This window comes from Amycolatopsis sp. NPDC051061 (assembly GCF_040682935.1).
In the GTDB taxonomy this organism is placed as follows: domain Bacteria; phylum Actinomycetota; class Actinomycetes; order Mycobacteriales; family Pseudonocardiaceae; genus Amycolatopsis.
The window spans coordinates 1-55,739 of the sequence record NZ_JBFBBZ010000041.1; the positions used below are offsets into that span (position 1 = coordinate 1).

The window sequence follows — 55,739 nt, forward strand, 5'->3', positions numbered from 1 at the left end:
CCCGGCCAGCAGGGCTGACGCTCGTCCCGAGCGCCCCACTGTGGCCTTGGTTGCGTTCAACGCACCCAAGGGCCCCTTCGGTGCGTTGAACGCAACCAAGGCCACATTGGGGCGCTGGTCGGTGGGCCAGGTCACGCGACGGGGATATTGAGAGGCCGGCCTCGTCACGCACGGCTATCCTTGGCCCAAGCATGTCCACGTCATCCCCTTTCGAAGCGCTGCGTGCGCGCCTGCCCGAGCTGATGCCGCGTGACGAGCAGCGGCTGCGCCGGCGGCTCGACGGCGCCCGCAAAGCTCGCGATCGCGACGCCGCCCTCGCGCAGCTCTCCGCCGACATCGACAAGGCCGAGCTGCGCATCGCGTCGCGCCGCGAAAGCGTCCCCAAGATCGAATACCCCGAAGAGCTGCCGGTCAGCAAGCTCAAGGACGAGATCGGCGCCGCGATCGAGAAGCACCAGGTCGTGATCGTCGCGGGCGAGACCGGCTCGGGCAAGACCACCCAGCTGCCGAAGATCTGCCTCGAGCTCGGCCGCGGCATCCGCGGCCAGATCGGCCACACGCAGCCGCGGCGGCTGGCCGCCCGCACGGTCGCCGACCGGATCGCGAGCGAGCTGAAGACCGAGCTCGGCGACGCCGTCGGCTACAAGGTGCGGTTCACCGACCAGTCCGGGCAGGACACGCTGGTCAAGCTGATGACCGACGGCATCCTGCTGGCTGAGATCCAGACCGACCGCTCGCTGCGCCAGTACGACACGCTGATCATCGACGAGGCCCACGAGCGCAGCCTCAACATCGACTTCATCCTCGGCTACCTCAAGCAGCTGCTGCCGCGCCGCCCCGACCTCAAGGTGATCATCACCTCGGCGACGATCGACCCCGAGCGGTTCTCGAAGCACTTCGACGACGCGCCGATCGTCGAGGTCTCCGGCCGGACCTACCCGGTCGAGACGCGCTACCGGCCGCTGGTGGACCCCGAAGATCCCGAGGGCGACGACGAGCGCGACCAGACGCAGGGCATCCTCGAGGCCGTCGAAGAGCTGTGCGCCGAGGGTCCGGGTGACGTCCTGGTGTTCCTCTCCGGCGAGCGCGAAATCCGCGACACCGCCGACGTGCTCAACCGGGCGAACCTGCGGGGCACCGAGGTCCTGCCGCTGTACGCGCGGCTGTCGGCGGCCGATCAGCACCGCGTGTTCCAGCAGCACACCGGACGCCGGGTGGTGCTCGCGACGAACGTCGCCGAGACGTCGCTGACCGTGCCGGGCATCAAGTACGTCGTCGACCCGGGCACCGCGCGGATCTCGCGCTACAGCCACCGCACCAAGGTGCAGCGCCTGCCGATCGAACCGGTGTCGCAGGCGTCGGCGAACCAGCGCAAGGGCCGCTGCGGCCGCACGTCCGACGGCATCTGCATCCGGCTCTACTCCGAAGCGGACTTCGAGGCGCGGCCCGAGTTCACCGACCCGGAGATCCTGCGGACCAACCTCGCGTCGGTCATCCTGCAGATGACGTCGCTGGGGCTGGGCGACATCGCGGCGTTCCCGTTCGTCGAGCCGCCGGACCGCCGTCAGGTCGCCGACGGCGTCGGGCTGCTGCAGGAACTCGGCGCGTTCGACAGTGCCGCCGCCAGTTCGTCGGACCGGCGGCTCACCGACACCGGCCGCAAGCTCGCGCAGCTGCCCGTCGACCCGCGGATGGGCCGGATGGTGCTGGAGGCCGCGAAGAACGGTTGCGTGCGCGAGGTCATGATCATCGCGGCGGCGCTGTCCATCCAGGACCCGCGCGAGCGGCCGGCGGAGAAGCAGCAGGCGGCCGACCAGCAGCACGCGCGGTTCGCCGACCCGACGTCGGACTTCCTCGCCTACCTCAACCTCTGGGAGTACGTCGCCGAGCAGCAGAAGGCGTTGTCCGGCAACCAGTTCCGCCGGATGTGCCGCGCCGAGTACCTGAACTACCTGCGCCTGCGCGAGTGGCAGGACATCTTCAGCCAGCTGCGGCAGCTGGCCAAGCCGCTCGGCATCTCGCTGAACACGAACACGGCCCCGGCCGACCCGCAGCGCGTGCACACGTCGCTGATCGCCGGGCTGCTCTCGCACATCGGCCTCAAAGACCCGGCGAAGGGCGACTACCTGGGCGCGCGCGGCGCCCGCTTCGGCATCTTCCCCGGCTCGGCATTGTTCAAGAAGCAGCCGCGGTTCGTGATGTCGGCGGAGCTGGTCGAGACGTCGCGGCTGTGGGCGCGGGTGAACGCCCGGATCGAGCCCGAGTGGGTCGAGCCGCTGGCCGGGCACGTCGTCAAGCGCAACTACTCCGAGCCGCACTGGGAACGCAAGCAGGGCGCGGTGATGGCCACCGAGAAGGTGACGCTGTACGGCGTCCCGCTGATCGCCGACCGCCGCGTCAACTACGGCCGGATCGACCCCGAGATGTCGCGGGCGCTGTTCATCCGGCACGCGCTGGTCGAGGGCGACTGGCAGACGCGCCACCACTTCTTCGCCGAGAACCGGGCACTGCTGGAAGAGGTCGAGGACCTCGAGAACCGGGCGCGGCGCCGCGACATCCTGGTCGACGACCAGACGCTGTACGAGTTCTACGACGCCCGCGTGCCCGTGGACGTCGTCTCGGTGCGCCACTTCGACACGTGGTGGAAGAAGACGCGCCACGAGCAGCCGGACCTGCTCTCGTTCGAGAAGTCCATGCTCATCAACGAGACCGCGGGCGGCGTCCGCGAGGGCGACTACCCCGACTCGTGGACGCAGGGCACGCAGGTCTTCAAGCTGACCTACCAGTTCGAGCCGGGCGCGGACGCGGACGGCGTCACCGTGCACGTCCCGCTCCCGGTGCTGAACCAGGTGACCGAGGACGGCTTCGACTGGCAGGTGCCGGGGTTGCGGTCCGAGCTGGTCACGCAGCTGATCAAGTCGTTGCCGAAGGCGTTGCGCCGCAACTTCGTCCCGGCGCCGGATACCGCGGCGTACGTCCTTTCGCGAGTGTCCCCTTCGGACGGTCCGCTGCTGGAGGTGCTCGGCCGCGAGCTGCGTGCGCTGCGCGGCGTCACGGTGCCGTACGCGGACTGGGACCTTTCTTCGGTGCCGGAGCACCTGAAGATGACGTTCCGGGTGGTCGACGAGCGCGGCAAGAAGGTGGCCGAGGGCAAGGACATCTCGCTGCTGCAGCTGAAGCTGGCGCCGAAGGTCCGGGAGACGATCTCGAAGGCGGCCAACAGTCTCGAGAAGGCCGGGCTGACGAAGCCCGACTTCGGCTCGTTGCCGCGGGTGTTCGCCTCGACGCAGCGCGGCCACGACGTCAAGGCGTACCCGGCGCTGGTGGACGAGGGCGCGTCGGTGGCCGTCCGGCTGCTGGACACGCCCGGGCAGCAGGAACACGCGATGTGGGCGGGCACGCGGCGGATGCTGCGGCTGAACCTGAGCTCGCCGATGAAGTTCATCACGCGGTCGCTGTCGAACTCGTCGAAGCTGGTGCTGAACCGGAACCCGCACGGCAGCGTGGCGGCGCTGCTCGAGGACTGCGTCGACTGCGCGGTGGACTCGCTGATGGCCGCCGGCGGAGGTCCGGTGTTCGACGAGACCGGCTTCAAGGTGCTGCTGGAGAAGGTCCGCGCGAGCCTGCACCCGGTCGTGCTGGACGTGCTGACGGACGTCGAGAAGATCCTCCGCGCGGCGAACGACGTCGAGGTGGCGTTGCCTTCGACGCGGGGTCCGGCGGAGTCGCTGTCCGATATCCGGGCCCAGTTGTCGGGCCTGGTGTACCCGGGTTTCGTGACGGCGACGGGTGCTTCGCGGCTGCGCAACGTGGTGCGGTACCTGCAGGGGATCTCGCGCCGGCTGGAGAAGCTGGTTTCGGAGCCGACCCGTGACCTGCAGCGGACGGCGGACATCGCGTGGATCACCGGCGAGTACCGCGAGGCGCTGGCTTCGCTGCCGCCGGGAACGTCGTCACCCGCGCTGGACGAAGTGCGGTGGATGATCGAGGAGCTGCGGGTTTCGTTCTTCGCGCAGACGTTGGGGACGGCGCACCCGGTATCGCTGAAACGGATCACGAAAGCCATCGACGACGCTCTGGCGTGAGGTCCGCCTGGTATGTCCGGCTCCGAACTTCCGTCGGTTGACCGGGCGCAGGTCGGCGTCAAGCCTAGGACGGCTGAAGACCTCCTGGGAAAGGACCTTCCGATGTCCTCGGGTGTTTCGTCCGCCAAGCGCAGAATCTTCGCCACGCTCACCGCGCTCGTCCTGCCGCTCGCCGTCGTCCTCGCGCCGGCCGCGCACGCTGCCGGCGGCGGGTCGCCGCTGCCGGTGGATCCGCTTCACAGCAAGCACAAGATCGCGGCGGAGGCCCGGCACGACGTGCCGAATCCGCTGCTCAAGGAGCGCTTCGCCGAGGAGGAAGAAGAGGACGGCGACGATCCGGCGCTGTCCGCGCTCTGCCAGACCTACCTCGGCAAGCCGAACCCCTACCGGCCGCTCGCCCCCAACAACGACGTCATCGCCGGCGACACGATCGTGCCCACCGGCAGCCAGACCGGCTGCAGCACCGCCCAGAACGAGACGACCATCGCCGTCAACCCCGAGAACCCGCGCAACATCGTCGCCGGTTCGAACGACTACCGGCTCTACAACACCCGCGAAGCCCGCAACGACTCCGGCGGCTTCGCCTACACGTCGTTCGACGGCGGCCGGACCTGGGCGAACGTCCAGCTGCCGCACCTCGACTTCCCGACCGGGGCGCCGGCTCCGCTGTCCTACATGGACGCCGCGGGTGACCCGGCGGTCGCCTTCGGGCCGCACAACACCGTCTACTACGCCACGCTCCTGTTCAGCCGGGCGGAGGTTCCCGAGGACCAGCAGCTCGCCAGCGGCATCGCCGTGTCGGTGTCCCACGACGGCGGGCGCAGCTTCGGCGACCCGGCGATCCTGCACCTCGACGGCGTCACGCCGGCCGGCACGCCGACGCCCGCGAACATCTTCAACGACAAGGAGTGGATCGCCGCCGACCCCGTGTCCGGCGACGTCTACGTGACCTGGACGCAGTTCACCTACGACGCCGACGGCGCGTTCATCGAGTCGCCGATCGTGCTGTCGAAGTCGGCCGACTTCGGCCGGACGTGGTCGCCGATGCGCCGGGTTTCGCCGTCACTATCCGGTTTCCACGGCGGGATCACACCGTACGGCAGCGGCTCGAACCCGGTCGTCACCCGCGACAAGACGCTCCAGATCGCCTACGAGACGTCGGTGTGCGCGACCGCGGCGTGCGACCAGCCGGCCGATCACGACGCCGTCGTCGTCGCGACCTCACGGGACGGCGGACGGACTTTCCGGCACACGGAGGTGGCGCTCGACTTCGACTTCCCGGTCGACGAAGACGTCGCCAACAACGCGCTGACCGGGGAGAACTTCCGCGTCAACAGCTTCCCGCAGCTGACCTACGACCGCGTGACCGATCACCTGTGGGTGACTTGGGCCGACGACCGCAACGGCGTCTACCGCGACGGCGAGTCGGTCAAGACGAACGGCGACGCGTTCTTGAGCGGGTCCGACGGACGGCACGGCTGGTCGAAGCCCGCGAAGATCGGCACGGGCGCCGACGAGGTGTTCCCGGCCGTCGCGGCGCTGGCCGGACGCGTCGCGGTCACGTTCTACACCCGCGCCTATGACCCGCACGGCATCGGCCTCGACTACGCCTACGCCACCGGCTGGGGTGACCGCCTGTCCCCGATCCGCCGGATCACGACGCAGACGGCGAATCCGCAGGTGCAGTTCGTCGGAACCGGTGCGGTGACCGGCAAGGAGCTGCAGGGGGTGTTCATCGGCGACTACACGGCGACGGCCGTCGGCGCCGACTTCCGGCTGCACCCGTGCTGGACCGACTTCCGCGGCAACCCGGGCAAGACACTGCCGAACCAGGACGTCGGCACGCAGACGCTCTCGATGTTCGGCTGACGGCCGACACGCGTACCCGGCCGGCCGACACCCGGGCCCGTCGTGTCGTCCATCCGGGTACGCGTGTCGTCCGTTGCGGTCGGCTACTTCGCGTCGGCGTAGGTGTCGACCGGGGCGATGTGCAGCGGGAAGCGGACCGGGCAGGCCGGCCCGAACAGCATGCGCGCCGCCTCCGCGATCGAGCCCGTGATGGCGGACGACACCTCCTCCGCCAGTGGAGCGGGGGTGTGGACGATGACCTCGTCGTGCTGGAAGAACACCAGGTGCGCCGGGTCCGGGAGGCGCCGGCGCAGCGTGGCCAGCATCACCGCCGTCATGTCGGCCGCGCTGGCCTGGACGACGAAGTTGCGCGTGAACCGGCCCCAGCCGCGTGACGCCCGGCGGGCTTTCAGCTCCCCGGCCTCGTCCGATGCCAGCCCGCCGGTCAACGCGCGCCAGGCGGCCGAAGGCGCGGGGGACGTCCGGCCCAGCCGGGAGCGGACGCGCTCGCCGCGCTCGCCCGCCTGCGCGGCGTGCTCCACATAGGACACCGCGTCCGGGAACCGTTGGCGCAGCAAGGCGAGCAGTGGTCCCGCTTCGCCGGACGTGCCGCCGTACATCGCCGAGAGCATCGCGATCTTCGCGCGCGCCCGGTCGTCCCGGTCGTCGTCGGCGGCCGGGACCCAGCGGGCGCCCGAGAACAACGCTTCGCCGAGCCGCGCGTACAGGTCCGTCGCCGCCGCGACGTCGGCCAGCCGGCGATCGCCCGACAGCGCCGTCAGCACCCGCGGCTCCAGCTGGGCCGCGTCGGCCACCACCAGCTTCCAGCCCGGGTCCGCGCGCACGCACGTGCGCAGCACCTTCGGGATCTGCAGCGCGCCGCCGCCGCGGCTGGCCCAGCGCCCGGACACCACGCCGCCGACGACGTAGTGCGGGCGGAACCGGCCGTCGGTGACCCATTCCTCGAGCCAGGACCAGCCGTTCGCCGCGTGCAGCCGGGACAGCTCCTTGTACTCCAGCAACGGCCCCACCGCGGGGTGATCGATGCCCTTCAAGAGGTACTTCCGCGCCGCCGGGACCTCGATCCCGGCGCGCGCGAGAGCCTTGACCACGCTCGGCGGCGAATCCGGGTTGACCGGCCGGCCGCCGAACGCCTCGCTGATCCTCGCCGCCAGCTCCACCAGCACCTTCGGCCGCTCGCCGGCGCGCACCCGCGGCCCGAGCCGGGAAACCAGCAGCTCCTCGTGCAGGTCGGCGCGCCACGGCAGGCCGTCGGCCGACATCTCCACCGCGGCCAGCGCGCTCGCCGACTCCGCGGCGAGCAGCAGCCGCAGCCGGTCCGGGTGCTCGGCCGCGGCCACCCGCCGGTCCTGTTCCGCGAGCACGCGCCGGACCGCCGTGACGACCGTCACGCCCGCGGGCAGCGTCGGCACCCGCGTGTCGAACAGCGTCGGCTGCGCCAGCTCGACGTCCGCGGAGTCGGGCGGCGGCTCTTCGCCGTCGGCCCTGGCCCAGGCCGCGCGCAGGCTCCGCGACTGCCCCTCCTGACCCTCGTACGCCAGCAGCAACCCCTCCGCCAGCGCGAGGTCGTAGCAGCGTTCGACCCGCAGCCCGGCCGCCACGAGCACCGGGTACACCAGCTCCACCGACGGGAACACCCAGCGCGGCCGCAGCGACGTCTCCAGTTCCCGGGCGAGCGCCACCAAACCCGCTTCGTCCAGGCCGCTCGCCGTCGACGATGGCGAGTGCACGGTGAAGCTCCCGTCCTCCTCCCGCCCGGCGATCACCTGCACGAAGACATCATGACGGCCACCACCGACAGTTTCGGGCCGGACGCGGCTGGTGCGTTCGGCCGAAGGTTGGGCTACTCTCCAGTAGCTCCCATACCGCCGGTACGCCCGCCGTCGGCATGAGCTCCCATCCCGCAGCAACGGAGGTGCCTGGATGAGCCTGGTCGAGCTCGCCACGCAGGTGGCGGACAAGGTGGCGGAGACGGCGCGCAGCGTGGATGTGATGCGGCGGGCCGGTCTCGTTCCCTTTCCCCGGCTCGACGAGGGGGTCCGATCGCTCGTCGCGCTCCGCAAGTTCGGCCCGTTCGCCGGCGCGAACCACATCTCCGCCCGCCGCGACCCGACCGCCGTCGGCATCGTCGACGAGCTCGGCCCGCTGACCTACAAGCAGCTCGACGACCAGTCGAACGCGCTGGCCCGGGCCTGGTCCGAGCGCGGGATCAAGCCGGGGCAGGTCGTCGCCGCGCTCTGCCGCGACCACCGCGGCCTGGTGATCACGATGGCCGCGTCGGGCAAGCTCGGCGTCCGGCTGCTGCTCATGAACACCGGCTTCGCGAAGCCGCAGCTGGCCGACGTCGCCAAGCGCGAGGGCGTCACCGCGCTGGTGTACGACCAGGAGTTCACGAACCTGCTCGACGCCGTCCCCGACGGCGTCGAGCGTTACCTGGCCTGGGTCGACCCGGACAGCGACCTGACCGACCGGGACGTGCCGGTGCTGTCCGAGATCATCGCCAGCACCGACGACCGGCCGTGGCCCGCGCCGGCCAAGCCGGGCGGTTTCGTGCTGCTGACCAGCGGCACCACCGGCACGCCGAAGGGCGCCCCGCGGCCGCACACCTCGGCGCTGGCGTCGGCCCAGTTCCTCGACCGGATCCCGCTGCGGTCCAACGAAGCCACCTACATGGGCGCACCGCTGTTCCACGGCACCGGCCTCTCGCAGTTCATCCTCTCCTTCGCGCTCGGCTCGAAGGTCGTGATGCGCCGCAAGTTCGGCCCTGAAGAGACGCTGCGTGGCGTGGCCGAGCACCAGTGCACGGCGCTCGTGCTGGTGCCGACCATGCTGCAGCGCATCGTCGACCTGCCGAAGGACGTCCTGGCGAAGCACGACACGTCGGCGTTGCGCATCATCTTCGTCGCCGGCTCGTCGCTCTCGCCGGACCTCGGCAACCGGGCCAACGAGGCGTTCGGCCCGGTCGTGCACAACCTCTACGGCTCGACCGAGGTCGCCGTGGCGACGGTCGCGACGCCGGACGACTGGGCGAAGGCGCCGGGCACGGTCGGCCGCGCGCCGGTCGGCTGCAAGGTCGCGCTGTACGACCCGGACGGCCGTCGCGTCACCGAGCCGCACGTGACCGGCCGGGTGTTCGTCGGCAGCGGCCTCAGCTTCGGCGGCTACACCGACGGCCGCCACAAGGAGATCATCGACGGCCTCCTCTCCAGCGGCGACGTCGGCCACTTCGACGAAGACGGCTTGCTGTTCATCGACGGCCGCGACGACGAGATGATCGTCTCCGGCGGCGAGAACGTGTTCCCGATCGAGGTGGAGAACCTCCTGGTGGAGCGCGAAGACGTCCTGGAAGCGGCGGTGATCGGCGTCGAGGACCCGGAGTTCGGGCAGCGGCTCAAGGCGTTCGTGGTGCGGGCCGACGGCTCGGACCTCGACGTCGACACGGTCCGCGAGTACGTCAAGGCGAACCTGGCGCGCTACAAGGTGCCCCGGGACGTCGAGTTCCTGGACGAGCTGCCCCGCAACGCGACCGGGAAGGTGCTGCGGACCAAGCTGTCATGACCCGCGCTGGACGTTGACGATCTGCCAGCCGCCGTCCCGGCGCGCCGCCACCACCGTGCAGCCGGCGCCGTCGCGGTGACCGGTCGCCACGCCGACCGACGGCGTCACCCGCAGGTCCGTCCACCGGAACGCGCCCGCGGGAGTGCGGCCGGGCCACGCCTCGCGGTCGAGCACGCGCCCGTCCGGGCCGTCGCCGCGGAAGTCCGCGGCCAGGAAGGCCGCGGTGCCGGCGCCGCGGGCCTCGGCGTCCCGCCAGCGGGTCAGCAGCTCTTCGAACGTCTCCACGAAGACGAAGGTCGCAGGCGCCGCGCGCCGGGACATCTGCCACCTGGCCGAGATCCGCTGGCAGACTGGCCGGGCCATGACCCAGACGAACCTCCGCCCCGCCGGCACGGTCACGATCCGGTGCGCCGGTGACGCGCCCCCGGCGGTCTTCGCGACGCCGGAAGAAGCGCTCGCGACCCTCACCGGCGGACCCGCCGCCGTCCACACCGGCGAAGCGCTGGTCCGCGACGACGGCACGCCCACCGGACCCGCCGTCCGGCGCTGCGCGCAGCTGCGGGAGCTGGCCACCGACGGCCGGACGCTCGTCTCGGCGCAAGCCGCCGCGGTCCTGACCGGCGTCACCCTGCACGACCTCGGCGTCCACCGGCTGGCCGACCTCACCGCGCCGGAGCGGGTCTTCCAGCTCGGCGGCACGCCCGCGCCGCTGCGCTCGCTCGACGCCGTCCCGAACAACCTCCCGGTGCAGCTGACCGGGTTCGTCGGCCGCGAGACCGAGGCCGGCGAGGTCCGGGGACGGCTGGCCGGCGGCCGGCTCGTCACGCTCGCCGGGCCGGGCGGCAGCGGCAAGACGCGGCTCGCCGCCCAGGTCGCGGCCGCGGCGGCCGGGCGGTGGCCCGACGGCGTGTGGTGGGTCGAGCTCGACGCCGTCACCGGGCGCGGCGAGGTCGCCGAACTGGTCGCCGCGACGCTCGGCGTGCCGGTGGAACCGCACGCGGGTGCCGCCCGCTCGGTCGCGACGGAGCTGCGTGACCGGCGCGTCCTGCTCTGCCTCGACAACTGCGAACAGGCCCTCGACGGCGTCGCGGACCTCGCTGTCGAACTGCTCCGGACGTGTCCCGAGGTCGCCGTGCTGACGACCAGCCGGGAACCCCTCGGCGTGCCGGGGGAGACGGTGTGGCGCGTGCCGCCGCTGGCCGTCGAAGAGGCCGTCGCGCTCTTCGTCGAACGGGCCGGCGCGGTGCGGCCGCTGTTCACTTTGGACACTTCGAGCGCGGCCGCCGTCCGGTCGGTCTGCACCCGGCTCGACGGCATCCCGCTGGCCGTCGAGCTCGCCGCCGCGTGGCTCGGAACCCTTACCCCGCACCAGATCGACGCCGGCCTCGACGACCGGTTCGCGCTGCTCACCCGCGGCCCGCGCGGGGTGCCCGCGCGGCAGCGGACGCTGGCCGCGTCGATCGCCTGGAGCCACGACCAGCTCGAAGACGAGGATCGCGCGGTGTTCCGCCGGCTCGCGGTCTTCGCCGGCGGGTTCACCCTCGACGCGGCGGGCGGCCTGGCCGCGCTGCCCGCGCTGGGCCGGCTGGTCGACAAGTCCTTGGTGCTGGCCGAAAACGGCCGCTACCGGCTCCTGGAGACCCTGCGCGAGTACGCGGCGGCCCGGCTGGCCGAGGCGGGCGAGGCCGACGCCGTCCGCGATCGCCACCTCGACCACTTCCTCGCGCTCGCCGAAGCGGCCGAACCCGACCTCGACCGGGACAAGGACGCCTGGCGCGCGCGGATGGAACCGGAGCGCGACAACCTGCGCTCGGCCCTGGAGTGGGGGCTGGCGCGGGAAGATCCCACGCGGGGGCGCCGGCTCGCCGCCGCCGTCGCGTGGCTGTGGAACCTGCGCGGCCGCGGCCACGAGGGCCTGGCGTACCTGAGGCGCGCGGTCGCGCGGTGCCCGGACGAGCGTTCGCCGCTGCAGGCCCGGCTGCTCACCGGAATCGGGCTGGTCGCGGACACGACGGCGCCGTTCGACGTCGAGGCCGCGCGGCTGGGCCTGGAGATCGCCACCGAGGTCGGCGAAGCGGGGCTTCGCGCGCGCTGCCTCTCCCTGACCGCTCTCGGGCACCTGTACACGGACTTCGACGCCGCCTGGGACCTCGCTCTCGAAGCGGAGAAGGTCGCCGAAGCCGCCGAAGACGGCTTCGCGCGCGACAGTGCGTTGATGCTGCGCGGGATCGTCCTGCACGCCCGCGACCGGCACGACGAAGCCGAGCCCTTACTCGCCGAAGCGACCGAAGGGCTCCTTCGCCGGGGCGACCGCGGGCTCGCTTCGACGGTCCTCAGTGCCCGGTCGGCGAGCGCGCTCGCGTCGGCGGACCTGCCGCTGGCCCGCGAACTCGCCGAGCGCGCCGTCGAGGTCGCGGCGCCGCTCGGGGACTTCCACCGGGTCAACACCACGCTGTGCCGGCTGGCGATGGTGCACTGCCTGGCCGGCGAGGTCGACGCCGGGTTCCGCGTGATGGAACCGTTCCTGCGGCTCCTCGAAACCGCGGGGGACGTCTTCGTGCCCGGCATGGCCGGGGTGATGGGCGAGCTGCACCGGCGTCGCGGCGAGTTCGAGGAGGCCACGAGCTGGTTCGAGCGCGAAGCCATCCCGGGGACGTACATGGCGTCCCAGGGGCTCGCCGAACGCGGTGCCGTACTGCGGTCGCTGGGCCGGACCGGCGAGGCCGCGGAGGTGCTCGCCGCCGCCGTCGACCTGAACCGGCGCTGGGGCCTGCGGTCGGCCCTGGCCGACGCCCTGGACCAGCAGGGGTACCTGGCCGGGCCGGAGCAGGCCGCCGAGCGGCACCACGAGGCGTTGACGGTGCGCGTCGGCCACGGACTCCGCCTGGGCGTGCTGGCGAGCTTGGACGCGTTGACCACGCTGCTGGCCCGCACCGGCCGCGAGGCCGACGCGGCCCGGGTGCACGTCTCGGCCTCTCACGCCCGTGCCGACCTGGGCTTTCCACGTCGGTTCGAGGAGCAGGAGGAGCTGGACGCGCTCGGGCTCGCTACGGACGAGGAGCCGATGGGCCTCGACGACGTCGTCGCGTTCGTCCGCCGGACGCGGGGTGCGCGCGGCCGCCCGTCGAGCGGCTGGGGAGCCCTGACGCCGACCGAGCTGGAGGTCGTGAAGCTCGCGGCCGAGGGCTGCACGAACCCGGAGATCGGCACCCGGCTGTTCATGAGCCGCGGCACGGTGAAGACGCACCTCGCGCACGTCTACGCCAAGCTGGGCATCGCGAACCGCACCGAGCTGGCCACCGTGGCGGCCGCGCACCAGCGATAGGGACGACCCCTCGGGGGACGTCAATCCCAGTCGATGCCGAAGACGCCGGGGCCGAAGTCCAGCGCCACCGCGTGGACGCCGTCGCCGCCGTCGAGCTTGAGCGGACGGCGGGTGGAGCCGGTGCCGCCGTTGCGGGCGTACTGCCAGCAACGCTCGGGGGCCGTACCCGGGGCGAACCGGACCTCCAGCAGGTACTCCCGGACCGGGCGCCGGAACTCGCGGTAGTACGTGTTGCGGCACTCCGGGTACGGCGGCCCGCCGTTGGTCAGCGTGTACTCGATCAGGTGCGTCTCGCCGCGGTCGATCGGCTGGTCGAAGATCAGCTCGGCGACGATCAGGCCGTGGGCCTCGTCGGTCTCGGCGCGCCCGACCCGGCAGTTGCGCACCGCGTGCAAATCCGGTGCGCCGGCGGCCGGGTCGTCCTGGGTGTAGACGAGCAGCCAGCGGTCCTGGCCGTCCGCGCCCGCCTGGAACACCGCCCGCGCGGTGACCGCGCACTGGCCGCCGTCCGCGGCGATCTCGCACAGGTCGTGCAGCCCGACCAGCTTCAGCGGGTGCTGGCGCTCGAGCGCGTCCGGCGCGCCGACCTTGTCCAAAAGCGGCTGCAGCGTCTCGCGCGGGAACGTCATGGGCTCGCCGCCCGCCTGGCGCTTCCCGGCCCCGCCGCGGCGCCTCGGCGGCGGGAGCAGCCCGAGCAGGGACCCGGCCGGGACGTCGAGGATTTCTTCCAGCGTGCGGACGGCCGAGAGCGAGCTCTGCCGCTCCGGCTGGCGCTTGCCGGACTGCCAATAGCTGAGGGCGGTGACGCTGACGACGACGCCGCGGGCCCGCAGCCGCGCCTGGATCCGGTCGAGGGAGAGCCCGCTGGTGGCGATGGCGGCGCGCAGGTGGGTGGCGAACGCGGTGCGCTCACCCTGTTGACCGCCCGCCGTGCTGCCCGCCATCTGCCGACCCGCCCCGTAACGTCCCCCGACGATCCCCGACACGGTGCACGTTAGCAGGATCTGTCGCCCTTTCCCCGGGTGCCGGTGGCCGGGGACCCGGGGTCCACTCGGGCGAACGGGCTAGTACTGGCAACTGTGAACCATTGCCCCGGCCTGGGCGGACGCGCTTGTATGACATGCCCGCGCCGGTGGCTCCGCCTCCCCCTCACGGCCCATCCGGGTGCGGGCGAGAAGCCGTGGACAACGGCTCCGGCTCACCCGGCCGCGTTGTGCGACCGGCCGGGGTGGCCGCGCGATGACCGGTGGCCCGGCGACGCCCCCAGCGCCGGGCCACCGGTCTTATTACTTCCGGGTAGCCTCCGCCTTCCTCCCCTCCACCGCCCTCAACCGAGGCGCTTCGCGCCGCTGTAAGTTCTGGGCATGACGGTCCGGAAGAACATCCTGATCACCGGCGCGAGCAGCGGGTTGGGCGAGGGCATGGCCCGCCAGTTCGCCGCGAAGGGACGCAACCTGGCGCTGTGCGCGCGGCGCACCGACCGGCTCGAGAAGCTGGCGGCCGAGCTGACCGCGGCGCACCCCGGGATCAAGGTCGTCACGCGCAAGCTCGACGTCACCGACCACGACAGCGTCTTCACCGTCTTCGAGGAGTTCCGCGCCGAGCTGGGGTCCCTCGACCGGGTGATCGTGAACGCCGGGCTCGGGAAGGGGCAGCCGGTCGGCAAGGGCCGGTTCGACGCCAACCGGCAGACCCTCGAGGTCAACTTCGTCGCGGCCGCCGCCCAGATCGAGGCCGCCGCCGGGATCTTCCGCGAACAGGGGGCCGGGCACCTCGCCGTCGTCTCGTCGTTCAGCGCCATCCGCGGCCTGCCGGGCAACCTCACCGCGTACGCCGCTTCGAAGGCCGGGATCTCGGCGTTCGTCGACGGCACGCGGCTGGAACTCAAGCGCAAGGGCATCACCGTCACCGACATCCGGCCGGGCTACATCGAGTCGGAGATGAACGACCGGATCGGCCGGAACCCGATGCTGACCAGGGCCGAGAGCGGTGCGCGGGCGCTGGTCAAGGCGGTCGAGGCCGAGCGGGCCCGGGCCTACGTCCCGGCGTGGCCCTGGGTGCCGCTGAGCCTCGCGATGCGCGTGGTGCCGGCCTCGATCCTGCGGAAGTTCGCATGACCACCGTCGAGGTGCGCGAGGAAGACGCTTTCGACGCGGCCGCGGTGCACGCATGGCTGGCCACGCGGGTCGAGGGCCTCGGCGACGAGCCGCCGCGCGTCCGGCAGTTCCCCGGCGGCGCGTCGAACCTGACGTACCTGCTGACCTACCCGGACCGCGAGCTGATCCTGCGCCGCCCGCCCGCCGGGCACAAGGCGGCGTCGGCGCACGACATGCGGCGCGAGTACCGCGTGCAGCACGCGCTGAAGCCGGTGTTCCCGTACGTGCCGCGGATGCTGGCGTTCGGCGACGACCCCGCCGTGCTCGGCGACGACTTCTACGTCATGGAGAAACTCGACGGCCTGATCCTGCGCGGTGACCTCCCCGAGGGCATGACGCTGACGCCGGAGCAGGCGCGAGAGCTGTCCGGCAAGGTCGTCGACCGGCTGGTGGACCTGCACGCCGTCGACGTCGAGAGGGCCGGGCTGGCCGACCTCGGCAAGGGCGCGGGCTACGTCGAACGGCAGATCCGCGGCTGGTCGGACCGGTACGTCGCGGCGCGCACGGACAACGTCGGCGACTTCGCCGAGGTCCGCTCGTGGCTGGCTTCGAACCAGCCCGGCGAGGTGAAGATCTGCCTGATCCACAACGACTACCGGCTCGACAACCTGGTCCTCGACGGCCCGGAGACGCTGAACATCGCCGGCGTCCTCGACTGGGAGATGGCCACGCTCGGCGACCCGCTGATGGAGCTGGGCAGCATGCTCGCCTACTGGGTCGAGGCCGATGACGACGACGTCATGAAGGCGAGCCGGCGCCAGCCGACACACCTGCCCGGGATGTTCACGCGCGAAGAGTTCGTCGCGCGGTACGCGGAGAAGACCGGGCTCGCCGTGGGCGACTGGCGCTTCTACGAGGTCTACGGCCTGTTCCGGCTCGCCGCCGTGCTGCAGCAGCTGTACCGGCGCTACCACGACGGCGCCACCCGCAACCCGGCGTTCAAGGACTTCTGGCAATTCGTCGGGTACCTGGACTGGCGCTGCCGGGAAATCATCGCGAAGGGGAGTGCCTGAGTGGGCGCGATCTACCTGGTCCGGCACGGACAGGCGTCCTTCGGGGCCGAGGACTACGACGCGCTGTCGCCGCGCGGCTTCGAACAGTCCACTGTGGTCGGTGCGGAACTGTTGCGGCGCAACGTCTCCTTCACTCAAGTTCGCTCGGGAACGCTCGCGCGGCAGCGGGACACGGCGGCGACGGCGTTGAAGGTGCTCGACGCGGTCGTCCCGGTCGTCGAGGATCCGCGCTGGAACGAGTACGACCACGTCGACATCGCGCTGCACCACGCCGGGGGCGCGCCGCAGGAGGATTCCCGCGCGTACCAAGGGCTCCTGGACGCGGCCCTGACGGCGTGGACTTCGGCCGGCTCCGACGGGCCGTGCGCCGAGACGTGGCCCGCGTTCCTCGCCCGCTGCCGGGACGCGCTCACGGACCTCGTGGCGTCGCTCGGCAAGGGCGAGCACGCGGCCGTGTTCACCTCCGGCGGCGTGATCGCGACGCTCTGCGGCCTGCTCATGGGCACCCCCGAAGCCGGGCTGCTCAAGCTCAACCGCGTCACGGTCAACGGCGGGATCACGAAGCTGGTGTCCGGCCGCGGCGGCGTCACGATGCTGTCCTTCAACGAGCACCCACACTTCGAGGCCGACGCGGCTTCGCTGCTCACCTACCGGTAGGAGACGTTCGATGCGGTTCGGCGAGGTCACGCTCATCCCGGTGAACGGGCACGGCCCGGAAGACGTCGTGGTCGACGGCGAAGGCCGGATCTACGCCGGCGTCGACGACGGGCGCATCCTGCGCGTGTCGCCCGACGGACGGCGCATCGACGTCATCGCCGACACGGGCGGGCGGCCGCTCGGGCTGGAGCTGTACGGCGAAGACGAACTGCTGATCTGCGACGCGCGGGCCGGCCTGCTGGTGGTGCCGCTGTCGGGTGGCTCGCCTTCGATGCTGGCGACATCGGCGCTGGGCCTGGACTTCGTGTTCTGCAACAACGCGGCGGTGGCCGCGGACGGCACGGTGTACTTCACGGACTCGTCCCGAAGGTTCGGCATCGACAACTGGCGCGATGACCTGATCGAGCAGACCGGCGGCGGCAGGCTGCTCCGGCGCTCCCCGGACGGCTCGATCGACCTGCTCCTCGACGGCCTCCAGTTCGCGAACGGCGTGGCGTTGGCCCCGGACGAGTCGTTCGTGGCGGTGGCGGAGACGGGCGCGTTCAGCGTGTCCCGCGTCCGGCTTTCGGACGGTCACCGGGACGTGCTGATCAAGGACCTGTGGGGCTTCCCGGACAACATTTCGACGGGCTCGGACGGGCTGATCTGGATCACCCAGGCGTCCCCGCGCGTGCCGGCGCTGGACGTGGTGCGTCGCCTGCCGGCGTTCCTGCGGGCCGGCGTCCGGGCGCTCCCGACGTCGCTGCAGCCGAGCCCGGGCCGCGAGGTGGGCGTGGTGGGCGTGACCCCGGACGGCCAGGTGGAGCGCGAGCTGCGCGGCGAGATCGACGGCTTCCACATGCTGGTGGGGGTGCGGGAGTGGCAGGGGAAGCTGTACTTCGGCTCGCTGGAGGAGTCGAAGATCGCGGTCACGTCCCGCTAGCCGGTCACGACCGGTCAGCGGCCGGTCCACCGGGGCTCGCGCCCGGCGGACCAGGCCGCGTAGAACTCCTTGTGGTCCTTCGCCGTCATGAGCAGCGCCTGGGTCATCGCCTCCAGCTCGATCGCGCTGCCCAGGTCCATGTCCAGCTCGCGGGTCAGCAGCACCTTCGTCGTCGCGTAGGCCAGCGCCGGGCCGTCCGCCAGGCGCCGGGCCAACGCCGATGCGGTGGCCGGTAGGTCCGAGTCCGGCACCACCTGGGTGGCCAACCCGATCTCCGAAGCACGCGCCGCGGACACCTTGTCGCCCAGGATCAGCAGTTCCGTGGCCCGGCCCAAGCCCACCAACCGCGGCAACAGGTAAGCCGAACCCATGTCCGCCCCCGCCAAGCCCACCTTCGTGAACAGGAACGCGAACTTCGCCGACTCCGCCAGCAGCCGGAAGTCACTGGCCAGCGCGATCACCGAACCCGCGCCCGCCGCCACGCCGTTGACCGCCGCGATCACCGGCAGCGGGCACTCGCGCAACGCCTTCACCACCGCGCCCGTCATGCGCGTGAACTCCAGCAGCTCCGCCGTCTCGAACTTCTGCAGCTCGCCGATGATCTCCTCGACGTCGCCGCCGGAACAGAACCCGCGGCCCTGCCCGGTGATCACCAGCACCCGCACGTCCTCGTGCTGCGGCAGTTCCAGCACGAGGTCCCGCAGGTCGGCGTAGACGTCGAACGTCAGCGCGTTCAGCTTCTCCGGCCGGGTGAACGTCACGGTCGCCACGCCTTCGGAGACGGTGAACCCGAAGTGTTCCCACTCCTTCGTCAGCGGGGCGGTCGCGCGGAACGGGCTCATGACTGGATTCCTCCGCCGTCGAGTACGAGGGTCTGGCCGTTGATCGCGGCGGCTTCGGGCGCCGCCAGGAAGGAGACGGCGAACGCCACCTCTTCCGGTTCCAGCAGCCGGCCGAGCGGGGACGCCGCCGCCAAAGCCGCCTCGGCGTCGGCCGAAGCCCGTCCCGTCCGCTCCTGGATCCGTGCCACCGAGGAAGCCGTCATGTCGGTGCGGACGAACGCCGGGCAGACCGCGTTCGCCGTGACGCCGGTGCCGGCCAGCTCCGCCGCGACCGCCCGCATCAGGCCGGCCGCCGCGTGCTTCGACGCCGTGTACCCGGCCGTGTAGCGGTAGCCGACGTGCGACGCGGTCGAGGCCACCGTCACGATCCGGCCGCGGTCGCGCTCGCGCATCCCCGGCAAGACCGCGCGGGTGCACAGGAACGCCCCCGTCGCGTTGACCTCGATCTGCGATCGCCAGTCGTCGAGCGAAGTCTTCGAAAGCGGCGCGCTGGCGGAGATCCCGGCGTTGTTCACGAGCACGTCCACCGGCCCCGCCGCGGCGAAGTACGCCGTTACGGCGGCCTCGTCGGTGACGTCGCATTCGGCGCGACCCGGCGCGAGCACCTCATCGCCCGACGCACGAAATCGCGAGGCGATCGCCGCGCCGATCCCGCGCGTACCGCCGGTGACCACGACCAGGCGGCTCACGACCGGCCCGCCAGTGCGCGCCGGTCGAGCTTGCCGTTGGCGGTCCGGGGAAGTTCGGTCATGAACACCACTTCGCGGGGGTACTTGTGCTTGGCCAGCTGGGCTTTGGCGTGGTCCTTCAGCTCGTCGGCGGTCACCGAGGCTCGCACCACGACGTACGCCCGCGGCACGACCAGGCCGCCGACCTCCTGGCCGACCACCGCGCAGTCCACCACCGCGGGGTGCCCGAGCAGGCAGTCCTCGATTTCGCCGGGCGCGACGAACACGCCACCGACCTTCAGCAGCGCGTCGGCCCGCCCGTGGTGGCGGAAGAACCCGTCGGAACGGCTGAACAGGTCACCGGACGTCAGCGTGTCGCCGTCGAACGTCCTCGCGGACTTCTCGGCATCGCCGAAGTACTCCAGCGCGATCGTCGGCCCGGTGACCCGCAGCGGCCCGATTTGCCCGTCCGGCAACGGGTTTCCGAGCTCGTCGACGACCTGGGCGTGGTAGCCGGGCACCTCGGTGCCCAGTGTCCCGAGCCGCGCCGAGCCCGGCCGGTTCGACAGGTAGATGTGGTACGCCTCGGACGACCCGATGCCGTCGACCACCGGCACCCCGAAGGTCGCGTCCCACTTCCGGTGCAGCTCCGAGGGCAGCGCCTCGCCCGCGGACGTCGTCATGCGCAGGCAGCTCAGGTCCTGCCCGGCCGCGGCGGGGTGCGCGACCATCGCGCTCATCATCGTCGGCACGTTCACCAGGACGGTCGGGCGGTGGCGGGCGATCAGCTCGAACATCAGCTCCGCCGTGCTGCGTTCCGGGAACGCGATCCCGGCCGCGCCGACGCCGAACGGGAACAGCGCCACCAGGTCGCGCGCGTACCCGAAGAACAGCTTGGGCACGGCGAGCACGCGGTCGTCCTCCCGCAGCCCGAGCACTCCGGCGGCGTACCGCTCGAAGCTCTCTTTCGCGCTGCGCAGGGGGTGCACGCACGCCTTGGGCGCGCCGGTGCTGCCGGTGGTGAACTTCCAGATCCCGACGTCGTCCACAGTGGTCGGTGCGGCTTCCAGGGTGTCCGGCGCCGCGTCCACCAGGGACCGGAACGGACGTTCGCCGGGCACCAGCTCGTCCTCCGGCACGCCGGTGACCAAGAGCCCCCTGGCCCCCGCTTCGCGCAGCGCGGGCAGCGTGACGGCGTCGGCGACCACTGCGACGGCCTCGGTGTAGCCGAGGTAGTACGTGTAGTCCTTGGGCTGGAGGAACGGATAGACCTCGGCGGTGACCGCGCCGATCTTCTGCGCGCCGTACCAGGTCGCGACGAACTCGTCGCCGTCGCTCAGCGCCAGCAGCACGCGCTGTCCTCTTCGGACACCGGCGTCGAGCAGCACGTTGCCGACGCGGTTGGCCAGCCGCGCCAGCTCGTCGTAGCTGACCGTGCGGTCCACGACGTGAAGGGCGGTCCGCCCGCCCCGCCCCGAAGTCACGTGCCGGTCGAGGAAGTGCGTGGCGAGGTTGAACGGCTCACTCACGGGCCAGCTCCCGGATCGCTTCGACCAGCAAGTCGGTCAGGGTCGAGAACGTCTCGGTGCCTTCTTCCGCGGTCGCCTCGGCCGGCGAACCGCAGTACGCCTCGGTCATCCCCATTTCGAGGAAGCCGCCATCCTCGGGCGCGGAGGCCAGGCTGACCGGCACATGCGGCAGGGTCCGCATCAGCGGCTGGTCGACCAGTTCGGGCCGGTCGGCGAGCACGAGCGAGGTCTCGTAGCGCCCGGCGTGGCATTCGCCGGAGCGGAACTCGTCGGTCAGCCGCCGCGCGTGCCGCCGCCGGACCAGGTCGAGCAGCGCGACGCGGCCGTCGTACGCGAAGTTCAACGTCTCCGCCGCGCGCCTCAGCGTGACGAGGTGCGCGGGCTCGAAGTGGTTGTTGACCAGCAGGATCCGCCGGAGCCGCTGAGCGATCAGCGCCGACCCGATGTCGACGAGCAGCGCATGCAGCGTCTCCTCGCCGATGTGGACGCCGCCGGCGAACCCGGCCGCGAACCGCGTCACGCCGTAGGGCACTTCGGGCAGCACCAGCACGTGGACGTCCTCGTCGGCGGCCAGCCGCTCGGCCGCGCGCTCGCACATCCCGCGCGAGATCAGCGGGTCCGTGCCCAGCGGTGCGTGCGGCCCGTGCGGCTCGATCGCGCCCAGCGGGAGCAGCAGCACCGGGACGCGCGGGCTGCGACTTCCGGGGCTTCGCCCCGAGCCGGGGGCTTCGCCACCCGGACCCCCTGAAGCATCGTTCGCGAGCGCGTCGACCTGTCGCGAGCTGAGGTCCGCGAAGTACGTCACGCAAATCAAGCTACACCGCAGCGGCCTGAGGTGTATAGAGTTGCCGCATGCCCGGAGATGCCTTCGACGCCAGCCCCCAGGAGCTGGTCGTGACGTTGCTGGGCAGCTACGTGCACCCGCGCGAAACCCGCCGGGTGTGGTCGGGCGGCCTGGTCGCGGCCCTCGCCGAGCTCGGCTTCTCCGACGGTGCGGCCCGGATCGCGCTCACCCGCCTGGTGCGCCGCGACCTGCTGCAGCGTCATCGTGAAGGCCGCACCGTGCACTACTCGCTGACGCGCCGCACCACCGCGCTGCTCGCCGACGGCGACCACCGGATCTTCTCCCTCGGCCGCGGCGAGCGCGCCGCCGGCGAGTGGACCGTGCTCTGGCAGAGCATCCCGGAGAGCCGCCGCCAGGCGCGGGAACGCCTGGTGCGGCGGCTGCGGTTCCTCGGGTTCGGTCCTTACTCCGACGGCACCTGGATCGCCCCGCACGACCGCGAGGCCGAGGTCGTCGCCCTGCTCGCCGAGCTGGACGTCACCGAGCACGCCGGGCTGCTGCTCGGCCGCCCGTCGGCCGCTCTCGACGTCCGCCGCTTCGCCGGCCGGGCCTGGGACCTCGACGAGCTGGCCGCGCGCTACACCGCGTTCGTCGAGCAGTTCGGCGGGTACGCGGGGAAGGACACTTCGGACGCCGAAGCGTTCGAGGTCCACGCCCGCCTCGTGCACACGTTCCGGGCGTTCCCGTCGCTGGACCCGGAGCTGCCCGCCGAGCTGGTGTCCGCACCGGAACGCCGGGCGGCGGCGGTCGAGTTGTTCCACGATCTGTACACCGCGCTGGCTCCCGCCGCTCAGCGCCATTTCGACGAGGTGACCCGAGGATGACCGAAACCAGCCAAGCCACCCAGGAAGCCCTGGGCTACACGTCGTACCTCGCGCTGGACGAGGTGCTGAACGCCCAGCGCACGCGGTCCGACGAGCACGACGAGCTGCTGTTCATCGTGATCCACCAGGTGTACGAGCTGTGGTTCAAGCAGATCCTGCACGAAGCGGAGTTCCTCCAGGAAAACCTGGCGGCGGGCAAGACCGCGCACTCCATCCGGGTCCTGCGCCGGATCCTGACGATCCTGAAGGTCGCCGTCGCGCAGATCGACGTGCTGGAAACCATGACGCCCAGCCAGTTCACGAGTTTCCGCACCCGTTTGGACGCTTCGAGCGGCTTCCAGTCGGCCCAGTTCCGGGAGCTGGAAGCCGTGCTGGGGCGGCGTGACGAGCGTGTGTTCGCGCACTACCCCGAAGGCGGCGAGCAGCGGAAACGCATCGCCGAAGCGATGGCGCGGCCGTCGTTGTTCGACTCTTTTCTCGCGTACCTCAAGGTTTCTGGCTATGCGGTCGAGTGTGACCGAGACGTCACTCGACCGGTGGAGCCCTCTTCCGCCCTGCAGGCGATATTGCTGGACGTGTACAGCGACGACGGCGGACCGTCGGTCGTCGCGGAATGTCTGGTGGATCTCGACGAAGGGATGCAGGAGTGGCGCTACCGGCACGTGAAGATGGTCGAACGCACCATCGGCGACAAGACCGGGACGGGAGGATCATCCGGCGCGACCTATCTGCGTACCACGCTCTTCCAGCCGATGTTCCCGGATCTCTGGGCCGTACGGAGCCGACTGTGACCACTTTGGACGACCTGCGCGCCGACCACAACGCGCTCGCCCCGCACTACTCCCGGTTCGGGGTGGCCGAACGCCTGCTCCTGTCCGGGCACTCGCACCAGGCGTGGCCGGACGTCGCGGAGGAGGGTCTGCGGGAGTCCTTCGCGGACGCCGCCCGCGACGTCGACGACAAGTGGGGGCGCGCCTTCGCGAAGGCCGACGAGCTGCGCGCGGGGTTCCGCCTGCTGCTCGGCGACCCGCACGGCGAGTACGCGCTCGGCGCGAGCACGCACGACCTGGTGCTGCGGTTCCTCTCGGCGATGGAGCTGCCGCGAAGACCGCGCGTGGTCACCACCGACGGCGAGTTCCACACCCTGCGCCGCCAGCTCGCCCGCCTCGAGGAGGAAGGCGTCCAGGTCGTGCGGGTGCGCCTGGACCCGGTGACGACGCTCGCCGAGCGCGTCGCCGCCGAAGTCGACGACAACACCGCGGCGGTGCTCGTCTCGGCCGTGCTGTTCGAGACGTCGCGGCTGGTCCCGGGCCTCGCGCACCTGGCCGACTCGTGCCGCGACCGGTCGATCGAGCTCGTCGTCGACGCCTACCACGCGCTCGGCGTCGTGCCGTTCCCGCTGCACGACCTCGGGCTCACCAACGCCTGGGTGCTCGGCGGGGGTTACAAGTACCTGCAGCTCGGCGAGGGCAACTGCTTCCTGCGGCTGCCCGCGCACGCCCAGGAGCTGCGGCCGGTGATCACCGGCTGGTACGCCGAGTTCGGCGCGCTCGCCGACGAGCGCGATCCGGGCAAGATCGCCTACGCCACCGGCGGTGACCGGTTCGCCGGCGCCACCTACGACCCGGCCAGTCACTACCGCGGCGCCCGGGTCCGGCGGTTCTTCGCCGAGCAGGGCCTCACGCCGGAGTTCCTGCGCGAGGTTTCGCAGCACCAGGTGGGCCTGCTCGCGTCGGTGTTCGACTCGCTCGGCTTGCCCGAGGACGTCGTGACGCGTGATCGCGAGACGCCGCTGGACCGGCTCGGCGGATTCCTCTCGCTGCGCTGCGCCGACGCGGCCGGCCTGCAGGCGGCACTGGCCGCTCAGGGCGTCCGCACCGACAGCCGGGGGCAGTACCTGCGCTTCGGCCCGGCGCCGTACCTCTCCGATACCCAGCTGGAGACGGCGATGAACGCGCTCGGCAAGGTGGCGCGCGGCTGATTACCGGTCCGTATCGCGGGACCACCACTGGTCCGGCGATCAAGAGGGATCTAGGTTGGTGCCGGGCACCCATCGGGCGGACGACCTCCGCGCGCCGGGCTCCCGCTCACCCCGTGAAGCGCGTCCCGGCCACGAACCGGGCGCGGGAGACAAAGGAGTCACCACCGTGACCGAAGGAGTGTTCGCCCGGTCGTCCGGGCACGAACAGGTCGTGTACTGCCACGACCAGGCCAGTGGCCTGAAGGCCATCATCGGCATCCACTCCACCGCGCTCGGCCCCGCCCTGGGCGGGACGCGCTTCCACCCCTACGCCACCGAAGCGGACGCGCTCGACGACGTGCTCGCGCTGTCCAAGGGCATGGCGTACAAGAACGCGCTGGCCGGGCTCGACCTCGGCGGCGGCAAGGCCGTGATCATCGGTGACCCGAAGACGCTCAAGTCCGAAGCGCTGTTGCGCGCGTACGGGCGCTTCGTGCAGTCCCTGGGCGGCCGCTACATCACGGCGTGCGACGTGGGCACGTACGTGCAGGACATGGACGTCGTGGCGCGCGAGTGCCAGTACGTCACCGGCCGCTCGCCCGAAAACGGCGGGGCTGGCGACTCGTCGGTGCTGACGGCGTTCGGCGTCTTCCAGGGCATGCGGGCCTCGGCCGAGCACGTCTGGGGCGGCCCGGACCTGGCCGGCAAGCGCGTCGGCGTCGCCGGCGTCGGCAAGGTCGGGCACATCCTCGTCGGGCACCTCGTGGACGCCGGCGCGCAGGTGACGATCACCGACGTCTCCGCGCCCGCGATCTCACGCACCCTCGAGATCTATCCGGATGTGCAGGTCGCGTCCGATGTGGACACCCTGCTGCGGACCGAGCTGGACGTCTTCGCGCCCTGCGCGCTGGGTGGAGTCCTGAACGACTCGTCGGTGCCGGTGCTGGGCGCGAAGATCGTCTGCGGCGCGGCGAACAACCAGCTCGCGCACGCCGGGATCGACAAGCAGCTCGCCGACCGCGGCGTCCTGTACGCGCCGGACTACCTGGTCAACGCCGGTGGCGTCATCCAGGTGGACGACGAGCGGCACGGCTTCAACTTCGAGCGGGCCAAGCGCAAGACGACGGCGATCTACGACACGGCGAAGGCCGTGTTCGCGCTGGCGGACACCGACGGCGTGCCGCCGGCGACGGCGGCCGACCGGCTCGCGGAACGCCGGATGGCGGAGGTCGGACGCCTGCGGTCCATCATGACCGTGTGAGTCTTTCCGACATCTTCGCGGCGGCGGGCGTGCGAGGGTTCCTGCACGCCCGCTGTCTCGGTTCCTCGCTCGAGCTGGGTGTCGACGCGGACTCGCCGGTGGTGCTGGCGTCCGTGGTGAAGGTGGCGCTGGCGTACGAGTTCGCCCGGCAGGTGGCGGCGGGCCAGCTCGACCCGACGGACCGGGTGCGGGCCTCGGCGGCCGACCGCCTGGGCGGCAGCGGTTCGGCGGGTTTCGCCGACGACGTTTCCTACAGCCTGCGGGATGCCGCGCTGCTCGCCCTGTCGGTGTCGGACAACACCGCCGCGGACCTGCTGTTCGACCGGGTCGGGGTGGAGAACGTCCGGTCGCTGCTGGCGGAGCTGGGGTTGACGCGGACTTCCGTCATCGGCGCGCCGCGGGACCTCCTGCGCACGATCATGGAGGACACGTCCGCGGGAGTTCCGTTGCGGGCGCTGGATCCTTTGCGGACTTCCGCGACGACGCCGCGTGAGATGACTTCTTTGCTGTCGGCGATCTGGAGTGACCCCGGGCCGGGCGCGCGGGTTCGCGAATGGATGTCGGCGCAGGTCAGCTGGCACCGGCTGACGGCCGGGTTTCCGCCGGAGGTCGCGGTGGCGGCCAAGACCGGGACGATGCCGGGGATCCGCAACGAGATCGGGATCGTGACGTACCCGGACGGGGAGGCGTACGCGGTGGCGGTGTTCACGGCAGGCGGAGCGGAGACGTTGCGGCGGCCCGACATCGACCGCGCGATCGGTGACGCGGCCCGCGCGGCGGTGGATCAGCTGCGGTCGTAGAACACATCCCACGGCCGGGCGGTGTGCGGCTCTGTCACGATTCGCGAAATCCCGTCATCGCGCAGCACCTCCGCCGCGACCTCCGCCAGCGTCGCCGCCTGCGGGTGCGGGCTCGAGGACGGCCACGCGAACGCCATCCTCGCATGCAGATGGTCCTCGAGCGGCCGCCACACCACGCGGGGTTCCTTGCGGGCGCTCGGCTCGAACGCGACGCCGTGCCCCGCCAGAACCAGGCCGAGCGCGAACTCGGGGTTGCGGGCGTGCCGGATCGCGGCCGGTCGGAAGCCGTGGTCCCAGCACGTGCGCAGCAGCGCGTCGTAACTCCCGGGCGCCGCCGCGCGTGGCGCGTGCACCAGACCTTCGCCGGCCAGGTCGGCCAGATACAGCGATGCTTGCCGGGCCAGCGGCGAGTCCCGGGGGAGGACCACCCCCAGCGGCGTGTCGATCGTGGGCCCGAGGTCGAGCCCGACCACGTCGACCGGCAGCTGCAGCAACCCCGCGTCCAGTGAGCGGTCGGCCAGCAGCCGGGTCTGCTCGGCCGTGGTCAGCTCCTGCAGGTCGAGCCGGACGGAGGGGCAGGCGTCGGCGAACCTCGTCAAGATCGCCGCGAGCACCCGTCCCGGCAGTTCGGGTGGCACGCCCGCGCGCAGGGCGTCCAGCTCGCCGCGTTCGGCCTTCGCGACCAGCGCCGTCATCCGGTCCCAGCGGCTCAGGAGGTCGCGGGCTTCGGCACGCAGCACCTCGCCGGCTTCGGTGAGCGTGACGCGGCGGCCGCGGTCGAACAGCTTCGCGCCCAGCTCGGCTTCGAGCCGCTTCACGCGCTGGCTCAACGGCGGCTGCGCGATCCCGAGCCGGTCGGCGGCGCGGCCGAAGTGCAGTTCTTCGGCCACGACGAGGAAGTACCGCAGCGAACGAAGGTGGTCCACGCTGCGACGATACCCGTCCGCATATCGACATGCCGACCTCTCGATCTTGGACAGCCCCACCGGGGTCGTGGTCTGGTGCCCGTCATGAACACAGGACTCAGCAGACGGGGGCTGTTCGGCGCGGGCGCGGCGGCGGCCACGATCCTCGCCGGCGTGACGGCGGCTTCGGCGGCTTCGGGGGCGCCTCGGGGGACGTCGCAGATGACGTTGCGGTGGTGGGGGAACAACGGCTGGGAGATCCGCGTGCCGGGTTCGACCGGGACGAAGACGATCCTCATCGACCCGTGGCTCACGCGGTTCAAGACCGGGACGTACACACCGGCGGGCGCGGACCCTCGTACCCCGCTCTCGGTGAACAAGGCGCTGATCGACGGCTACCTCGACCGCGGCGAGCTGCGCGCGGACCACATCCTGGTGACCCACGGCCACTACGACCACCTCACCGACGTCCCCTACCTGGCCAAACGCACCGGCGCGACGGTCTTCGGCACCGAAACCCATTTGAGTCTCATGGCCGCCTTGGGAGCGCCCGAGGACCAGCTGGCGATCGCGAGCGGCGGCGAGGACCTGACGTTCGACGGCTACTCGATCCGGATCCTGCGGTCCCTGCACTCGGCGACGGGCGAGCGGGCCCGGGTGCCGTTCCCGGGCTCGCGGCCGCTGTCCCGGAGGGATCGTCCTCGCGTGATCGAGGATCTTTTCGAGGGCGGAACGCTGGCATACGCCGTCTCCGGCGGCGGAGCGAGCGTGGTCGACTTCGGCGGTTCGAACTACGTGGAGTCCGAGCTGGCGGGGTTGCGGCCGGACGTGGTCCTGCTGCCGGTGGGCGGTGCGAAGGTGACGCAGTACGTGCCGCGCCTGCTGCGCACGCTGGGCAACCCTCGTTTCGTGGCGGCGACGCACTGGGACGACTTCGACCTCCCGCTCGGCCAGGCGAAGGACCCCAACGGAGGGTTGGAGGTGCTGCGGAAGGCGGTGACGGCGGCTTCGCCGGGGAGTGAGTTCGTGGTGCTGGACCACCTGGGCTCGTTCACGCCATAGCCGGACGGCTTTCCGAGCGACCCAATGTGGCGTTGGGTGCGTCAGTCGCACCCAACGCCACCTGGGGTGCGTGGCCCCCAGCGAAACCCACGGCGGTCGCGGATCGCCGCCACGACGAGTACCACCCCCGCGACGAGGGTGACCAGCAGATAGGCGTTGCCGATGAGCGCCTGCCCGGCGGTCCAGTCGCGCTCCCGGCCCTGTCCGCCGGGCACCACCGCCACGGTCCAGCCGGTGAACACCGCCGCGAGGAGCAAGGCGGACCACCGCCGGCCGGTGGCGAGCAGATACCCGAGCGCGGGCCCGATCCACACCCAGTGGTGCGTCCAGGAGATCGGGCTCACCAGCAGCGCGCACCCGGCGGTGACCAGCAACGCGCCGCGTTCGTCGCCCGCCCGGTGCCGCCACCGGACGACGAACGCGGCGCCCGCCACGACCACTGCGGCGCCGACCGGCAGCCAGGCCTGACCGGGCGCCGTCCGGGCCGCGAACCCCGCCCACGATTGGTTCCCCACCCAGCCCTTCATCTGCGCGAAGTGGTCGTTGACCAGGGCGGACGTCCAGTACCGGGCCGAGTCGGCCGGCAGCAGCACGGCGCCGAGCACGGTGGCTCCGGCGAACGTGGCGAGCGCGCGCGCCGCGTCGGCCCGGCGGCCGGTGAGCAGCAGGTGCCCGACGAAGATCAGCGGGATCAGCTTGATCGCCGCCGCGAGACCGATGAGGACTCCGCCGGCCGAGCCGCGCCGGCGCAGGACGTCGACGACCACGAGCGCCATCAGCACCAGGTTGAGCTGGCCCAGCCCGACGGTCTGCCACACCGGCTGCAGGCCGAACGCGACGAGCACCGCCGTGGCGCCCGGAGCGTAGGGCCGCAGGGCCAGGGCCAGCGCGGGTGCCGCGGTCATCGCGACCAGGCCCCAGCACCACTGCACGGGCAGCGCCGCGAACGGGGTGAACAGCAACGCCGCGAACGGCGGGTAGGTGAACGGCAGCTCCGGCGCCCACCCGGGCAACGCCGACAGGTGCCCGTAGAGCGGTTCCCCGCGGAGCACGGCGATTCCGCCGGCGCGGTAGACCGCGGAGTCGACGCCGAGCGGGCGGCCGAGTGACCACCACAGCACCGCGACGAGCGCGAAGGCCGCCGCCGCCGTCAACGCCACGGTCTTGGTGCGCCGCGAAATCCCCATGGCCGCAACGATGATCGACGGCGGGCGACCGGTCGTCGTGCCCGGGTGCCGTCTTGCGGCGGCACCCGGGTAGGGCCGCTGCTCGCGCGTGCTACTCCGGTATCACCGGCCGGGCACCACGATGCCCGCTTCGTAGGCGGCCACGACCGCCTGCGCCCGGTCCCGCGCGCCGAGTTTGCCGAACACTCTGCTGACGTGGGTTTTCGCGGTCTGCTCGGCGATCACCAGCGCTTGGGCGATCTCCGCGTTGGACAGGCCCTTCGCGACCAGGCGGAGCACCTCGGTCTCGCGCTCGGTCAGGTCCGCGATCCCGGCAGGCCCCCGGGAACCGGTCTCGGCGGCCCGGCCGCGGACCGCGAACTCGCCGATGAGCCTGCGGGTGACCGACGGGGCGAACAGGGCGTTGCCCGCGGCGACCACGCGCACCGCGACGACCAGGTCGTCCAGCGGCGCGTCCTTGAGGAGGAACCCGCTGGCGCCCGCGCGCAGCGCGCCGTAGACGTACTCGTCGATGTCGAACGTCGTCAGCATCAGCACGCGGACGGCACCGCCCGCGCCGAGGACGCGGCGGGTGGCTTCCAGACCGTCCACACCTGGCATCCGGACGTCCATCAGCACGACGTCCGGCGAGAGCTCCGCGCAGCCGGTCACCGCTTCGGCACCGTTCGCGGCCTCGCCGACCACCCGCATGTCGTCCTGGGCGTCCAGCACGGCGCGGAAACTCTGCCGGACCATGGTCTGGTCGTCGGCGATGAGCACGGAAATCACGCGTTCTCCTCGTGGTCCAGCGGCAGCTCCGCGATGACCTCGAACCCGCCCTCGGCCGTCGGCCCGGCCACCAGCCTGCCACCGAGCATCGCGGCCCGCTCCCGCATGCCGAGCAGTCCGTGCCCGCTGGTCCCGGGCGGGCGGCCGGGACCAGCCGGGGCGTTGCGCACCGCCGCGTGCACGGAGCCGGCGCCGACCCGCAGGTCCACGTCGATCGACGCTCCGGGCGAATGCCGGACCGCGTTGCTCAGCGCCTCCTGCACGATCCGGTAGGCGGACAGGGCGACGCCCGCGGGCAGCGCGTCGAAGTCACCCCGCACCCGCACCGTGCAGGCGGCGCCGAGGGCACGCACCCGCTCCGCCAGCTCGGCCACCCGGGTGACGTCCGGCTGCGGCGCGACCGGTTCGCCGGTGCTCTCGGTCCGCAGCACACCGAGCAGCCGGCGCATCTCGACCATGCCTTCCCGCGCGGTCCCGGTCAGCTCGGCGAACTCGGTACGCACCTCGTCCGGCAGCCCGGGGAAGCGGTAGCGCGCGGAGCCGGTGCGCAGCGCGAGCACGGACATGTGGTGGGCGACCACGTCGTGCAGTTCCCGGGCGATGCGCGCGCGTTCCTCGAGGACCGCGGCCCTGGTCTCCTCCGCCGCCCGCCGTCGCCGCTGTTCGGCGCTCTCCCGCTCGGCGACCCGCCGCTGCCGCACCGCGTTGCCGCCGAGCAGCACCGCGGTCATCAGGGCCACCAGCAGGGCCAGGTCGCGCCAGTCGCCGATCCGGACGCCCATCGCCGCGGCCGAGACCACGCCGACGACGACCAAGACGGCCTGCGCGTGGGCCGCAGCGACCAGGAACCAGACCAGGGCGGCGGTCAGCGCCAGACCCGGCGACCACGGCCAGCCCCACAGCCGGGGCAGCGCCGGGTACGCGGCCGGAGTGGCCACGATCAGCACGACGAGCAGCCGCCACGCCCACAGCGGCGACCGGACGGCGATGATCGCGGGCGCCGCGCTCGCCGCGGCGAGCGCGAGGGCGAGCGGGCTCCCGGCCATTTCCCCCGGTGCCGTCTGCGCCGCCACGAACCCGCTCCACAGCCCGGTGCCGACGACGGCGGCGGCCCGCAACCGGGCCAGGCCGGCCGACCGCGCCCGCACTTCGGGCCGGCCCCCGGCGTAGAGGACGTGCCGCGTGCTCCGCCACGCCTCGTCCCACCGCACCCGACCGGCCATCGGCCCACCCTAGGACGCCGGTCCGGGGCCGGGTACGCCGAAGGCCACCACGGACGCGCGTCCGTGGTGGCCTTCGGAAGCTTCCGGAAGTCCCGGAGGCTCAGCCGCTCTTGCGGCGGAAAGTCCGCTTGTTGGCCGCGGGGCCGTGCGCGTGCTGGTTCTTGCCGCCGCTGTTCTCGTGCGACGCTCCTGAGCGGGCGTGCGCCTGCTTGCGCTCCAGCGCCTCCCGGAACTTGCGCTTGACGTCGTCCTCCTCGCCGCTGGGCGACGGATTCGGTTCACTCATGCTTACCTCCGGAACTGACGACGTGTGACCACTCCAGCCTGGCATCACCCAAACCGCTTGGCGAGTCGATTACGCCACACCGTCAGCGTTTGGGCGTGGGGACTCCGCCGAACTGTACCGACTGGCGGGTCAGCGGCCGCCCGCAGTGGTCGCACAGCAGCATCGGCCGCAGGCGGTTGCCGCATTCGACGTGGTGGAGCGTGATGTCCGGCTCCTGGCCCGCCACCTCGAAGCCGCGCGACCACTCCGCGATGAACGCCAGCGCCGGGAAGAACGCCAGCCCCTTCGCCGTCATCCGGTAGTCGCGCGCGTCCGTGCGCGTGGCAGCGGTGCCGGTGCGCAGGACACCCACCTCCACCAGCTTGCTCAGCCGCGCCGACAGCACGCTCGGCCCGATGCCCAGCTCGCGCTCGAACTCCGAGAAGTGCCGGCAGCCGAGCAGCGCGGACACCAAAAGCCCCGTCGACCAGCGGTCGCCCAGCAGCTCCATCGTGTCGGGGAAGAACATCATCGGGTCGTTGGCCAGGGACTCGGCGTCTTTGCGGCGAAACCGCTTGGACGCCGTCGCGGCGGCGACACCGGTGCTGTCCAGCCGCGAAGCCCGCACGTCGCGCGCGTCGACGCGGCGGCCGCAGGCGCCGCAGCCGAGGGGCGCTGATGTAGCCAGCTCGCAGTCGAGGTGGATCAGCGTCGGCAGCACCTCGCGGCGGCCCTCGACCCACTCGCGCTCCCACGCCCAGATCGAGATCAGCAGCGGCCACAGCTCCAGGCCGCGCTCGGTGAGCCGGTATTCGTGCCGCGTGCGGCGCGCGTCGCGGTACGGGACGCGCGTGAGCATGCCCGCGTCCACCATGTCCCGCAGGCGCCCGGACAACGCCGTCGGCGAGATACCCAGCCGCAGCCGCAGCTCTTCGTAGCGCCGGAAGCGCAGGAACAGGCTCTGCAGGATGAGCAGCGTCCACTGGTCACCGACCAGTTCGAGCGCTCTCCGGAGCGGATCCCCCGCCGGCCGGATGCGCTGTGCAGTCGCCTCGGTCACCGTCTATCCCCCTAGTAACTCGCGGCCTCAGCGTACACCTGGCTACACCAAAAGAAGCCTATTGACACCTGACTACACAAATCATAGTCTCATCCCCATCAGCCAGCGCGGTGAGCCCGACAGTCAGGGAGCAGCCCGATGACCAGCACCTCCGAACAGCCGCTGATGGTGGCCCGGACGGCGGACACCGGCGAGGCCAACCCCTACCTGCTCGGCGTCTACGCCCCGGTCAGCACCGAGATCGACGCGGAAGACCTGCAGGTCATCGGCGAGATCCCGAAGGACCTCAACGGCGTCTACCTGCGCAACGGCCCCAACCCGCGGTTCGCCCCGGAAGGCCGCTACCACTGGTTCGACGGCGACGGCATGATCCACGCCGTCCACCTGGAGAACGGCAAGGCGCGCTACCGCAACCGCTGGGTCCGCACGAAGGCCTTCGAGGCCGAGTCCGAAGCCGGGAAGGGCCTCTGGACCGGCGTCATGGAGAACCCGAAGGGCAACCCCTTCGGCAACAGCCACGGCCTGGGGCTCAAGGACAACGCCAACACCGACGTCGTCTTCCACCGCGGCCGGATCCTCGCGACCTGGTACCTGTGCGGCTCGCCGTACGGCATCGACCCGCTCTCGCTGGAGACCCTCGGCGCCGAAGACTTCCTCGGCACGCTGGTCGGGGACATGATGGCCCACCCCAAGGTCGACGAGGCCACCGGCGAGCTGTTCTGGTTCGACTACGGCCCGCGCCCGCCGTACCTGCGCTACGGCGTCATCGGCGCGGACGGCCAGGTCGTCACTACCACCGAGATCGAGCTGCCGGGCCCGCGCCTGCCGCACGACATGGCCATCACCGAGCACCACGCGGTGCTGATGGACCTGCCGCTGGTGCAGGACCTCACGGCCGCGGAACAGGGCCGCCACAAGCTGCACTTCGACCGCTCGATGCCGAGCCGCTTCGGCGTCATGCCACGCTACGGAGACGGTAGCCAGATCAAGTGGTTCGAAGCGAGCCCGTGCTACATCTACCACGTCGTCAACGCCTGGGAGTCCGGCGATGAGGTCGTCCTCGACGTCTGCCGCGTGCGCAAGCCCCAGCCTCGGGCCGACGCGCACACGCCGCTCGCGAAGATGCTCTCCTACCTGCGGCTCGACGCCCAGCTGCACCGCTACCGCTTCAACCTGCGGACCGGCGTGTGCCGCGAGGCCCCGCTCGACGACGACAACACCGAGTTCCCGACCGTCGACTCCCGTGGGGTCGGCCGGGCGAACCGGTACTCCTACGCGGTGCACATCTCGCCCGAGTCGACGCTGAAGTTCGACGGGCTCGTGCGCTACGACAATCTTGCCGGCGCCAAGACCGAATACCGGTTCGGTCCCGGCCGGTGGGGCAGTGAGGCCCCGTTCGCACCCCGCGACGGAGCAGCCGCCGATTCGGCGGACGGTTATCTGGTGACGTTCGTGCAGGACGAGCGTGAGGGACGCTCGGAACTGGACATCTTCGACGCCGCCGATCTCGCTGCCGGACCCGTGGCCAGGGTCCTGCTTCCCCAGCGGGTTCCGCTCGGTTTTCACGCGACCTGGGTCCGAGCGGACCAGCTGGACACCCTCCGCGCATGAGATGCCATCGAGAGGGTCGCGCCCGGGATCTCCGGGCGCGGGGATGGTGGAGTGCGGAGACGATCGACCGGCTCGTGAAGGAGCGGGTCAGTGCCGACCCGGAGGGTCTCGCGCTGGTCGATCCACCGAACACCACCGCACTGGTCGGACGCGACCCGGTGCGGTGGACCTGGAACCGGCTCGACGAACGTGTCGACGTCCTGGCCGCGTTCCTGCTCGCCAGAGGGGTGCGAGCAGGTGACGTCGTGGCCGTGCAGCTGCCGAACTGCTCGGCTCTGGTGCAGGCGTTCCTCGCGATCGTCCGGCTCGGTGCCGTGGTCACCCCGTTCCCGGTGTCCTACCGGGAGCACGAGATGGGTCCGATGTGCCGGCGCACCGGGGCTGTCGCGGTGGTGACCGCATCCAGGTACGGCGAGCACCCGCTCGCCGGGGCGGCCCTTGGGCTAGTAGGCGCTTCGGCGCCGTCGGTCCGGTTCGTCGTCGCCCGGGGGGACGACGAACCGGCCGGCGCCCTGGCCTGGCCCGAAGATGCACTGTCCGAAGTGGAGCAATCCACTCTGGACTCTTATTTGTCCATACTCGACCCCGAGATCGACGACTGCGTGACGATCTGCTGGACGTCCGGCACCGAAGCCGAGCCCAAAGCGGTCCCGCGCTGCCACGGCGACTGGCTCGCGACGGCCGCGGGCTGCGCGCAGGCGGCCGGCCTGACCTCCGGCGACGTCCTGCTGTCGCCGTTCCCCATGACGAACATGGCCGGCATCGGCGGGATGTTCCTGCCGTGGCTGCTGACCGGCGCGGTGTTCGTCCCGCACCACCCGTTCGACCTGCCGGTGTTCCTGGGGCAGCTGGCGGCCGAACGCGTGACGTACACGCTCGCGCCGCCCGCGTTGCTGACCACGTTGCTGCACAACGAAAAGATCCTGTCCGGAGTGGACATCCCGGCCCTGCGGAAGATCGGGTCCGGCTCGGCGCCGCTCTCGCCGTGGCTCGTGCGCACCTGGGCCGAGCGGTACGGGATCGACATCATCAACTTCTTCGGCTCCAACGAAGGCACCGCGCTGCTGTCCGGCCCGATCGACATCCCGGACCCGGAGCAGCGGGCGAGCTACTTCCCGAACTACGCCTCGGATGTCACGTGGTCGACGCCCGTCGCGGGCTGGACGTCGGTGCGGTTGCACGACCCGGTCACCGGCGAGCGCGTGACCGAGCCCGGGCGCCCCGGCGAGCTGCGCATCGCCGGGCCGACGGTCTTCGCGGGCTACTTGACGTCGACCGGCGAACCGCTGGACACGTCGTCGTTCGACGAGGACGGGCACTTCCGCACCGGCGACGTCTTCGAGATCGCCGGCGCGCGCGGCGAGTTCCTGCGCCACGTCGACCGGCTGAAGGACCTGGTCATCCGCGGCGGGATGAACGTCTCGCCGGCCGAGGTCGAGGGCCTGCTGGCCGGGCACCCGGACGTCGCCGACGTCGGCGTGATCGGCGTCCTCGACGACGTCATGGGGGAGCGGGTGTGCGCGGTCGTCGTGCCGGGCGATCGGAAGCCGTCGCTCGACGAGCTGGTCGCCTACCTGCGTGAGAAGAAGGTGGCCGCGTTCAAGCTGCCGGAACGCCTCGAGTACGCCGATGCCCTGCCCCGCAACCCGGTGGGGAAGATCCTGAAGCGGCAGCTGCGGGAAAGTCTGGAGTGAGGCCATGACCGTGTTCGTCCTGGGCGGGGCGCAGACCGACTTCGCGCGCAACTACACGAAGGAGGGGCGCGGGATCCTCGAGCTGTTCGCCGAGGTCGTGCCCGCGGCCCTCGCGGACGCCGGGGTCGGCGCGTCGGATGTCGGCGTCGCGCACGTCGGCAACCTCGCGGCGGAGCTGTTCACCGGCCAGGCCCAGCTCGGCGGCCTGCTCGTGGCCGCGGTGCCCGAGCTCGACGGCGTGCCCAGCACCCGGCACGAAGCCGCGTGCGCGTCCGGCAGCACCGCCGTCCTCGCCGCGTGCGCCGACATCGAGGCGGGCCGCTACGACGTGGCGCTGGTCGTCGGAGTCGAGCTGATGCGCAACGTCGACGGGCAGCGGGCCGCCGAGCACCTCGGGTCGGCCGCGTGGGCCGGGCACGAAGCCGTCGCCGCGAAGTTCCCGTGGCCCGCGCTCTTCGCCGACGTCGCATCCGCGTACGACTCGCGATACGGGCTCGAGCCCGATCACCTCGGGCAGTTCGCCTCACACGCTTTCGATCGCGCGGCAAGGAATCCGCTCGCCCAAGCGCGCGACTGGCGCTTCCCTTCCGGTGCTTTCGGAGCCGACGACGACCTCAACCCGGTGATCGAGGGCAGTCTCCGCAAGCAGGACTGCGGCCGGATCACCGACGGCGCCGCGGCGGTCCTGCTGGCCTCGCCCGCGTTCGCCGAGCGGCTCGGCGGCGGCTTCCCGCGCATCGCCGGCTTCGGGCACCGCACCTCCCACATCGGCCTCGCCGAGAAGATCGCGTCCGGCGGCGAGTACCTGTTCCCGCACCTGCGCGGCGCGGTCGTCGACGCCTACGAGCGCGCGGGCGTGCCCGGGCCGGACGCCCTCGACGTCGTCGAGCTGCACGACTGCTTCACGATCACCGGGCTGGTCGCGCTGGAGCACCTCGGCGCCGCCCCGCCCGGCGACGGCGGCAAGTTCATCGCCGACGGCGGGCTCGACGCGGCCGGGATCAACCCGGGCGGTGGCCTGATCGGCCTCGGCCACCCGGTGGGCGCGACCGGCGTCCGGATGCTGCACGACGTCGCCCGGCAGGTGGCCGGTGACGCGGGCGAGACGCAGGTGGAGGGCGCGCGGACGGCGTTGACGCTCAACGTCGGCGGCTCTTTTACTACAGTGGTGACCATGATCGTTCAGGCTTCGGCATGAAGCTTTCGGTGTCGCTGGGGCTCTGGCAGGACCGGCCGCCGGAGGAGGCACTGGAAACCGCGCGGGCCGCCGAGGCCGCCGGGTACGCGGAGCTGTGGATCGGCGAGATGGCGACCTGGGACGCGTTCGCCTTGGGCACCGCGATCGGTGCGGCGACCTCGTCTCTTTCGCTGACTTTCGGGCCGCTGGCGGTGACGGTGCGGGACCCGGCGACGATCGCGATGGGCGTCGCGTCGGTCGCGGCGCTGACCGGCCGGTCGACCGGGGTCGCCCTGGGCACGTCCAGCGACGTCGTGGTGCGGGGCTGGCACGGCCGGTCCCGCTCGCGCGCGGCCACCGCACTCGAAGAGTCCGCGATCGCCGTGCGGCAGCTGGTTTCCGGCGGAAAGTCCACTGTGGACGGCTCGGTGGTGGGTTCCTCGGGCTACCGGTTGCGGTTGGCCGCGCCGAAATCACCGTTGACGATCGCCGCGTTCGGGCCGCGCGCTCTCGACGTCGCCGCGCGGCACGCCGACCGGATGGTGGTCAACCTGGTCAGCCCGGCCGCGGCGGCTTCTCTGGTGCGGGGGCTGCGCGAAGCGGCTTCGCGGGCGGAGGTGACGCCGCCGCCAGTCGCCGCCTGGGTGGTCGGCGCGGTGGATCCGGGCCCCGCGGAGATCGAGCAGCTGCGCCGCGGGGTCGTCGGGTACCTGGCGGCGCCCGGGTACGGCGAAATGTTCCGCGAGGCCGGGTTCGGTGACCTGGTGGACTTCGCGCGTACCCGTCCGCACCCGCGTGAGCTGCTGGCCGCGGTCCCGGTCGAGGCGATCGCGACGGTGGGTCTGCTGGGCTCGCGCGAGGACGTCGCCGCGAAGGCGCGGGAGTACGCGGAGGCCGGGATCGACGAGCTGGCGGTAGTGCCCGCGACTTCCGACGACGATCCCGGCGGCGCGAACACCCTCGCCGCGTGTCGATCCGCCGTCGTCCCGTTCGACGCGTAGGCATGACCGAACCCACGAAGACCAAGAACCTCGACCAGAACGGGTCCGCGGCGCTGCCGTGGAGCCGGGCGCGCGACCTTCTCGCGACCCAGACCCCGAAGGAGGACCTGACCTTCTTCGTCGGGACTGTCCGCCCCGACGGCCGGCCGCACGCCGCCGGCGTCGGCGCGATCTGGGTCGACGATGCCCTCTACTTCGTCAGCGGGCCCGGCACCCGCCGGGCCCGCAACCTGGCGGCGAACCCGGCGTGCACCGTCTCGGTGCGCCTGAACGGCCTCGACCTCACCCTGGAGGGCGAAGCCGAGCACGTCGCCGATCCCGCCACCCTCGAACGGGTCGCCGCTGTCTACCGCGAGGGCGGCTGGCCCGCGACGGTGGAAAGCGGCGGGTTCACCGCGTCGTTCATGGCGCCGAGCGCCGGACCCGCGCCGTGGTTCCTCTACCGGCTCGTGCCCACCCGGGCGATCGGCGTCGCCGGCGCCGAACCCTACGGCGCGTCTCGCTGGGACTTCACCCGCTGACGGCCGCGGCCACCAGCGCGCCGATGTGCCGCATGCCGGTCGCGTTGGGGTGCAGCGGTGCCGCGACCGACGTCGGGAGCACGCTCTCGAACCACTTGACGCCGGGCAGCTTGCAGACGTCGTGCCCGATCGACGCCGTCCGGACGTCGACGTACCGCGCGTCGTGCGCGGCGGCCTGCCGGGCGAGCGCGGCGTTCGTCTTGTCGACGCTGCCTTGGATGTAGTTCGCGTCGCGCGGGGTCAGCGGCGCGACCGGCCAGCACCCGTTGTGCGGCAGGTAGGTGCCGTAGCCGGCGACGAAGACGTCCGCGTCCGGTGCCTTCGCGTGGATGGCGTCCAGCAGCGCGCCCCACGTCGGTTCGAACGCGGCGATCTTCTCGGCCAGCTGGTCGTGGCCGCCGGCGGTGTACCTGTCCACGCAGTCCGGGTTGATGCCGGGCAGCAGGGTGATGCAGCTGGTCGCGGCGCCGACCAGGCCGACGTCGTTGCCGCCGATGGTCAGCGTGACGGTCTTCGTGCTCGCACCGAGCGCGTCCAGCTGCGGCGGGACCGCGCCGGTCTCCGTCGACTGCGGCGCGTACATGTCCGCGGTCGTCGCGCCGGAGCAGGTGACGTCCTTCAGCGGGACGCCGAGCTGCTTCGCGGCGACGTGCGGGTAGTCCGCGAGCGACCGGAGGCAGCCCGGGGAGGAGAGGTCCGGGGGCAGGATCAGCGGGCCGGCCGCGGCCGAGTCGCCCAGTGCCACGTACTCCCCGCTCGCCGCGGCCGCGGTGCCGGCAGTCGTGACCGCCAGCGCGGTGACCAAGATCGTGATGAACGCCGTTGTCCTCACTCGCACGCCGTCCTCCTTGACGTTGTGCCGATGGTTGGCTTCCGTGACACCATCGGCACCGAGCGTGGCGGGATTGACTGGGAATCCGGGCAGAGAACGGGGGCGTCGGTTGTGACGGAACACAAACCGGGCGGGGATCTGGCCCTCGGCGGGCAGCGCGTCCACGAGCGGCTCACCCAGGAGGAGCCGGAGCTGATCGCGCGGGTGCTGACGCGCATCCAGGCCGACGTCGCGGACTACCGGCGGCTGCCGGTGGAGGAGCTCGCCGGCGACATCGCGCGGATCACCCAGCAGGCCGTGCGCGCGTTCGCCCGGAGCCTGCGCGAAGACCGGCAGCTCAACGACGCCGAGCTGCGGCAGATCGGCGCGTCCGCGGTGCGCCGGGCCGAGGAGGGCTTTCCGCTGGAGGCCGTGCTGACCGCGTACCACGTCGGCGCGCGCGAGATCTTCGCCGTGGGCTCGGCCGACGCCGGCAGCGCGGACGTCGCCGACCTCCTCGACGTCGCGGACCGGGTGCTCGCGTTCGTCGGCACCGTCACGGGCGCGGTCACGCGGGGCTACCTGGAGGAGCTGCGCACGAAGGTCGGGCAGGAGCACACCGCGCGTCGCTCATTGCTGTCGGTGCTGGCGGACGGCGGTCCGGTCGACGTCGTCGCCCGCAGCGCCGGGATCACGTTGCCGGCGCGGTACCTGGTGCTGAGCGTCGAGCTGGGGCCGCACGCCGACGAGGCGTCCCCGGGCGTCGACGCCGACATCGCGATCCGCCGGAAGCTGCGGCGGTTCCTGGCCGCGTTCGAACGCTCCTGCGGCGACGGCGTTCTGGCGTCGCTGGACGGCCCGGGCGGCCTGGTGCTGTTGCCGCTGGCCGGGCGGCTGTCGGCGGTGTCGGAGTGGGGGTCTCTGCTGGACGCGGCCGGGCGCGCGGCGGGCGTGGACGTCTTGGCGGCGGCCGACACCGCGACGCCGCCGGAGGTCCGGCTCGTGGCCGGGCGGACCGGTGAGGTGCTGGACGTGCTGCGCTGGTTCGGCCGCCCGCCGGGGCTCTACCGCCTCGACGACGTCCTGGTGGAGTACCAGCTGACCCGTCCGGGCGAGGCCCGCGACCGGCTCGCGGCGGGGCTCGCCCCGCTCGACGCGCACCCGGAGCTGGTCGAGACGCTGTCGACGTACCTGGAGCTGGACACGAACCGCCGCCGCACGGCGGCGCGCCTGCACGTCCACCCCAACACGGTCGACTACCGCCTGCGCCGCGTCCGCGACCTGACGGACATCGACCCGCTCCACCCGGCCGGCCTCCCGCGCATCATCGCGGCCTTGGCGGCCCGCCGAGCCTCGCTCCCACGGACCTGACGTGTCGTCCCCCCCAATCACGCGAGATGCCCCTCCAATCACACGAATGACGCGCCCAATCACGCGAATTACGTCCCTGATCACGTGAGTCCCGGGTACCGGAACGGCGAACTCGCGTACTCAGACGGTCGGCTCGCGTGCCTGGAGGGTCGGTTCGGCGGATCTCGCGTGATCGAGCCCGGAACTCGCGTGATTGAAGGCGGAACTCGCGTGATTGGAGGGTCGACACGGCCGGCGGGCCTCCCGATCCCGCCGGCCGGGAGCCGGGCGAGGAGGCCAACAGCGAGAGCGGCGAAGAGGACCAGGGCGGCCAGAGCGGCGGGCGGGGAGAAGGTGAGTTCTCCCGCCCGGCCGAGGACGAAACCCGAGTCCAGCGCCCACGCCACCGCCGCGACCCCGATCGCCGCGGCGACCGAACTCCAGAAGGCGGTCAGCAGCACCACCGCACCCAGCGTGACCAGCGCGTACCACGGCTGCCCCGTCGCCCCGCACAGCTCCGCCACGAGCACCGCGACCACCGCCGCCCCACAGCCGAACGGGAACCCGAAGCCACCACTCATGCCGTCCAGGAGACCCCGCACGAGCCCCGGGACCGTGAGCCAGGACACCTTCCCTACGCCCGGACCCCGGGATCTTGACGCGTCATTGACCCGCCACGCGCTCGATCGCCTCCGCCAGCGTCGGCCACACCGCGCGCGGCAGGTTGTGGCCCATGCCCGGGATCACCAGCAGCTCCGCGTCCGGGATCGCTTCCGCCGTCGCCTTGCCGCCGCTGACGTCGATCAGCGGGTCGGCGTCGCCGTGGACGACCAGGGCCGGCAGCCGCACCGAGCGCAGGCCCGGCGTCCGATCGCCGGACGCCAGCACCGCCGCCGCGTGGCGCAGCGTGCCCACCGGGTGGCGGGCGCGGTCGTAGTGCAGCGTCGCCTTGGCCAGCAGGAACGCCTCGTCGTCCGGGTAGCCGGGGGAGCCGAGCCGGCGGTAGCCGTCGACGCTGTCGGAGAGGGCCTGCTCGCGGGTCGTCGCCGGCGGCCGCGTCAGCAGCGCCAGCGCCCACGGCTCGGCCCGCCCGACCGCCGGGTCCCCGGTGGTCGACATGATCGAGGTGACCGACAGCAGCCGGTCCGGGTGGTCGATGGCCAGCTGCTGCACGATCATCCCGCCCATCGACGCGCCGACGACGTGCGCGCGTCCGATGCCGAGCGCGTCGAACAGCCCGACGGCGTCGTCGGCCAGGTCCGAAAGGCGGTACGGCGCCGACGTCAGGTCGCCGCCGGCCAGCGCGGCCAGATCGGGCGCCGGCAGCTCGTCGAGCCAGGTGGAGAGCCCGACGTCCCGGTTGTCGTAGCGCACCACGAAGAACCCGCGCCCGGCGAGCAGCTCGCAGAAACCGTCCTCCCAGGTGATCATCTGGGCGCCGAGGCCCATCACCAGGACCAGCGGCGGACCGTCCGGATCGCCGAAGGTGTCGTACTCGAGCTCGAGACCGTTGGCCTGTGCGCGTGCCATGCCCCGATCCTGCCGTACCCGTGCGGCGCTGGCACCGGTCCCACCCGTGCGGTTACCGTTACGCCCCATGCCGACCTCATCCTCGGGTACCGGACAACGCCCTCGGTCACGGGCCGCGGCGGGACTGCCGGCGCTCACGGCCGACCGGATCATCAGCGCGGCGACGACGCTGACCGGCGAACGCGGCCTCGACAACTGGACGCTGCGGGAGCTCGCCCGCGCGGTCGAGGCCTACCCGGCGGTGATCTACCACCACGTCGGCGACCGGGACGCGGTGGTGAACGCCGTCGTCGACCGGGTCGTCGGCCTGCTGGAGCTGCCCGACCCGTTCCTGCCGTGGCAGGACTGGTTCACCGAACTGCTGGCGAGCCTGCGCGCGGTGCTGCGGGCCTACCCGGGCTGCGCGCGGCGGCTCGCGCTGTTCGGCCCGTCCGTCCAAGCGGCCACGCGCAGCATCGACGCCGGCGTCGGTGTGCTGCTGAAGGCCGGCTTCGGTCACGAAAGCGTGCTGGCCTACAACCTGCTGGTGATGACCGCGTGCCAGTTCGTCGCGATGGAGGACGACCGCGACGGCGCGCTCGCCCTGCGGATCGACAACACCGAGGAGTACGCGAAGTACCGCGAGCGGGCCGACCTGCCGGGGATGGCCGAGCTCGGTTCGGCGATGCACGACCTGATGGGCGATCCCGACCTCGCCGCGGGCTACTACGCGCAGCTCTACGAATACGCTGTCCGCCGGTGCCTGGACGGGCTCGCTCACCGGCTGGAAGAACTTCGCGAATCGGGCGGCGAAGGGTTGACAGCGACTTGACAGCGCTCCGGCGTACCGTGAGCGTGCGTCGGCGGTTCGTCCGCTGACCCGGAGCCCCTGGCGCCCTCCTCCCCCTCGTGGCGCCGGGGGCTTCGGTCTATTCGCGACCGTCCGGGTGCGGCGGTTCCCCCTGGATCGCCGGGAAGATCTCGCCGACCAGCGTGACGAGCGACTTGGACAGCAGCAGGTGCACCTGGGCGCGGGTCAGGGACCCGCGCACGAGCCATTCCCGGCCGGCGGACTTCACCATCCCGCCGAACGCCCGCACGAGCGCGTTGAGTTCGGGGCCGTGTTCGCTTTCGCTGGACAGCCCGACGGCTTCGAGCACGCGGTCGGCCGATTCGCGGTCGGCTTCTTCGAGGATGCGCTCCACCTCGAGGTCGCGCCCGATGCCCTCCGGCGCGATCGCGGCCAGCCACATCCGCTCCTGGCTGGTGACCATGTCGAGGAACCACTCGATGGCGACGTCGGCCCGCAGGTCGAGCGGCCCGTCCGGCAGGATTTCCACGGCCAGGCGCGGCACGGTCAGCGCGCGGCGGATGATTTCCAGGTACAGCTCGCGTTTCGTGCCGAAGTAGTGGTTGATCAACCCCCGCGCGACGCCGGCCGCGGCGGCGATGTCCGAAGTGGACACTTCGGAGTAGGGGCGTTCACCGAACAGCCGCGCCGCGCAAGCGAAGATCTGTTCCTTCCGCTCGTCCGGTTCCAGTCTTCGCCATCTCGGCGCCGGCTCGGTGTTCATGGTCCCATCGTCGCATGACCGGTTGCACCGGGCAGCTCAGTCTCCCGGGGTGGCACGATCGGGGCACGCTCAGTCCGGCAGCGTGATCGGCGCGAGGTCGTCGAAACTGTCGCCGGGCCCCGGGTTCGCGGGGTGTGTCTCGCCGCCGAAGTGGTGCAGCACGCCCCAAACCGCGTTGAGTGCCGTCTGGACCGCGCCCTCGGCCCAGCCCGCCGTCCACGAGACGTCGTCACCCGCCAGGAACAACCCGCGGTGACGCTCCGGCAGCGAGTCCTGCACGAAGTGCGTGAACAGCCGGTGCTGGTAGCGGTAGTGCCCGGGCAGGTTCGCCTTGAACGCGCCCATGAAGTGCGGTTCCGCCTCCCACGACACCGTCACCGGGTCGCCGATGATGTGCCGGCGGACGTCGACACCCGGGTAGATTTCGCGCAAGGAGCCGAGCATCACCTCGACGCGCTCGGTCACCGAAAGCGGCAGCCACTTCAGCGAGTCGTCGGGCCCACGTGTAGGACAGGCAGATGACGGCCGGCTTCGCGGGGTCGTCGCCGAGCAGGTAGGCTCGGGCCGGCGCCGCCGCAGCAGCAGGAGCGAGCTTGCCGAGCGGGATGAACGCGGCCAGCACGGCGACGAAGCCCGAGACCACCAGCGTGTTGATCCGCGGCGAACCCGACTTTGGATCCACTTTGGACAGCGAGGGTGGCACCAGGCCGTCGCGCGACATCGCGAACAGGATGCGCGTCTGTCCGTAGAGGACGGTCAGCACGACGCTGGAGATCGCCACGATCGCGCCGACGGCGAGCAGGCCGGCCCGATCTTCACCGCGACCATGACGGCGTTGGCCCGCGCGCTCTCCTTCGCGCCGGACAGCAGCAGGAGCATCGCGAGGACCACGACGACGATCGCGGGGACGTTGACGATCCCGCCGGAGCCGGGCGGTTGGCTCAGCGCGTCGGGGATCGCGAACCCGAAGGCCAGCCGGAGCAGCTCGTTGAGGTACTGCCCCCACCCGACGGCGACCGAGGCCACCGAGACGCCGTATTCGAGGACCAGGCACCAGCCGCAGACCCAGGCGACCAGTTCGCCGAGGGTGGCGTAGGCGTAGGAGTAGGACGAACCGGACGGCAACGGGACAACATTGCGCGTACAGAAGAATCACAGGTGATTCATTGCCCAAGCCACACGAATCATGGCGAATCGTTCCACGTGCGATAGCGGGCATCGCGCGTGTCCAGCGAGGCATCACGCGTGATCAGAGGGGCATCAGCCGTGATGCCCCTCCAGTCACGCGTGATGCCTGCCCAGTCACGCGTGATGCCCGGTTGTCACGCCGGGGCGGGTGGGTCGGCGGCCGGGAGCAGCAGGGTGAACGTCGGCGGGTCCGGCAGGCTCAGCCGCAACCGGCCGCCTTCGGCCTCGGCGAGGCTGCGGGCCAGCCGCAGGCCGATGCCGTGCCCGGCCGCCGCCGTCGCGAACGGGTCCGTCTCGCCCAGGTCGGGGCCCTCGTCGGCGACGTCGATGGCCAGCGCGTCGCCGGCGTCGCGGGCGACCAGCGTCACCGTGCCGCGCCCGTGCGTCGCCGCGTTGTCCAGCAGCACGCCGAGCACCTGGCGGACCGCCGCGGCCGCCACGCGCGCCGGCGGTGGGTCCTGGCGGGTGATCCGCAGCGTGCGCCCGTGCGGCGAGAGCAATGCCTCGCCGGCCTGCCGGACCTCCTCCAGGAGGGCTTCGAGGTCGAGCTCGGCCCGCGGCGCCCGGCGTTCGCGGCCGAGCGCGAGCAGGTCCTCGATGGTGCGTTCCAGCCGGTCGGCGGACGCGATCCCGGCGCGGATCGCCGCCCGCGGGTCCGCGTCCGGTGTCTCCAGCGCCGCCTCCAGCTGCAGGCGCAGCCCGGTCAGCGGCGTCCGCAGCTGGTGGGACGCCTCCGCGGAGAACGCGCGTTCGCGCTCGAGCGTCGAGCCGATCCGGGCGGCTGTGGTGTCGAGCGCCTCGCCGACCTGGTCGATCTCGGCGATGCCCGCCCGCGGCGACCGGGCGGTGAAGTCGCCGTCGCCGAGCCGTTCGGCCGCGGCGGCGAGCTCCTCCATCGGGCGCACCAGCCGCTTGGTGGACCGCCGGGCCATCAGCCAGCTCACCCCGGTCGTCGCGACCGCGAGCCCGGCCATGCCGAGCCAGGTCAGCACGATCCGCAGCCGCAGCTGGGACAGCGGCATCGCGGCGCGGACGACGCCGGTCACCCGGGGGCCGCTGACCACCGGCACGGCCAGCGCTATTTCTTCGCCTTCCCGGCCGATGACGACGTCCGCCGCGGCCTCGGCCGCCTGCCGCTCGACCGGGCCGCCGACGGCGGGCCCGTGCCCGGCGAGCATCCGCCCGTCCGGGGCGTAGATCCCGACCTCGCCCCCGGCTTCGTCGTCCTCCTCGTCGAGCGGGGGCACGGTCGGCCGCCGTCCGGCGTTCAGGTCTTCCGACACGGCGAGCGCGGTGGCGTCCGCGGCCCGCTCCAGGTCGCCTTTCGCGTCGTCGTGGTAGTACTGCCAGACCGCGATGCCCAGCGGCAGCGCGAACAGCACGGTGGCGACGAGTGCGGCCAGCACCGTCAGCGTGGTGATCCGACGGCGCACGGTCAGCCCTCGGCGATGGTCCGGGCGGGGTCCTCCAGCCGGTACCCGTGGCCGCGCAGGGTGGCGATCCGGGGTACCTCGGCGTCGGGCCCGGCCGCCGTCGAGAGCTTGCGGCGCACCGCCGCGATGTGCACGTCCAGGGTCTTCGTCGAGCCGTACCAGTGGGCGTCCCAGACCTCGGACATCAGCGTCTCGCGGCTCACGGCCACCCCCGGCTGCTCGGCCAGCCGGGCCAGGAGGTCGAACTCCTTGGCCCGCAGCACGACCTCGTGCCCGCCCAGGGTGGCGCGGCGGCCGGCGATGTCGACGGTCAGCCCGCCGATCGTCACCGGGGGCCGGGCCGCGGCCGGCGCGCCGCGGCGCAGGTGCGCGCGCACCCGGGCCAGCAGCTCGCCCAGCCGGATCGGCTTGGTGAGGTAGTCGTCGGCGCCGGCGTCGAGGCCGACGACGACGTCCATCTCCTCCTGCCGGGCGGTGAGGATGACGAGCACCGACGCGGGCAGCGCGGCCCGCAACCGGCGGCAGACCTCGACGCCGTCCAGGTCGGGCAGGCCGAGGTCGAGCAGCACGAGGTCGAAGTCGCCGGCCTCGGCGGCCTGCAGAGCGGTGCGGCCGTCGCGGCGCCAGCACACTTGGTGACCGTGCAGTCGCAGGGTCGATTCGAGCACGCTGCCGATCGCCGCGTCGTCTTCCACCACCAGCAGGTTCGGCATGCCGGGAGCCTACGTTCTAGTCCGGCCGGACACCGAAACCGATGCGCGAAATGCGACGTGAGGCGTCCGTCACTCCCGCGCCGAACTTCGCCACCGCCTCCGCCGTGAAGCGCGTGGTCGGGCCGGTGACGGCCAGCGCGGCCAGCAGCCGCCCGTCGGCGTCGGCCACCGGGGTGGCGACGCTCGACGCGCCCGGCTCCGGCTCGCCGTGGCTGACCGCGGGGCCGTCGGCGCCGGCGAGCACCCGCCCGGCGGCCCCGCACCCGAGCGGCAGCTCGTCCCCGACGCGGCCGACGTGCCGGATGGCCCGCGAGCCCTCCTGCTGGGCCACGCAGACGAGCACTTCGGTGCCGCGCACGTACAGGTTGACCGTTTCGCCGTATTCCCGCGCGAGCTCACGCAGGACCTGGCGGACCGGCTCGGGCAGCTGCCACGCGGTGTTCGCCAGCTGGGCCCAGCGCAGCATCCCCGGCCCGACGGTGACCCGCCCGTCCGGCCGCGTCCACAGCAGCCCGCGCTGCTCACAGGTGGCGATCAGCCGCAGCACCGTCGTCTTGGCGAGGCCGCTCGCGGCGGTGAGGTCCTTGACCGCCCACGTCCGGCGGCGTTCGGTGAAGAAGGCCAGCAGGTCGAAGGCGCGCAGCACGCTCCGGACCGCTCCGTCGTCTTCCGCCATCACCGAGCGACCCCCGTCCGCTTGACGGACCCAGCGTACCGGCGGGTCAGGCCACGTAGCGCTCGAACGCAGCGACGGTCTCGGCGAGCACGTCGGCCCCCGGCCGGGCCCACAACGCGGCGTTGAACACCTCGACCTCGATCGGGCCGGTGTAGCCGGCCGCCTCGACGCGGGCGCGCAGGTGCCGGTGGTCGATCGGGCCGTCGCCCGGCAGCGCGCGGCCGAGCAGCGGGTCGGGCAGCGGCACGAGGACGTCGCACACGTGGAACCCGGCGATCCGCCCGGCGGCCGCGGCGATCGACTCCTCGATCCGGGGGTCCCACCAGACGTGGAACTCGTCGACGATCACCCCGACCTGCTCTGCCGGGTGCTCGGCGGCGATCGCCAGCGCCTGGTCCACAGTGGACAGAACCGACCGGTCCGCGCACTGCATCGGGTGCAGCGGCTCCAGGCCGAGCCGGACCCCGCGCTCGCCGGCGTACGGCGCGAGCTCGCCCACGGCGTCCGCGACCCGCTGGCGCGACGCCGCGAGGTCGTTGCCGGCGATCCCGCCCACGACCAGCACGAGGACGTCGGCCCCCAGCGTGGCGGCTTCGTCGATCGCCTCCCGCGTCTGCGTCACACCGTCCACAGGGGACCCTTCCGGCGTCACGCCGGTGAAGAACCCGCCGCGGCACAACGACGAGACCCGCACTCCGTGCTCCTCGAGCAGGCGGGCGGCTTCGTCGACACCGGTTTCCGCGACCTTGTCCCGCCACAGCCCGATCCAGCCGACGCCGGCCGCGGCGCACCCGGCCACCGCTTCGGGCAGCGACCACGCCTTGGTGGTGATCTGGTTGAGGCTGAACCGCGGGTCCATCACGCCACCCCCGCCACCTGCAGCAGGGGCCGCATCCGGGCGACGGCCAGGTCGGGGTCGGCGAGCACGCCGGCCGCGTCGGCCAGGCGCAGCAGCGTCGCGAGGTGGGTGATCGTGCGCGCCGACTCGCTCCCGGCGAGCATCCGGAAGTGCTCTTGATGGCCGTTCAAGTAGGCGAGGAAGACGACGCCGGTCTTGTAGTGCCGGGTCGGGGCGCGGAAGATCTCGCGCGCGAGCGGCACGGTCGGGTCGAGCAGGGCGTGGAACCCGGCGCGGTCGCCGTCGTCCAGCCGACGCAGCCCCGCCGCGGCGACCGGCGCGATCGGGTCGAAGATGCCGAGCAGGGCTTCGCTGTGGCCCTGCTCGTCGCCGGCGATGAGGTCCGGGTAGTGGAAGTCGTCGCCGGTGTAGCAGGCGACGCCGTCGGGGAGGGCGCGCCGGAATTCGGTCTCGACCTCGGCGTCGAGCACGGAGACCTTCACCCCGGCGATGGTGCTCGCGTGCTCGGCGCACAGGGCGGCCAGCTCGCGGGCCGCGGCGCGGACGTCGTGGTGGCCCCAGTAGCCGGCGAGCGCGGGGTCGAACTGCTCGCCCAGCCAGTGCAGCAGGACCGGGCCGCCCGCCTCGGACAGCAGCTTCCCGTAGGCCGCGTGGTAGTCGCCGGGGCCGTTCGCCGCCGCGGCCAGCGCCCGGCTCGCCATGACGACCGGGACCGCGCCCGCGCCGCCGACCAGGTCCAGCTGCGCGCGCCAGGCGTCCACAATGGACGCCGGGGTGGCCGGCCCGGCGGGGAGCTGGTCGGTGCCGACACCCGCGCACCAGCGGCGTCCCGCGGCGAGCGCGCCGGTGCGCGTGACCAGGGTCTTCGTCGTCGCCCAGTCGAGGCCCATGCCGCGCTGCGCGGTGTCCATGGCCTCGGCGACGCCGAGCCCGTGCGCCCAGAGGTGCTCGCGGAAGGCCAGCGTGGTGTCCCAGTCGACGGCGCCGGGCTCGTCGGCGAGCGCGTCCGCGACGACGTGCACGGCGGCGTAGGCGATCCGCGACGACGGTGGTCCGCCCGGTGGCCCGGGGAGCGGCGGGCCGGACGGTGACCACTGCGCGAGCCCGCCGCCGGGAACCGGGAGCAGGAGCATCGGGAGACCTCCGGGAGTCAGAAAGCGCTTTCTCGAATCCACGGTAGGGCCTGTGCCAGGGCACGACAAGGCCCGTCCGGGTCAGCGCTTGGGGCGCGCGGTGCTCTCCCGCAGGACGACCTCGCCGGCGAGCCGGACGGTCCGCGGCCGGGTGCCCCCGGCCCCCTTGATCGCCAGGTCCATCGCCCGCTCGCCCAGCTCCTCCAGCGGCAGCCGGACCGTGGTCAGCGCCGGGGCCAGGTCGCGGACCACCGGGATGTCGTCGAAGCCCGCGACCGAGATGTCGCCGGGCACGGACAGGCCTTCCTCGCGCAACGCCGTCAGCGCGCCGATCGCCATCACGTCGGTGACGGCGAAGACGCAGGTCGGCAGCTTGCGCTTGCGGCCGGCGAGCAGCCGCTTCGTCGCGTCGTAGCCGCCGTCGCGGGTGAAGGCGGCCTCGACGACGTCGTCTTCGTGCAGGCTGATGCCGTGTTCGGCGAGCGCATCGGTGAACCCGGCCAGCCGGTCGACGACCGTGCTCAGCTTCCGCGGCCCGGCGAGCACGGCGAACCGCTTGTGACCCAGCCCGACCAGGGCCTTCGCCAGCGCGGCGGCGCCGCCCTTGTTGTCCGGCTGGACGGTGTCGATCTTGAGCCCGCGGTGGCGGCTGACCGCCGCGACCTGGCCACCGCCGCGGCGGTACGGCTCCAGCTCGGCCGCCATCGCGCGTTCCCACGCGCGGTCCTCGAACGCCGAACCGATCAGCAGGATCGCCGCGGCCCGCTGCGCGCGCAGCGTCGAGACGTAGGCGACCTCGCGGTCCGGGTCGCGGAAGGTGCCGGCCAGCATCACGAGCAGCCCGTTGTCGGTGGCCACCCGCATCACCCCGCCGGCGATCGCGGCGAAGTACGGGTCGCTCACGTCGTGGCAGATCACGCCGACCGTGCGGTGGGTGCCCCCGGCGAGCGCCTGCGCGTGCGCGTTCGGGGCGTAGGCCAGCTCGGCCGCGGCGGCGGAGACCCGTTCCCGCAGGTCGGCGCGGACGGACGCGGTGCCGTTGAGCACCCGCGACGCCGTCGCGAGCGAGACGTTCGCGCTGCGTGCCACGTCTTCCAGTGTCACGTGCGGCCGGGCCTTCATGGCTGGCTCCTCCAGGGGTCGGTCTCGGGTGTCTCCGCGTGCTCGGTCGGTGCAATCTACTGGGAGGGGGGTGGGCCGGGAGAAGCCGCTGGCCGGGGGACCTGACCCGTTCGAGTGAATTGCGCGCGGAAGATCGGCGGCGTCGAGTGTGTTGCAAACAAGGAGAACGTTCAAGTGGTGAGTACGCCACTGCCGATCGACCGCGAAAGGAACACGCATGCTGTTCGGTGACGAGCACGTCCGCCGCTACGAGGAGACCGACGGCGAGGTCGGCCACGAGTGGAAGGAAGGCGTCCCGACGCTGGTGCTGACGACCAAGGGCCGCAAGACCGGGCAGGAGCGCAAGTTCGCCCTGATCTACCAGGAGGTCGACGGCAACCCGGTGATCGTGGCCTCCAAGGGCGGCGCCGCGAACCACCCCGGCTGGTACTTCAACCTCGTCGAGACCCCCGAGGTCGGCGTGCAGGTCAAGGCGGACAAGTTCACCGCCCGCGCCCGCACGGCCGAGGGCGAGGAGCGCGCGAAGCTGTGGGAGAAGCTCGCCGCCGTCTGGCCGGACTACGACGACTACGCGAAGAAGACGGACCGCGAGATTCCTGTGGTGGTTCTCGAGCGAGTGTGATCTGCGCCGCGTTCGGCGGACGCGGGGGCCGATCCGGCCGGTCGTGGGCTACGAATGACAGTCATGGACCGCTGGACCGCCCTGGACACCGAGGGTGAGCTGCTCACCCGACGCCGGATGATCGCCTACGGCCGGCGCTTCGCCCGCGCCGGCCGGGGCGCCTGGTACAGCTTCGCGATCGAGGTGGTCTGGCAGTTCCTCGTCCAGACGACCCGGTTCCGGGTGCGCGGTTCGCACCACATCCCGAAGTCCGGGGGCGTGCTGGTGGCGTCGAACCACCTGTCGTTCGCCGACCCGGCCACGCTGACGGCGTTCTGCCTCGCCGCCGGGCGCGTACCGCGGTACCTGGCGAAGGCGTCGCTGTGGAAACTGCCGGTCCTGGGCCGCGTGATGCGCTCGGGGCGCCACATCCCGGTGTACCGCGGCGCGGCGACGGCGGCGGAGGCCTACCGCGACCTCGTCGCCTCGGTGCGGGACGGCGAGTGCGTCGCGGTCTTCCCCGAGGGCACGTTCTCGAAGGACCCCGACGGCTGGCCGATGCGCGGCAAGACCGGCATCGTGCGCGCCGCCCTGGAGACCGGCGCGCCGGTGATCCCGGTGGCGAACTGGGGCACCCACCACCTGCTGCCGTCGACGGCGTGGTTCCCCCGCGGGGTCCCGCGCAAGACGGTCGAGCTGGTGGCGGGACCGCCGGTCGACCTGTCCGACCTGCGCGACCGGCCCCTCACCCGCGAGGTGCTGGAGGAGGCGACGGCCCGCATCATGGCGGCGGTGACGGCGCTGCTCGAGAGGATCCGCGGCGAGGAGCGCCCGGTCGCCGCTTGAGGCCCGGCCCGCCCGGCCGACGTCATGAACGACTCTTTCAGGTCGCCGGACGCGGTGAACGACTCTTTCATGACGTCCGGGCCGGGGGATCGCGAGCGCGTCGGCTGAGGTCCGCGTCACCCCGCCCGGGCCTGCCGGAAGGGGTAGTTTCGGGCGTATGAGTGCACAACACTTTGATGTCGTCGTGCTGGGGGCCGGAGTGGGCGGCTACGTCGCGGCGATCCGCGCGTCGCAGCTCGGGCTGAGCGCCGCGGTGGTCGAGGAGAAGTACTGGGGCGGCGTCTGCCTGAACGTCGGGTGCATCCCGTCGAAGGCGCTGCTGCGCAATGCCGAGCTGGCGCACGTCGTGACGCAGGAGGCGAAGGCGTTCGGCATCTCGTCCGACAGCCCGATCAAGGTCGACTACACCGCCGCCTACGAGCGGAGCCGGAAGGTCGCCGACGGGCGCGTCAAGGGCGTGCACTTCCTGATGAAGAAGAACAAGATCACCGAGTTGGACGGCCACGGCACCTTCGTCGACGACCACACCCTCGAGGTGAACGGCTCGCAGGTGACCTTCGGCCACTGCATCATCGCGACGGGCGCGACCACGCGGCTGCTGCCGGGCACCTCGCGCAGCGAGCGGGTGGTGACGTACGAAGAGCAGATCCTCTCCAGCGAACTGCCGTCGAGCATCATCATCGCCGGCGCGGGCGCGATCGGCGTCGAATTCGCCTACGTGCTGCACAACTACGGCGTCGACGTCACGATCGTCGAGTTCCTCGACCGGATGGTGCCGCTGGAGGACGCCGAGGTGTCGGCGGAGCTGGCCAAGCGGTATCGCAAGCTCGGCATCAAGGTGCTGACCTCGACCCGCGTCGAGTCGATCGACGACTCCGGTGCGTCGGTGCAGGTGACGGTGTCGTCGGAGAAGAACGGGCAGCAGGTCCTGTCCGCCGACAAGGTGCTCCAGGCCATCGGCTTCCAGCCCCGGGTCGAGGGCTACGGGCTGGAGAAGACGGGCGTCGCGTTGACGGATCGCGGCGCGATCGCGATCGACGGCCGCGGCCGCACCAACGTCGAGCACATCTTCGCGATCGGCGACGTGACGGCGAAGCTGATGCTGGCGCACGCGTCCGAGTCGATGGGCGTGGTGGCGGCGGAGACGATCGCGGGCGCGGAGACGATGGAGCTCGACTTCCCGATGATCCCTCGGGCTACTTACTGCCAGCCTCAGATCGCCAGCTTCGGGTGGACGGAGGAGCAGGCGCGCGAAAAGGGTTTCGACGTGCGCGTGGCGAAGTTCCCGTTCACGGCCAATGGGAAGGCTCAGGGGCTCGGTGACGCGGGTGGGTTCGTGAAGCTGATCAGCGATGCCCGGTACGGCGAACTGATCGGCGGGCACCTGATCGGGCCGGATGTCACGGAGCTGTTGCCGGAGCTGACTTTGGCTCAGCAGTGGGATTTGACGGTGCACGAGGTTTCGCGGAACGTGCATGCGCATCCGACGCTGGGTGAGGCGGTGAAGGAAGCTCTGCACGGGCTTGCCGGACACATGATCAATATGTGAGTTCGGGCCCTGGCCGGTGGGTTCGCCGGTCAGGGCAGGTCCTCAGAGCACGTGGGACGCGATCAGGTGGCCCAGTTGGCGGATGTCCGCGCTGCCCTTGAACTCCAGGCGTACTTTGCCGAGGCCGCTGAACCAGAGATCGAGTTCGGCGTCCAGGTCGAAGGTGCCCGCCGTTTCGATCGAGAACGCCTGGATCTTGCTGTAGGGCAGCGAAGTGAAGTCCTTCTTCTTGCCCGTGACGCCCTGGACGTTCACCGCGATCAGGCGCTTGTCCGTGAACACCACGAAGTCGCGGACGGCTTTGAAACAGGCCACCACCTGTTCGCCGTGGATGATGATCGGCTGCACTGTCGGCGCGATGTCCTGGGGATTGCACGGGGCGAGCTTGAAGACCGTGTTCTTGGAAAAGTCAATCATTCGTCGACCTTAGCGGCCGCGCCGCGTGTGCCCCGCCCGTTCTCGTCGGCGAGGCCGCGGCGGCTCATCGCGAGATCGAGACCGGGCACGGCCGGGGAAAAATCGGTCTCACATTCCCCTGAGTGTTACAGCCTGATCGTTCCAGCATGTGGACGAACGGACGTTCCCGACTTTGGTCGCTGGATCCCCGCCCGGTCACTCCTTAGATTCTCCCCATTACACCCGGTCGGGTGTCATTCGGTCGAGTGACCGAGTACCGCAGGGAGAAATCGATGGTGAGATTCAGCCGGGTCGCCGCGCACGCGGTTCCGCTGGCGGTCGGCGCGTTGCTGCTGACGACGGGGGTTTCGGCCGCGCAGCCGTCTACCGTGGACGCGGCCCCCGCGCGCACCGAGGCGGGCATCAACGCGCTCCAGAGCGTCAAGCGGAGCCTGACCCCCGCCGAGCGCAAGCAATCGAGCCAACTGGTCGTCGAGAAGCGGTTGCGGGCCGACCGCTCCCTGGCCGCGAAGCTGCCCGACTACCGCTCGGGCGTCGGCGTCAGCAGCGCGGGCACCGTCTCGGTCGACATCGCCGCCACTCGCGGCCCGGCCGTCGTGAACGCGGTCAAGGCCGCGGGCGGCACCGTCCGCTTCGCCTCGCCGGGCGGCGCCGTCCGCGCCGACCTCCCGCTGTCCGCGGTGGACGCGATCGCCGGCCGCGCCGACGTCGCCGAGGTCAAGCCCGCTTCGCAGGCCACGACCTGGAACGAGCCGGGCAACCGGGACGCCGGAGTGCCCGCGGCGGTGAAGGCCGCCGCCGCGACCCAGGTGTCCGAAGGCGACCAGGCGCACGGCGCCGACACCGCCCGCACGACCTACGGGGTCAGCGGTTCCGGCGTCAAGGTCTGCGTGCTCTCCGACGGCGTCGACTCGCTGGCGAAGTCGCAGAGCGCCGGCGAGCTGCCCGCGGTGGACGTCCTGTCCGGCCAGAAGGGCAGCGGTGACGAGGGCACTGCGATGCTGGAGATCATCCACGACCTCGCGCCGGACGCCGCACTCGGTTTCGCGACGGCGTTCACCAGCGAGGCCAGTTTCGCCGCGAACATCCGCGCGCTGCGCACCACCGGCCACTGCACGATCATCATCGACGACGTCGCCTACTTCGACGAGTCGCCGTTCCAGGACACGCA

The 55,739-nt window shown here is 72.0% G+C and carries 50 protein-coding genes and 1 pseudogene (1 of these 51 running past the window's edge); 25 read left to right on the top strand and 26 right to left on the bottom strand.

Translation table 11 applies throughout. The annotated features are described in order from the left end of the window. The first annotated feature begins 191 nt into the window (after positions 1 to 191). Positions 192 to 4,085 carry an ATP-dependent RNA helicase HrpA gene (gene hrpA, locus AB0N03_RS39040; RefSeq protein WP_364383186.1) on the top strand — a complete coding sequence of 1,298 codons (3,894 nt, stop codon included), beginning with the start codon at positions 192 to 194 and terminating at the stop codon, positions 4,083 to 4,085. A 102-nt stretch (positions 4,086 to 4,187) separates the two neighbouring features. Next, the gene (locus AB0N03_RS39045; protein ID WP_364383189.1) at positions 4,188 to 5,954 is read left to right on the top strand and encodes a sialidase family protein; all 1,767 of its coding nucleotides are present in this window, start codon (positions 4,188 to 4,190) and stop codon (positions 5,952 to 5,954) included. A gap of 83 nt (positions 5,955 to 6,037) precedes the next feature. Here AB0N03_RS39045 and AB0N03_RS39050 read toward each other — a convergent pair whose 3' ends face one another. Then, the gene (locus AB0N03_RS39050; protein WP_364383191.1) at positions 6,038 to 7,726 is read right to left on the bottom strand and encodes a bifunctional 3'-5' exonuclease/DNA polymerase; all 1,689 of its coding nucleotides are present in this window, start codon (positions 7,724 to 7,726) and stop codon (positions 6,038 to 6,040) included. Positions 7,727 to 7,877: 151 nt separating this feature from the next. Here AB0N03_RS39050 and AB0N03_RS39055 point away from each other — a divergent pair, with 151 nt between their 5' ends. After that, positions 7,878 to 9,512 carry an acyl-CoA synthetase gene (locus tag AB0N03_RS39055; RefSeq protein WP_364383194.1) on the top strand — a complete coding sequence of 545 codons (1,635 nt, stop codon included), beginning with the start codon at positions 7,878 to 7,880 and terminating at the stop codon, positions 9,510 to 9,512. Here the strand turns inward: AB0N03_RS39055 and AB0N03_RS39060 are convergent. Continuing rightward, on the bottom strand, positions 9,507 to 9,875 hold the full coding sequence (locus AB0N03_RS39060) for a nuclear transport factor 2 family protein (RefSeq protein ID WP_364383197.1): 369 nt from the start codon (positions 9,873 to 9,875) through the stop codon (positions 9,507 to 9,509). The genes AB0N03_RS39055 and AB0N03_RS39060 overlap by 6 nt on opposite strands. On the opposite strand from AB0N03_RS39060, the gene AB0N03_RS39065 reads away from it, so the two are divergent. After that, positions 9,874 to 12,837 carry a LuxR C-terminal-related transcriptional regulator gene (locus AB0N03_RS39065; RefSeq protein WP_364383200.1) on the top strand — a complete coding sequence of 988 codons (2,964 nt, stop codon included), beginning with the start codon at positions 9,874 to 9,876 and terminating at the stop codon, positions 12,835 to 12,837. The two genes, AB0N03_RS39060 and AB0N03_RS39065, sit on opposite strands and share 2 nt — an antisense overlap. Before the next feature lie 20 nt (positions 12,838 to 12,857). Here AB0N03_RS39065 and AB0N03_RS39070 read toward each other — a convergent pair whose 3' ends face one another. Beyond that, positions 12,858 to 13,781 carry a hypothetical protein gene (locus AB0N03_RS39070; RefSeq protein ID WP_364383202.1) on the bottom strand — a complete coding sequence of 308 codons (924 nt, stop codon included), beginning with the start codon at positions 13,779 to 13,781 and terminating at the stop codon, positions 12,858 to 12,860. A 420-nt stretch (positions 13,782 to 14,201) separates the two neighbouring features. Here AB0N03_RS39070 and AB0N03_RS39075 point away from each other — a divergent pair, with 420 nt between their 5' ends. The 4 genes from AB0N03_RS39075 to AB0N03_RS39090 are packed head-to-tail and all read left to right on the top strand — an operon-like array spanning position 14,202 to position 17,585. Then, the gene (locus AB0N03_RS39075; protein WP_364383205.1) at positions 14,202 to 14,954 is read left to right on the top strand and encodes an SDR family oxidoreductase; all 753 of its coding nucleotides are present in this window, start codon (positions 14,202 to 14,204) and stop codon (positions 14,952 to 14,954) included. After that, positions 14,951 to 16,006 (top strand): phosphotransferase family protein, encoded by a 1,056-nt coding sequence (locus AB0N03_RS39080; RefSeq protein ID WP_364383208.1) that lies wholly within the window; start codon positions 14,951 to 14,953, stop codon positions 16,004 to 16,006. Before AB0N03_RS39075 ends, AB0N03_RS39080 begins: the two co-directional genes overlap by 4 nt. Further along, the gene (locus tag AB0N03_RS39085) at positions 16,007 to 16,663 is read left to right on the top strand and encodes a histidine phosphatase family protein (protein ID WP_364383211.1); all 657 of its coding nucleotides are present in this window, start codon (positions 16,007 to 16,009) and stop codon (positions 16,661 to 16,663) included. A gap of 10 nt (positions 16,664 to 16,673) precedes the next feature. Continuing rightward, positions 16,674 to 17,585, top strand: coding sequence for an SMP-30/gluconolactonase/LRE family protein (locus AB0N03_RS39090; protein ID WP_364383213.1), 912 nt, complete (start codon positions 16,674 to 16,676; stop codon positions 17,583 to 17,585). A gap of 14 nt (positions 17,586 to 17,599) precedes the next feature. On the opposite strand, the gene AB0N03_RS39095 is transcribed toward AB0N03_RS39090, so the two are convergent. Genes AB0N03_RS39095 through AB0N03_RS39110 form a run of 4 tightly spaced genes read right to left on the bottom strand, consistent with a single transcriptional unit; the run spans position 17,600 to position 21,429 of the window. After that, a complete protein-coding gene (locus AB0N03_RS39095) occupies positions 17,600 to 18,427 on the bottom strand; it encodes an enoyl-CoA hydratase family protein (RefSeq protein ID WP_364383216.1) in 828 nt (275 codons plus the stop codon). After that, a complete protein-coding gene (locus AB0N03_RS39100; protein ID WP_364383218.1) occupies positions 18,424 to 19,116 on the bottom strand; it encodes an SDR family NAD(P)-dependent oxidoreductase in 693 nt (230 codons plus the stop codon). Before AB0N03_RS39100 ends, AB0N03_RS39095 begins: the two co-directional genes overlap by 4 nt. Next, complete coding sequence (locus AB0N03_RS39105; protein WP_364383220.1) at positions 19,113 to 20,624, bottom strand: benzoate-CoA ligase family protein; 1,512 nt, start codon at positions 20,622 to 20,624, stop codon at positions 19,113 to 19,115. Before AB0N03_RS39105 ends, AB0N03_RS39100 begins: the two co-directional genes overlap by 4 nt. Continuing rightward, complete coding sequence (locus tag AB0N03_RS39110) at positions 20,617 to 21,429, bottom strand: creatininase family protein (RefSeq protein WP_364383222.1); 813 nt, start codon at positions 21,427 to 21,429, stop codon at positions 20,617 to 20,619. Before AB0N03_RS39110 ends, AB0N03_RS39105 begins: the two co-directional genes overlap by 8 nt. 47 nt (positions 21,430 to 21,476) lie before the next feature. Here AB0N03_RS39110 and AB0N03_RS39115 point away from each other — a divergent pair, with 47 nt between their 5' ends. From AB0N03_RS39115 to AB0N03_RS39135, 5 genes are all read left to right on the top strand, one after another. Next, on the top strand, positions 21,477 to 22,292 hold the full coding sequence (locus AB0N03_RS39115) for a PaaX family transcriptional regulator C-terminal domain-containing protein (RefSeq protein WP_364383223.1): 816 nt from the start codon (positions 21,477 to 21,479) through the stop codon (positions 22,290 to 22,292). Further along, positions 22,289 to 23,083 carry a tryptophan 2,3-dioxygenase family protein gene (locus AB0N03_RS39120; protein WP_364383225.1) on the top strand — a complete coding sequence of 265 codons (795 nt, stop codon included), beginning with the start codon at positions 22,289 to 22,291 and terminating at the stop codon, positions 23,081 to 23,083. Before AB0N03_RS39115 ends, AB0N03_RS39120 begins: the two co-directional genes overlap by 4 nt. After that, on the top strand, positions 23,080 to 24,273 hold the full coding sequence (locus tag AB0N03_RS39125) for a kynureninase (protein WP_364383227.1): 1,194 nt from the start codon (positions 23,080 to 23,082) through the stop codon (positions 24,271 to 24,273). The genes AB0N03_RS39120 and AB0N03_RS39125 overlap by 4 nt, the downstream gene beginning before the upstream one ends. Before the next feature lie 166 nt (positions 24,274 to 24,439). Next, positions 24,440 to 25,513, top strand: a complete 1,074-nt coding sequence (locus AB0N03_RS39130) for a Glu/Leu/Phe/Val dehydrogenase dimerization domain-containing protein (protein ID WP_364383228.1) — start codon at positions 24,440 to 24,442, stop codon at positions 25,511 to 25,513. Next, positions 25,510 to 26,313, top strand: coding sequence for a serine hydrolase (locus AB0N03_RS39135; protein ID WP_364383230.1), 804 nt, complete (start codon positions 25,510 to 25,512; stop codon positions 26,311 to 26,313). The genes AB0N03_RS39130 and AB0N03_RS39135 overlap by 4 nt, the downstream gene beginning before the upstream one ends. On the opposite strand, the gene AB0N03_RS39140 is transcribed toward AB0N03_RS39135, so the two are convergent. Further along, a complete protein-coding gene (locus AB0N03_RS39140; protein ID WP_364383232.1) occupies positions 26,298 to 27,239 on the bottom strand; it encodes a LysR substrate-binding domain-containing protein in 942 nt (313 codons plus the stop codon). The genes AB0N03_RS39135 and AB0N03_RS39140 overlap by 16 nt on opposite strands. 84 nt (positions 27,240 to 27,323) lie before the next feature. Between AB0N03_RS39140 and AB0N03_RS39145 the strand changes: the two genes are divergently transcribed. Beyond that, positions 27,324 to 28,280 (top strand): MBL fold metallo-hydrolase, encoded by a 957-nt coding sequence (locus AB0N03_RS39145; protein WP_364383233.1) that lies wholly within the window; start codon positions 27,324 to 27,326, stop codon positions 28,278 to 28,280. A 41-nt stretch (positions 28,281 to 28,321) separates the two neighbouring features. Here the strand turns inward: AB0N03_RS39145 and AB0N03_RS39150 are convergent, their stop codons facing one another. The 5 genes from AB0N03_RS39150 to AB0N03_RS39170 all read right to left on the bottom strand — a co-directional run bounded on the left by AB0N03_RS39150 (position 28,322) and on the right by AB0N03_RS39170 (position 32,783). Continuing rightward, positions 28,322 to 29,467, bottom strand: coding sequence for a glycosyltransferase 87 family protein (locus tag AB0N03_RS39150; RefSeq protein ID WP_364383235.1), 1,146 nt, complete (start codon positions 29,465 to 29,467; stop codon positions 28,322 to 28,324). Between the two features lie 102 nt (positions 29,468 to 29,569). Continuing rightward, positions 29,570 to 30,235: a response regulator transcription factor gene (locus tag AB0N03_RS39155; protein ID WP_364383237.1), complete on the bottom strand. Its 666-nt coding sequence runs from the start codon at positions 30,233 to 30,235 to the stop codon at positions 29,570 to 29,572. Beyond that, the gene (locus AB0N03_RS39160) at positions 30,232 to 31,458 is read right to left on the bottom strand and encodes a histidine kinase (protein WP_364383239.1); all 1,227 of its coding nucleotides are present in this window, start codon (positions 31,456 to 31,458) and stop codon (positions 30,232 to 30,234) included. Before AB0N03_RS39160 ends, AB0N03_RS39155 begins: the two co-directional genes overlap by 4 nt. Before the next feature lie 100 nt (positions 31,459 to 31,558). After that, on the bottom strand, positions 31,559 to 31,744 hold the full coding sequence (locus AB0N03_RS39165) for a DUF5302 domain-containing protein (protein ID WP_364383241.1): 186 nt from the start codon (positions 31,742 to 31,744) through the stop codon (positions 31,559 to 31,561). Between the two features lie 82 nt (positions 31,745 to 31,826). Continuing rightward, positions 31,827 to 32,783, bottom strand: coding sequence for a winged helix-turn-helix transcriptional regulator (locus AB0N03_RS39170; protein WP_364383243.1), 957 nt, complete (start codon positions 32,781 to 32,783; stop codon positions 31,827 to 31,829). Positions 32,784 to 32,921: 138 nt separating this feature from the next. Here AB0N03_RS39170 and AB0N03_RS39175 point away from each other — a divergent pair, with 138 nt between their 5' ends. The 5 genes from AB0N03_RS39175 to AB0N03_RS39195 are packed head-to-tail and all read left to right on the top strand — an operon-like array spanning position 32,922 to position 38,787. Continuing rightward, a complete protein-coding gene (locus AB0N03_RS39175; protein WP_364383246.1) occupies positions 32,922 to 34,394 on the top strand; it encodes a carotenoid oxygenase family protein in 1,473 nt (490 codons plus the stop codon). Beyond that, positions 34,391 to 36,088, top strand: a complete 1,698-nt coding sequence (locus AB0N03_RS39180) for a class I adenylate-forming enzyme family protein (RefSeq protein WP_364383249.1) — start codon at positions 34,391 to 34,393, stop codon at positions 36,086 to 36,088. Before AB0N03_RS39175 ends, AB0N03_RS39180 begins: the two co-directional genes overlap by 4 nt. A gap of 4 nt (positions 36,089 to 36,092) precedes the next feature. Then, positions 36,093 to 37,286 carry an acetyl-CoA acetyltransferase gene (locus tag AB0N03_RS39185; RefSeq protein WP_364383251.1) on the top strand — a complete coding sequence of 398 codons (1,194 nt, stop codon included), beginning with the start codon at positions 36,093 to 36,095 and terminating at the stop codon, positions 37,284 to 37,286. Then, on the top strand, positions 37,283 to 38,266 hold the full coding sequence (locus AB0N03_RS39190; RefSeq protein WP_364383254.1) for an LLM class F420-dependent oxidoreductase: 984 nt from the start codon (positions 37,283 to 37,285) through the stop codon (positions 38,264 to 38,266). The genes AB0N03_RS39185 and AB0N03_RS39190 overlap by 4 nt, the downstream gene beginning before the upstream one ends. Positions 38,267 to 38,268: 2 nt before the next feature. Continuing rightward, positions 38,269 to 38,787, top strand: coding sequence for a pyridoxamine 5'-phosphate oxidase family protein (locus AB0N03_RS39195; protein WP_364383257.1), 519 nt, complete (start codon positions 38,269 to 38,271; stop codon positions 38,785 to 38,787). Here the strand turns inward: AB0N03_RS39195 and AB0N03_RS39200 are convergent. Continuing rightward, a complete protein-coding gene (locus AB0N03_RS39200; protein ID WP_364383373.1) occupies positions 38,777 to 39,619 on the bottom strand; it encodes an SGNH/GDSL hydrolase family protein in 843 nt (280 codons plus the stop codon). The two genes, AB0N03_RS39195 and AB0N03_RS39200, sit on opposite strands and share 11 nt — an antisense overlap. A gap of 111 nt (positions 39,620 to 39,730) precedes the next feature. On the opposite strand from AB0N03_RS39200, the gene AB0N03_RS39205 reads away from it, so the two are divergent. Further along, positions 39,731 to 40,969, top strand: a complete 1,239-nt coding sequence (locus tag AB0N03_RS39205; protein WP_364383259.1) for a helix-turn-helix domain-containing protein — start codon at positions 39,731 to 39,733, stop codon at positions 40,967 to 40,969. 80 nt (positions 40,970 to 41,049) lie between these two features. Here the strand turns inward: AB0N03_RS39205 and AB0N03_RS39210 are convergent, their stop codons facing one another. Further along, on the bottom strand, positions 41,050 to 41,577 hold the full coding sequence (locus AB0N03_RS39210; RefSeq protein WP_364383262.1) for a hypothetical protein: 528 nt from the start codon (positions 41,575 to 41,577) through the stop codon (positions 41,050 to 41,052). Between the two features lie 34 nt (positions 41,578 to 41,611). Continuing rightward, positions 41,612 to 42,478, bottom strand: a complete 867-nt coding sequence (locus tag AB0N03_RS39215; protein ID WP_364383265.1) for an alpha/beta hydrolase — start codon at positions 42,476 to 42,478, stop codon at positions 41,612 to 41,614. 67 nt (positions 42,479 to 42,545) lie between these two features. Here AB0N03_RS39215 and AB0N03_RS39220 point away from each other — a divergent pair, with 67 nt between their 5' ends. Then, positions 42,546 to 43,289: a TetR family transcriptional regulator gene (locus tag AB0N03_RS39220; protein ID WP_364383267.1), complete on the top strand. Its 744-nt coding sequence runs from the start codon at positions 42,546 to 42,548 to the stop codon at positions 43,287 to 43,289. 97 nt (positions 43,290 to 43,386) lie between these two features. On the opposite strand, the gene AB0N03_RS39225 is transcribed toward AB0N03_RS39220, so the two are convergent. From AB0N03_RS39225 to AB0N03_RS39265, 9 genes and pseudogenes are all read right to left on the bottom strand, one after another. Then, a complete protein-coding gene (locus tag AB0N03_RS39225; protein WP_364383270.1) occupies positions 43,387 to 44,031 on the bottom strand; it encodes a TetR/AcrR family transcriptional regulator in 645 nt (214 codons plus the stop codon). Positions 44,032 to 44,100: 69 nt separating this feature from the next. Beyond that, positions 44,101 to 44,709, bottom strand: a complete 609-nt coding sequence (locus tag AB0N03_RS39230) for an FAD-dependent oxidoreductase (protein ID WP_364383376.1) — start codon at positions 44,707 to 44,709, stop codon at positions 44,101 to 44,103. Beyond that, a pseudogene (locus AB0N03_RS39235) lies at positions 44,618 to 45,165 on the bottom strand (amino acid permease); the annotation flags it as partial. The pseudogene AB0N03_RS39235 and the gene AB0N03_RS39230, both read right to left, overlap by 92 nt. A 188-nt stretch (positions 45,166 to 45,353) precedes the next feature. Next, positions 45,354 to 46,652, bottom strand: a complete 1,299-nt coding sequence (locus AB0N03_RS39240; RefSeq protein WP_364383273.1) for a HAMP domain-containing sensor histidine kinase — start codon at positions 46,650 to 46,652, stop codon at positions 45,354 to 45,356. Positions 46,653 to 46,654: 2 nt separating this feature from the next. Beyond that, on the bottom strand, positions 46,655 to 47,365 hold the full coding sequence (locus tag AB0N03_RS39245; protein ID WP_364383276.1) for a response regulator transcription factor: 711 nt from the start codon (positions 47,363 to 47,365) through the stop codon (positions 46,655 to 46,657). Positions 47,366 to 47,381: 16 nt separating this feature from the next. Continuing rightward, on the bottom strand, positions 47,382 to 48,041 hold the full coding sequence (locus tag AB0N03_RS39250) for an IclR family transcriptional regulator (protein WP_364383279.1): 660 nt from the start codon (positions 48,039 to 48,041) through the stop codon (positions 47,382 to 47,384). Positions 48,042 to 48,087: 46 nt separating this feature from the next. Continuing rightward, complete coding sequence (locus AB0N03_RS39255) at positions 48,088 to 48,900, bottom strand: sugar phosphate isomerase/epimerase family protein (RefSeq protein ID WP_364383282.1); 813 nt, start codon at positions 48,898 to 48,900, stop codon at positions 48,088 to 48,090. Then, positions 48,900 to 50,033, bottom strand: coding sequence for a DUF993 family protein (locus AB0N03_RS39260; RefSeq protein ID WP_364383285.1), 1,134 nt, complete (start codon positions 50,031 to 50,033; stop codon positions 48,900 to 48,902). The genes AB0N03_RS39255 and AB0N03_RS39260 overlap by 1 nt, the downstream gene beginning before the upstream one ends. 81 nt (positions 50,034 to 50,114) lie before the next feature. After that, positions 50,115 to 51,155: a LacI family DNA-binding transcriptional regulator gene (locus AB0N03_RS39265; protein WP_364383287.1), complete on the bottom strand. Its 1,041-nt coding sequence runs from the start codon at positions 51,153 to 51,155 to the stop codon at positions 50,115 to 50,117. Between the two features lie 217 nt (positions 51,156 to 51,372). On the opposite strand from AB0N03_RS39265, the gene AB0N03_RS39270 reads away from it, so the two are divergent. The 3 genes from AB0N03_RS39270 (at position 51,373) to lpdA (ending at position 54,151) form a co-directional block, all read left to right on the top strand. Beyond that, positions 51,373 to 51,777, top strand: coding sequence for a nitroreductase family deazaflavin-dependent oxidoreductase (locus AB0N03_RS39270; protein WP_364383290.1), 405 nt, complete (start codon positions 51,373 to 51,375; stop codon positions 51,775 to 51,777). Positions 51,778 to 51,831: 54 nt separating this feature from the next. Further along, positions 51,832 to 52,602, top strand: a complete 771-nt coding sequence (locus AB0N03_RS39275; RefSeq protein WP_364383293.1) for a lysophospholipid acyltransferase family protein — start codon at positions 51,832 to 51,834, stop codon at positions 52,600 to 52,602. A gap of 157 nt (positions 52,603 to 52,759) precedes the next feature. Then, entirely contained in the window at positions 52,760 to 54,151 is a 1,392-nt protein-coding gene (lpdA, locus tag AB0N03_RS39280) for a dihydrolipoyl dehydrogenase (protein ID WP_364383295.1), read from the top strand. A gap of 42 nt (positions 54,152 to 54,193) precedes the next feature. Here lpdA and AB0N03_RS39285 read toward each other — a convergent pair whose 3' ends face one another. Further along, on the bottom strand, positions 54,194 to 54,568 hold the full coding sequence (locus AB0N03_RS39285) for a PH domain-containing protein (RefSeq protein ID WP_364383298.1): 375 nt from the start codon (positions 54,566 to 54,568) through the stop codon (positions 54,194 to 54,196). Between the two features lie 272 nt (positions 54,569 to 54,840). Here AB0N03_RS39285 and AB0N03_RS39290 point away from each other — a divergent pair, with 272 nt between their 5' ends. Further along, positions 54,841 to 55,739, top strand: the start of a protein-coding gene (locus tag AB0N03_RS39290) for a S8 family serine peptidase (RefSeq protein WP_364383301.1). 1,009 nt of this gene lie beyond the right edge of the window; only the first 899 of its 1,908 coding nucleotides appear in the window; the start codon lies at positions 54,841 to 54,843; the stop codon falls past the right edge of the window.

What these genes read in the sequence shown, in the direction of transcription:
- hrpA (WP_364383186.1), top strand. Translation starts at nt 192, where the DNA reads ATGTCCACGTCATCCCCTTTCGAAGCGCTGCGTGCGCGCCTGCCCGAG.
- AB0N03_RS39045 (WP_364383189.1), top strand. Translation starts at nt 4,188, where the DNA reads ATGTCCTCGGGTGTTTCGTCCGCCAAGCGCAGAATCTTCGCCACGCTC.
- AB0N03_RS39055 (WP_364383194.1), top strand. Translation starts at nt 7,878, where the DNA reads ATGAGCCTGGTCGAGCTCGCCACGCAGGTGGCGGACAAGGTGGCGGAG.
- AB0N03_RS39065 (WP_364383200.1), top strand. Translation starts at nt 9,874, where the DNA reads ATGACCCAGACGAACCTCCGCCCCGCCGGCACGGTCACGATCCGGTGC.
- AB0N03_RS39060 (WP_364383197.1), bottom strand. Translation starts at nt 9,875, where the DNA reads ATGGCCCGGCCAGTCTGCCAGCGGATCTCGGCCAGGTGGCAGATGTCC.
- AB0N03_RS39070 (WP_364383202.1), bottom strand. Translation starts at nt 13,781, where the DNA reads ATGGCGGGCAGCACGGCGGGCGGTCAACAGGGTGAGCGCACCGCGTTC.
- AB0N03_RS39075 (WP_364383205.1), top strand. Translation starts at nt 14,202, where the DNA reads ATGACGGTCCGGAAGAACATCCTGATCACCGGCGCGAGCAGCGGGTTG.
- AB0N03_RS39080 (WP_364383208.1), top strand. Translation starts at nt 14,951, where the DNA reads ATGACCACCGTCGAGGTGCGCGAGGAAGACGCTTTCGACGCGGCCGCG.
- AB0N03_RS39090 (WP_364383213.1), top strand. Translation starts at nt 16,674, where the DNA reads ATGCGGTTCGGCGAGGTCACGCTCATCCCGGTGAACGGGCACGGCCCG.
- AB0N03_RS39095 (WP_364383216.1), bottom strand. Translation starts at nt 18,427, where the DNA reads ATGAGCCCGTTCCGCGCGACCGCCCCGCTGACGAAGGAGTGGGAACAC.
- AB0N03_RS39115 (WP_364383223.1), top strand. Translation starts at nt 21,477, where the DNA reads ATGCCCGGAGATGCCTTCGACGCCAGCCCCCAGGAGCTGGTCGTGACG.
- AB0N03_RS39120 (WP_364383225.1), top strand. Translation starts at nt 22,289, where the DNA reads ATGACCGAAACCAGCCAAGCCACCCAGGAAGCCCTGGGCTACACGTCG.
- AB0N03_RS39145 (WP_364383233.1), top strand. Translation starts at nt 27,324, where the DNA reads ATGAACACAGGACTCAGCAGACGGGGGCTGTTCGGCGCGGGCGCGGCG.
- AB0N03_RS39150 (WP_364383235.1), bottom strand. Translation starts at nt 29,467, where the DNA reads ATGGGGATTTCGCGGCGCACCAAGACCGTGGCGTTGACGGCGGCGGCG.
- AB0N03_RS39160 (WP_364383239.1), bottom strand. Translation starts at nt 31,458, where the DNA reads ATGGCCGGTCGGGTGCGGTGGGACGAGGCGTGGCGGAGCACGCGGCAC.
- AB0N03_RS39165 (WP_364383241.1), bottom strand. Translation starts at nt 31,744, where the DNA reads ATGAGTGAACCGAATCCGTCGCCCAGCGGCGAGGAGGACGACGTCAAG.
- AB0N03_RS39175 (WP_364383246.1), top strand. Translation starts at nt 32,922, where the DNA reads ATGACCAGCACCTCCGAACAGCCGCTGATGGTGGCCCGGACGGCGGAC.
- AB0N03_RS39180 (WP_364383249.1), top strand. Translation starts at nt 34,391, where the DNA reads ATGAGATGCCATCGAGAGGGTCGCGCCCGGGATCTCCGGGCGCGGGGA.
- AB0N03_RS39185 (WP_364383251.1), top strand. Translation starts at nt 36,093, where the DNA reads ATGACCGTGTTCGTCCTGGGCGGGGCGCAGACCGACTTCGCGCGCAAC.
- AB0N03_RS39190 (WP_364383254.1), top strand. Translation starts at nt 37,283, where the DNA reads ATGAAGCTTTCGGTGTCGCTGGGGCTCTGGCAGGACCGGCCGCCGGAG.
- AB0N03_RS39195 (WP_364383257.1), top strand. Translation starts at nt 38,269, where the DNA reads ATGACCGAACCCACGAAGACCAAGAACCTCGACCAGAACGGGTCCGCG.
- AB0N03_RS39215 (WP_364383265.1), bottom strand. Translation starts at nt 42,478, where the DNA reads ATGGCACGCGCACAGGCCAACGGTCTCGAGCTCGAGTACGACACCTTC.
- AB0N03_RS39220 (WP_364383267.1), top strand. Translation starts at nt 42,546, where the DNA reads ATGCCGACCTCATCCTCGGGTACCGGACAACGCCCTCGGTCACGGGCC.
- AB0N03_RS39225 (WP_364383270.1), bottom strand. Translation starts at nt 44,031, where the DNA reads ATGAACACCGAGCCGGCGCCGAGATGGCGAAGACTGGAACCGGACGAG.
- AB0N03_RS39245 (WP_364383276.1), bottom strand. Translation starts at nt 47,365, where the DNA reads ATGCCGAACCTGCTGGTGGTGGAAGACGACGCGGCGATCGGCAGCGTG.
- AB0N03_RS39250 (WP_364383279.1), bottom strand. Translation starts at nt 48,041, where the DNA reads ATGGCGGAAGACGACGGAGCGGTCCGGAGCGTGCTGCGCGCCTTCGAC.
- AB0N03_RS39255 (WP_364383282.1), bottom strand. Translation starts at nt 48,900, where the DNA reads ATGGACCCGCGGTTCAGCCTCAACCAGATCACCACCAAGGCGTGGTCG.
- AB0N03_RS39260 (WP_364383285.1), bottom strand. Translation starts at nt 50,033, where the DNA reads ATGCTCCTGCTCCCGGTTCCCGGCGGCGGGCTCGCGCAGTGGTCACCG.
- AB0N03_RS39265 (WP_364383287.1), bottom strand. Translation starts at nt 51,155, where the DNA reads ATGAAGGCCCGGCCGCACGTGACACTGGAAGACGTGGCACGCAGCGCG.
- AB0N03_RS39270 (WP_364383290.1), top strand. Translation starts at nt 51,373, where the DNA reads ATGCTGTTCGGTGACGAGCACGTCCGCCGCTACGAGGAGACCGACGGC.
- AB0N03_RS39275 (WP_364383293.1), top strand. Translation starts at nt 51,832, where the DNA reads ATGACAGTCATGGACCGCTGGACCGCCCTGGACACCGAGGGTGAGCTG.
- lpdA (WP_364383295.1), top strand. Translation starts at nt 52,760, where the DNA reads ATGAGTGCACAACACTTTGATGTCGTCGTGCTGGGGGCCGGAGTGGGC.
- AB0N03_RS39285 (WP_364383298.1), bottom strand. Translation starts at nt 54,568, where the DNA reads ATGATTGACTTTTCCAAGAACACGGTCTTCAAGCTCGCCCCGTGCAAT.